This window comes from Pseudoalteromonas sp. C8 (genome assembly GCF_011378685.1).
GTDB lineage: Bacteria > Pseudomonadota > Gammaproteobacteria > Enterobacterales > Alteromonadaceae > Pseudoalteromonas > Pseudoalteromonas arctica.
Window position 1 is genome coordinate 1 of record NZ_WTKT01000004.1, and the last position, 57671, is coordinate 57671.

48 protein-coding genes and 3 pseudogenes (1 of these 51 running past the window's edge) are annotated in these 57671 nt (G+C 39.7%); 24 read left to right on the forward strand and 27 right to left on the reverse strand.

Annotation, left to right across the window (positions count from 1 at the left end; genetic code table 11):
- Positions 1 to 117: 117 nt before the first annotated feature.
- Positions 118 to 999 carry a restriction endonuclease gene (locus tag GQR39_RS05170; protein ID WP_165734986.1) on the reverse strand — a complete coding sequence of 294 codons (882 nt, stop codon included), beginning with the start codon at positions 997 to 999 and terminating at the stop codon, positions 118 to 120.
- Positions 1000 to 1249: 250 nt separating this feature from the next.
- Here GQR39_RS05170 and GQR39_RS20445 point away from each other — a divergent pair.
- Positions 1250 to 1554: pseudogene (locus GQR39_RS20445) on the forward strand (phage integrase N-terminal SAM-like domain-containing protein); the annotation flags it as partial.
- A gap of 126 nt (positions 1555 to 1680) precedes the next feature.
- Here GQR39_RS20445 and GQR39_RS05180 read toward each other — a convergent pair.
- The 7 genes from GQR39_RS05180 to GQR39_RS05210 form a co-directional block, all read right to left on the reverse strand.
- Positions 1681 to 2451, reverse strand: coding sequence for an SDR family oxidoreductase (locus GQR39_RS05180; protein ID WP_165734987.1), 771 nt, complete (start codon positions 2449 to 2451; stop codon positions 1681 to 1683).
- A gap of 9 nt (positions 2452 to 2460) precedes the next feature.
- On the reverse strand, positions 2461 to 3360 hold the full coding sequence (mmsB, locus tag GQR39_RS05185; RefSeq protein ID WP_165734988.1) for a 3-hydroxyisobutyrate dehydrogenase: 900 nt from the start codon (positions 3358 to 3360) through the stop codon (positions 2461 to 2463).
- A 10-nt stretch (positions 3361 to 3370) separates the two neighbouring features.
- Positions 3371 to 4522 carry an enoyl-CoA hydratase/isomerase family protein gene (locus tag GQR39_RS05190; RefSeq protein ID WP_165734989.1) on the reverse strand — a complete coding sequence of 384 codons (1152 nt, stop codon included), beginning with the start codon at positions 4520 to 4522 and terminating at the stop codon, positions 3371 to 3373.
- Positions 4522 to 5313, reverse strand: a complete 792-nt coding sequence (locus GQR39_RS05195; RefSeq protein WP_165734990.1) for an enoyl-CoA hydratase — start codon at positions 5311 to 5313, stop codon at positions 4522 to 4524. Before GQR39_RS05195 ends, GQR39_RS05190 begins: the two co-directional genes overlap by 1 nt.
- A 10-nt stretch (positions 5314 to 5323) precedes the next feature.
- Entirely contained in the window at positions 5324 to 6481 is a 1158-nt protein-coding gene (locus GQR39_RS05200; RefSeq protein WP_165734991.1) for an acyl-CoA dehydrogenase family protein, read from the reverse strand.
- Between the two features lie 169 nt (positions 6482 to 6650).
- Entirely contained in the window at positions 6651 to 8141 is a 1491-nt protein-coding gene (locus GQR39_RS05205) for a CoA-acylating methylmalonate-semialdehyde dehydrogenase (RefSeq protein WP_165721568.1), read from the reverse strand.
- A gap of 125 nt (positions 8142 to 8266) precedes the next feature.
- Positions 8267 to 9448: an acetyl-CoA C-acyltransferase gene (locus GQR39_RS05210; protein ID WP_024590172.1), complete on the reverse strand. Its 1182-nt coding sequence runs from the start codon at positions 9446 to 9448 to the stop codon at positions 8267 to 8269.
- 330 nt (positions 9449 to 9778) lie between these two features.
- Between GQR39_RS05210 and GQR39_RS05215 the strand changes: the two genes are divergently transcribed.
- From GQR39_RS05215 to GQR39_RS05255, 9 genes are all read left to right on the forward strand, one after another.
- Positions 9779 to 10213: a MerR family DNA-binding transcriptional regulator gene (locus GQR39_RS05215; protein WP_008135264.1), complete on the forward strand. Its 435-nt coding sequence runs from the start codon at positions 9779 to 9781 to the stop codon at positions 10211 to 10213.
- Positions 10214 to 10269: 56 nt separating this feature from the next.
- Positions 10270 to 11445, forward strand: coding sequence for an isovaleryl-CoA dehydrogenase (locus GQR39_RS05220; protein WP_033012679.1), 1176 nt, complete (start codon positions 10270 to 10272; stop codon positions 11443 to 11445).
- 10 nt (positions 11446 to 11455) lie between these two features.
- Entirely contained in the window at positions 11456 to 13063 is a 1608-nt protein-coding gene (locus GQR39_RS05225) for a carboxyl transferase domain-containing protein (RefSeq protein WP_165734992.1), read from the forward strand.
- 12 nt (positions 13064 to 13075) lie between these two features.
- On the forward strand, positions 13076 to 13846 hold the full coding sequence (locus GQR39_RS05230; RefSeq protein ID WP_149605559.1) for an enoyl-CoA hydratase/isomerase family protein: 771 nt from the start codon (positions 13076 to 13078) through the stop codon (positions 13844 to 13846).
- Between the two features lie 8 nt (positions 13847 to 13854).
- Positions 13855 to 15903: an acetyl/propionyl/methylcrotonyl-CoA carboxylase subunit alpha gene (locus GQR39_RS05235; RefSeq protein ID WP_165734993.1), complete on the forward strand. Its 2049-nt coding sequence runs from the start codon at positions 13855 to 13857 to the stop codon at positions 15901 to 15903.
- A complete protein-coding gene (locus GQR39_RS05240; RefSeq protein ID WP_165734994.1) occupies positions 15903 to 16799 on the forward strand; it encodes a hydroxymethylglutaryl-CoA lyase in 897 nt (298 codons plus the stop codon). Before GQR39_RS05235 ends, GQR39_RS05240 begins: the two co-directional genes overlap by 1 nt.
- Before the next feature lie 63 nt (positions 16800 to 16862).
- Positions 16863 to 17561 (forward strand): CoA transferase subunit A, encoded by a 699-nt coding sequence (locus tag GQR39_RS05245; RefSeq protein ID WP_007580250.1) that lies wholly within the window; start codon positions 16863 to 16865, stop codon positions 17559 to 17561.
- A 14-nt stretch (positions 17562 to 17575) separates the two neighbouring features.
- On the forward strand, positions 17576 to 18232 hold the full coding sequence (locus GQR39_RS05250; protein WP_007376577.1) for a CoA transferase subunit B: 657 nt from the start codon (positions 17576 to 17578) through the stop codon (positions 18230 to 18232).
- Between the two features lie 344 nt (positions 18233 to 18576).
- Complete coding sequence (locus tag GQR39_RS05255) at positions 18577 to 19458, forward strand: LysR family transcriptional regulator (RefSeq protein ID WP_024590165.1); 882 nt, start codon at positions 18577 to 18579, stop codon at positions 19456 to 19458.
- Positions 19459 to 20198: 740 nt separating this feature from the next.
- Here the strand turns inward: GQR39_RS05255 and GQR39_RS05260 are convergent.
- Positions 20199 to 20975 carry an amino acid ABC transporter substrate-binding protein gene (locus GQR39_RS05260; protein ID WP_165734995.1) on the reverse strand — a complete coding sequence of 259 codons (777 nt, stop codon included), beginning with the start codon at positions 20973 to 20975 and terminating at the stop codon, positions 20199 to 20201.
- Between the two features lie 134 nt (positions 20976 to 21109).
- On the reverse strand, positions 21110 to 22399 hold the full coding sequence (gene msrA / locus GQR39_RS05265) for a peptide-methionine (S)-S-oxide reductase MsrA (protein WP_165734996.1): 1290 nt from the start codon (positions 22397 to 22399) through the stop codon (positions 21110 to 21112).
- Between the two features lie 256 nt (positions 22400 to 22655).
- On the opposite strand from msrA, the gene pxpB reads away from it, so the two are divergent.
- The 6 genes and pseudogenes from pxpB (at position 22656) to GQR39_RS05295 (ending at position 27729) form a co-directional block, all read left to right on the forward strand.
- On the forward strand, positions 22656 to 23321 hold the full coding sequence (pxpB, locus tag GQR39_RS05270) for a 5-oxoprolinase subunit PxpB (RefSeq protein ID WP_101162951.1): 666 nt from the start codon (positions 22656 to 22658) through the stop codon (positions 23319 to 23321).
- Complete coding sequence (locus GQR39_RS05275; protein WP_165734997.1) at positions 23314 to 24240, forward strand: biotin-dependent carboxyltransferase family protein; 927 nt, start codon at positions 23314 to 23316, stop codon at positions 24238 to 24240. The genes pxpB and GQR39_RS05275 overlap by 8 nt, the downstream gene beginning before the upstream one ends.
- A 22-nt stretch (positions 24241 to 24262) precedes the next feature.
- A pseudogene (locus GQR39_RS20450) lies at positions 24263 to 24370 on the forward strand (DUF979 family protein); the annotation flags it as partial.
- Positions 24363 to 25031, forward strand: a complete 669-nt coding sequence (gene pcp / locus GQR39_RS05285; RefSeq protein ID WP_165734998.1) for a pyroglutamyl-peptidase I — start codon at positions 24363 to 24365, stop codon at positions 25029 to 25031. The pseudogene GQR39_RS20450 and the gene pcp, both read left to right, overlap by 8 nt.
- Positions 25032 to 25184: 153 nt before the next feature.
- Positions 25185 to 26858, forward strand: a complete 1674-nt coding sequence (gene asnB / locus GQR39_RS05290; protein ID WP_010552851.1) for an asparagine synthase B — start codon at positions 25185 to 25187, stop codon at positions 26856 to 26858.
- The gene (locus GQR39_RS05295) at positions 26842 to 27729 is read left to right on the forward strand and encodes a PhzF family phenazine biosynthesis protein (RefSeq protein ID WP_165734999.1); all 888 of its coding nucleotides are present in this window, start codon (positions 26842 to 26844) and stop codon (positions 27727 to 27729) included. Before asnB ends, GQR39_RS05295 begins: the two co-directional genes overlap by 17 nt.
- A 279-nt stretch (positions 27730 to 28008) precedes the next feature.
- Here GQR39_RS05295 and egtD read toward each other — a convergent pair whose 3' ends face one another.
- A complete protein-coding gene (gene egtD, locus GQR39_RS05300) occupies positions 28009 to 28983 on the reverse strand; it encodes an L-histidine N(alpha)-methyltransferase (protein ID WP_165721558.1) in 975 nt (324 codons plus the stop codon).
- The gene (gene egtB, locus GQR39_RS05305) at positions 28980 to 30251 is read right to left on the reverse strand and encodes an ergothioneine biosynthesis protein EgtB (protein WP_165735000.1); all 1272 of its coding nucleotides are present in this window, start codon (positions 30249 to 30251) and stop codon (positions 28980 to 28982) included. The genes egtD and egtB overlap by 4 nt, the downstream gene beginning before the upstream one ends.
- An 895-nt stretch (positions 30252 to 31146) precedes the next feature.
- Here egtB and GQR39_RS05310 point away from each other — a divergent pair.
- The gene (locus tag GQR39_RS05310; protein ID WP_024590156.1) at positions 31147 to 32727 is read left to right on the forward strand and encodes a BCCT family transporter; all 1581 of its coding nucleotides are present in this window, start codon (positions 31147 to 31149) and stop codon (positions 32725 to 32727) included.
- Positions 32728 to 32969: 242 nt separating this feature from the next.
- Here the strand turns inward: GQR39_RS05310 and GQR39_RS05315 are convergent, their stop codons facing one another.
- The 3 genes from GQR39_RS05315 to GQR39_RS05325 form a co-directional block, all read right to left on the reverse strand.
- On the reverse strand, positions 32970 to 33680 hold the full coding sequence (locus GQR39_RS05315; protein WP_165721556.1) for a 3'-5' exonuclease: 711 nt from the start codon (positions 33678 to 33680) through the stop codon (positions 32970 to 32972).
- Between the two features lie 3 nt (positions 33681 to 33683).
- Entirely contained in the window at positions 33684 to 35579 is a 1896-nt protein-coding gene (locus GQR39_RS05320) for a DUF294 nucleotidyltransferase-like domain-containing protein (RefSeq protein ID WP_165735001.1), read from the reverse strand.
- A gap of 148 nt (positions 35580 to 35727) precedes the next feature.
- Positions 35728 to 36735, reverse strand: coding sequence for a rhodanese-related sulfurtransferase (locus tag GQR39_RS05325; RefSeq protein WP_007583069.1), 1008 nt, complete (start codon positions 36733 to 36735; stop codon positions 35728 to 35730).
- Positions 36736 to 36943: 208 nt separating this feature from the next.
- Between GQR39_RS05325 and GQR39_RS05330 the strand changes: the two genes are divergently transcribed.
- Both GQR39_RS05330 and GQR39_RS05335 read left to right on the forward strand, forming a co-directional pair.
- On the forward strand, positions 36944 to 38272 hold the full coding sequence (locus GQR39_RS05330) for a DEAD/DEAH box helicase (RefSeq protein ID WP_007583068.1): 1329 nt from the start codon (positions 36944 to 36946) through the stop codon (positions 38270 to 38272).
- A gap of 2 nt (positions 38273 to 38274) precedes the next feature.
- On the forward strand, positions 38275 to 39108 hold the full coding sequence (locus GQR39_RS05335) for a S1-like domain-containing RNA-binding protein (RefSeq protein WP_024590152.1): 834 nt from the start codon (positions 38275 to 38277) through the stop codon (positions 39106 to 39108).
- A gap of 43 nt (positions 39109 to 39151) precedes the next feature.
- On the opposite strand, the gene GQR39_RS05340 is transcribed toward GQR39_RS05335, so the two are convergent.
- The 10 genes from GQR39_RS05340 to gyrA all read right to left on the reverse strand — a co-directional run bounded on the left by GQR39_RS05340 (position 39152) and on the right by gyrA (position 50433).
- Positions 39152 to 39526 (reverse strand): hypothetical protein, encoded by a 375-nt coding sequence (locus tag GQR39_RS05340; protein ID WP_165735002.1) that lies wholly within the window; start codon positions 39524 to 39526, stop codon positions 39152 to 39154.
- Positions 39527 to 39619: 93 nt separating this feature from the next.
- Positions 39620 to 40324: an orotidine-5'-phosphate decarboxylase gene (pyrF, locus tag GQR39_RS05345; protein WP_101217323.1), complete on the reverse strand. Its 705-nt coding sequence runs from the start codon at positions 40322 to 40324 to the stop codon at positions 39620 to 39622.
- Positions 40325 to 40674: 350 nt separating this feature from the next.
- Complete coding sequence (gene lapB, locus GQR39_RS05350) at positions 40675 to 41811, reverse strand: lipopolysaccharide assembly protein LapB (protein WP_165735003.1); 1137 nt, start codon at positions 41809 to 41811, stop codon at positions 40675 to 40677.
- Positions 41812 to 41813: 2 nt separating this feature from the next.
- Positions 41814 to 42095: a LapA family protein gene (locus GQR39_RS05355; RefSeq protein WP_024600249.1), complete on the reverse strand. Its 282-nt coding sequence runs from the start codon at positions 42093 to 42095 to the stop codon at positions 41814 to 41816.
- A gap of 21 nt (positions 42096 to 42116) precedes the next feature.
- A complete protein-coding gene (ihfB, locus tag GQR39_RS05360; protein WP_007583054.1) occupies positions 42117 to 42404 on the reverse strand; it encodes an integration host factor subunit beta in 288 nt (95 codons plus the stop codon).
- Positions 42405 to 42471: 67 nt separating this feature from the next.
- Positions 42472 to 44139: a 30S ribosomal protein S1 gene (rpsA, locus tag GQR39_RS05365; protein ID WP_002961176.1), complete on the reverse strand. Its 1668-nt coding sequence runs from the start codon at positions 44137 to 44139 to the stop codon at positions 42472 to 42474.
- A gap of 96 nt (positions 44140 to 44235) precedes the next feature.
- A complete protein-coding gene (cmk, locus tag GQR39_RS05370; protein ID WP_007583052.1) occupies positions 44236 to 44946 on the reverse strand; it encodes a (d)CMP kinase in 711 nt (236 codons plus the stop codon).
- A gap of 106 nt (positions 44947 to 45052) precedes the next feature.
- Entirely contained in the window at positions 45053 to 46330 is a 1278-nt protein-coding gene (gene aroA / locus GQR39_RS05375; protein ID WP_010552859.1) for a 3-phosphoshikimate 1-carboxyvinyltransferase, read from the reverse strand.
- Complete coding sequence (gene serC, locus GQR39_RS05380; RefSeq protein ID WP_010552860.1) at positions 46330 to 47412, reverse strand: 3-phosphoserine/phosphohydroxythreonine transaminase; 1083 nt, start codon at positions 47410 to 47412, stop codon at positions 46330 to 46332. Before serC ends, aroA begins: the two co-directional genes overlap by 1 nt.
- Before the next feature lie 321 nt (positions 47413 to 47733).
- Complete coding sequence (gyrA, locus tag GQR39_RS05385; RefSeq protein WP_165735004.1) at positions 47734 to 50433, reverse strand: DNA topoisomerase (ATP-hydrolyzing) subunit A; 2700 nt, start codon at positions 50431 to 50433, stop codon at positions 47734 to 47736.
- Positions 50434 to 50609: 176 nt separating this feature from the next.
- Here gyrA and ubiG point away from each other — a divergent pair, with 176 nt between their 5' ends.
- The 5 genes from ubiG to yfaE all read left to right on the forward strand — a co-directional run bounded on the left by ubiG (position 50610) and on the right by yfaE (position 56815).
- Complete coding sequence (ubiG, locus tag GQR39_RS05390) at positions 50610 to 51320, forward strand: bifunctional 2-polyprenyl-6-hydroxyphenol methylase/3-demethylubiquinol 3-O-methyltransferase UbiG (RefSeq protein WP_008171708.1); 711 nt, start codon at positions 50610 to 50612, stop codon at positions 51318 to 51320.
- Entirely contained in the window at positions 51320 to 52000 is a 681-nt protein-coding gene (locus GQR39_RS05395; protein ID WP_165735005.1) for an HAD-IA family hydrolase, read from the forward strand. The genes ubiG and GQR39_RS05395 overlap by 1 nt, the downstream gene beginning before the upstream one ends.
- A 1064-nt stretch (positions 52001 to 53064) precedes the next feature.
- The gene (gene nrdA, locus GQR39_RS05400) at positions 53065 to 55347 is read left to right on the forward strand and encodes a class 1a ribonucleoside-diphosphate reductase subunit alpha (protein WP_010552863.1); all 2283 of its coding nucleotides are present in this window, start codon (positions 53065 to 53067) and stop codon (positions 55345 to 55347) included.
- 65 nt (positions 55348 to 55412) lie between these two features.
- On the forward strand, positions 55413 to 56543 hold the full coding sequence (gene nrdB, locus GQR39_RS05405) for a class Ia ribonucleoside-diphosphate reductase subunit beta (RefSeq protein WP_007583038.1): 1131 nt from the start codon (positions 55413 to 55415) through the stop codon (positions 56541 to 56543).
- A complete protein-coding gene (yfaE, locus tag GQR39_RS05410; protein ID WP_101217320.1) occupies positions 56543 to 56815 on the forward strand; it encodes a class I ribonucleotide reductase maintenance protein YfaE in 273 nt (90 codons plus the stop codon). The genes nrdB and yfaE overlap by 1 nt, the downstream gene beginning before the upstream one ends.
- Positions 56816 to 56849: 34 nt before the next feature.
- Here yfaE and GQR39_RS05415 read toward each other — a convergent pair whose 3' ends face one another.
- Positions 56850 to 57437, reverse strand: coding sequence for a DUF1287 domain-containing protein (locus GQR39_RS05415; protein ID WP_165735006.1), 588 nt, complete (start codon positions 57435 to 57437; stop codon positions 56850 to 56852).
- Positions 57438 to 57464: 27 nt separating this feature from the next.
- Positions 57465 to 57671, reverse strand: a pseudogene (locus GQR39_RS05420) (hypothetical protein) (it continues 267 nt past the right edge of the window).

Consider the following 57671-nt stretch of genomic DNA (forward strand, 5'->3'; position numbering starts at 1 on the left):
TAATTCTACAGCCTCAACGCCCTGTTAACAGGCAATAAAATAGTTGGTTAAAATAAGCGACGAAGGAGCAAAAACCAACTGTTTTTTGTCCTTGTTTAACAGCTTGTTATACCTACATTATACGGGAGAGTTCAACTCTCTATTCCGTTTTATTCTATCGTGGATATTGCTAGCAACAACCGATGCAGCTATACCCAATATAAAAGCAAGTATGTAATCTAGAAATTTTAACCACCAAGGTGCTTTATTTTGACCCAAAGCATCTCTTACTGCGCTTATTTGGCTTTCAGTCATCTCTTTTAATACTTGTGATTTTTCATATTCAGTTTGTATCATTTTCGATTCTAGGTGCGTCTGTTTCATGTCACTTTTAATATCGGATAAATATTTTTCCAAACTTTTGATACTTTGCAATGCGCCTTCAACGTTTTTTATTCTTGAGTCCAGCCCTGAATCATTTGCGTACTGTGGAGCTACGTATGAATAAATAGAAATAGAAAGACCTAAAAATGTAATGATCATTGAAAGCCATGCAAATAAAAGATTTTTCTTCTCTTTTTCTTTTGACTTGAATATTTTTTGCGCCATAAAAGAACTATGTAAATCTAACGCTTGATCAATATTAACCTTTTGATAAACCCTTACAAGTGAATAGCCAATATCATTAAGTACATCCATAAAATAAGCAATGTCATCAGGATTAACTACTGCTGAAGTAATTAATATAAACCCTTCAAATTCAGCCTTAATTCTTTCAGCGTTATAAGCAATTCTCTTTAAGTCTTTTTTACTCAGATTTCTACGATGTTTAACTTCGACAGCAGCATTATGTTGTTTACCAGAATCATCTTTAACAAAAGACTTAAAATCGTAGCCCAAATCTTGGTATTGATTTTCAGGGGTGTATATTACCGATAAGTCATCTTGTCTCTGTATGAAATCTAATGCTAATTCTTCAAACTTTTTTCCAGAAAGATCATATATATCGATAGTGCTCATAATTAGAGTACAACTCCTTGTAGGTATAACAATTTTGTCTACGACATTTGTCGTTTTATAAACCGATAAATGTCCATATATTACAGTGCATTTATCTTAACCATCAAATAAACACCTGTAAACAATTAGTTAACTGGAAATTATTTTTAATCAATGCACAAATGCACCGAAATGGTGGAGATCAGTAATATTGGACAAAACAACAAGCACTGTCTATATATACAGTTAACTTTTACTAGAGATTCATATCATGAAATCACCTTTTTTAACTATGGTAGCCGAACAAATGTATCTAAAGCGTTATGCTAAAAGTACCATTAAAGCGTATTTATACTGGATAGCTTCGTTTATTCGATTTAACTCTATGAGGCACCCAACAACGATGGGACATAATGAGGTCGAACTTTTTTTTAGCTTTTTTAAACTCGTTTAGTCAACCAACAAAATGTTGCTCCTAACACTCAAACACAAGCCTTAAATGCGTTGAGCTTTTTATTTAAAAAAGTGATTAAAAAGCCACTCTCATTAGGTTTTATTAAGAGCAAACGAGCAACTAGTTTTACAACAAATTGCCAATGCCATTATCAGCCCTTTTTCAAGATTATAAACTCCCCGATTCAAAACAAAAAAGCACAGCCCACAAGCGCCATGCTTTTTAAATAAACCTTAATCCAGATCGGTTTACAAACGAATCCCACCGTCTATTTCTACCACGCGACCGGTAAAAAAGTCGTTTTCGATAATGTATTGTGCGGTATGGGCAATTTCGTCGCTTTCGCCTAAGCGCCCTACTGGCGTTACTGCAAGCATACGTTGTTTGGCTTCGGGCTTCATGGCGTCGGTCATGGCGGTGCTAATTACACCTGGTGCAATAGCGCCAACGCGTATACCAAAGCGGCCAAGTTCTTTAGCCCATGTGGTGGTAAGTGCTACTACGCCTGCTTTTGATGCCGCGTAGTTTGTTTGGCCTATGTTGCCTGCGCGCGCTACGCTCGACATATTAACGATTACGCCGCCTTTGCCTGATTCAATCATGTGGCTTGCCGCTTCGCGCCCTGCTAAAAACACACCTGTCAGGTTTACATCAATCACTGATTGAAATTGCTCAAGGGACATTTTTTTAACGACTTTGCCGTCTTTAGCCTTTATAAACATGCCGTCTCGCAAAATACCGGCGTTGTTTATAAGCACGCCAATGTGGCCAAAATCGCTGTTAATGGTATTAAATACGTTTTCTACTTCGCTCTCAGCGGTTACGTTTGCGGCATAACCTTTAATATTGCCTGTGACACCTTCAAGCTGCGTTAACTGCTCGCATGCGGTGTTTAATAAGTCTTGTGCCATATCTATTAAAGCGATGTTTGCACCCATAAGAGCAAACTTTTGCGCCATTGCAAAGCCTAAACCTTGTGCGCCACCGGTTATTACTACCGTGTTATTTTTAATTTCCACGCGTTGCTCCTACTTAGAAAACAGTTTAAAAATGGCACTAAAATCATCACTACCCGCACCTTGGTGCTGTAGCATGGTGTATAAATTTTTAGCCATTGAACCCATAGGGGTTGATGAATTACTTTGCTGCGCGGCTTCCATAGCAAGGCCTAAATCTTTAGCCATTAAATCAACCATAAAGCCTGGTTTGTAATCGTTGCTAGCCGGTGCGGTATCCATTACACCTGGACAAGGATTGTAAAGTTCGAGCGTCCAGTTACGGCCAGAACTTGCGGTCATAATGTCGCTAAGTACTTTAGGATCGAGGCCGTTATTTATGCCCATTTGTAGTGCTTCGCTGGTGCCTGCCATTAAAATGCTAAGTAGCATGTTGTTACATATTTTGGCAACTTGCCCTGCGCCAATATCGCCTGCATAAAATATGTTTTTACCCATATCACTAAGCACTGTATTTGCTTTATCAAACGCTGCTTTTTCGCCGCCTACAATAAAGGTAAGTGTGCCTGCGGTTGCGCCTGCAACGCCGCCCGATACCGGTGCGTCTACAAAGCTTATGCCTTGTTTACCAAGTGTACTGCCTACAATACGTGCTGATTCTGCATCTATTGTTGAGCAATCAATTACTAATGTATTGTTGCTCAGCACGTTAATTAGGCCGTTGTCGTCATTATTACCTAAGTAAAGCGACTTAACATGTTTGCCCGCAGGTAACATACTAATAAGTACGTCAGCATTGGTTACGCACTGCTTTGCATCAACTGCTGCTTTAGCGCCTTTACTTGCAAGCTCATTTACAACCGACTGGTTTAAATCGAACACGCTAACAGTATGCCCAGCTTTAATTAAGTTAGCCGCCATTGGGCCGCCCATATTACCTAAGCCGATAAAACCAATATTTAGTTTAGTCATCGTCTTTCCTTTATTTGTGTGTTGGCGTGTCTAAGCCATTGAGAGGGTGGTTTTCGCCAAAGCGGTTAGCAAAAAAGCTATCTATTATTGTTTGTGGTACATCACTAAGTGTTTTGTATTGCCAATTAGGTGCGCCGTCTTTATCTATTAATAGCGCTCTTACACCTTCTTGAAATTCACCTACTTCGCCAGCGCGAACCGACATACCCAGCTCCATTTTAAAACACGCTAATAAGCTTTTGCCTTTACTTGTTTTTAATTGCTCACTAACGAGTGCACAACTTAGTGGGCATCCGTGTTTAAGTGATTTTTGAGCGCGCTGTAGCCACTTATCATCAGTGGTTAGCCCTAAAATATAATTAACCTGCTCCTGTAAGGTTTTAAACTCACCCAGCTTTTGAATCGTTTTTAGGTTAGCTTTTACATTGCCTTTTGGCATACGCGCAGATTGGTTGTCTAAATCGGTTAATAACTTAGTTAAACGCTCATGATTTAAGCTTGCGGTTTTGCCCCATTTAGCTGCTAAAATTTGCGCAAGCATGGAATCATATTTAGTGCTGTCGATGAAGTGATCGGCAAGTAATACAAAACGCGCGTCGTCGCAGTTAATTGATGCCGACGTTAACCCTAAAAATAATCCAACACTTTGTGGCATTTTATGTAAAAAGTAACTGCCGCCTACATCAGGGTATAAACCTATGGTTTGCTCTGGCATGGCAATGCGTGATGTTTCAGTTACAACGCGGTGGCTAGCACCGGCCATTAGCCCTAAACCGCCGCCCATCACTATGCCGTTACCCCAAACGAGGATTGGTTTATCAAAGGTATGAATAAGGTAATCAAGCTTGTACTCAAGTGTAAAAAACTCTTCAACTAAGCTTGTTGGTTTACCTTGCGCCATTGCATGATGAAGGCTTACAACATCGCCACCGGCGCAAAATGCTTTATCGCCTGCGCCTTTTAACAAGACCATCGCAATAGCATCATCGTCTTGCCAAGCTCGCAATTGCGGCTCAAGTAATTTGATCATCTCAAAATTAAGTGCATTTAACGCTTTTGGCGCATTGAGTGTAATAAGCCCTATTAAACTGCCGTTTTCTGCGGCTGCGGTTTCAAATACCACGGGCTCATCGGCGTTATTTAATAATGTTAAAGCACTCATTAGCCGTTTACCCAATTAGCGCGGCGTTTTTCTAAAAAGGCATTTACGCCTTCTTGTTGATCTTCGGTATCAAATAAACCAACAAATAATTCACGTTCAAGAGGCAATACACTTGCCATTGGTTGATGACGCCCTTTTTGAATCAATATTTTACACGCTGCTACTGAGCTTGGACTTTGATCGACCACTTGGTTAGCTAGTTTTAATGCAGCTGCAAAGCTTTCGCCTTGTGGAACTACTTCTTCTACTAAGCCAATTTGCAGGGCTTTATCGGCTTTTAAGCGCTCGCCGCATAAAATCATGCGCTTTGCCCAGCCTTCGCCTACAAGCCATGCTAAATTTTGTGTACCACCCGCACAGGGTAATAACCCTACTTTAGCTTCAGGGAGCGCCATTTGTGCTTGCTCTTCCGCAATACGTATATCGCACGCAAGCGCCACCTCTAGCCCGCCGCCCATTGCATAACCATTAATGGCTGCAACCGACACGCCTCTAAAATTAGTAAGCGCTTCAAATACTTCACCAAATACACGCGACATATCGGCGGCTACGCCTTTATCGCCACTAGCAAATACGTTTAGGTCGGCACCCGCGCTAAAAAACTTCTCGCCTTCACCCGTCAGTACTAATGCATAAATATTTTTATTGTTATTAAGCGCGTTAACGGTATTTTTTAAATCAACTAAGGTGTCTTTTGTCCAGGTGTTTGCTGGCGGGTTAGACATCGTTAAAATAGCAACATGACCTTCGGTTGTTAGTTCAATACTCGGATTAGATTTAGATTCTGACATAAATTGCTCCTTATAAAACGTCGCTTGCTGACTCAGCTAAAATACGGCGCGCAATAATTACACGCATGATTTCGTTAGTGCCTTCTAAAATTTGATGAACGCGTACATCACGTACATGGCGCTCAAGCGGGTATTCTTTTATGTAACCGTAACCACCATGAATTTGCAGTGCGTCGTTACACACGGTAAAGCCAACATCGGTAGCAAAGCGTTTAGCCATGGCGCAGTAAGTGGTTTTTTCAACGTCGTTATTATCAAGTTTAAATGCAGCAAGCCTAACCATTTGGCGCGCAGCTACAAGCTCGGTGTTCATATCGGCAATTTTAAATTGCAACGCTTGAAACGCAGCCAATGGTTTACCAAATTGCGTGCGTTCTTTTAAATATTCACGGGCGGTATTAAGCGCCGCTTGCGCTGTACCAATTGAACATGTGGCAATGTTAATTCGACCGCCATCAAGGCCTTGCATCGCAAATTTAAAGCCTTCGCCCTCAGCCCCTAATAAGTTATGCGCAGGAATGCGTACATCTTCAAAGCTAATTAGGCGTGTAGGTTGTGCATTCCAACCCATTTTTTCTTCGGCTTTGCCGTATTCCACGCCTTTTGCGTCGGCAGGCACTACAAATGCCGAAATACCCGCAGCGCCTTCGCCGCCTGTACGTGCCATTACAACTAATACTTCGGTTTCGCCAGCGCCCGATATAAACATTTTTGAGCCGTTAATAACGTACTCATCGCCCTCAAGCACAGCTTTTGTTTTAAGTGATGCGGCATCTGAACCCGAACCTGGCTCTGTTAAACAATAAGAGGCAAGTAGCTCGCCCATTACTAATTGCTCTACGTATTGGTCTTTAACTGCATCGGTACCAAAACTTGCTACCATCCACGTGGCCATATTATGAATGGTCAACATGGCCGTGGTTGCTGTACAGCCCATAGCAAGCTGTTCAAAAATAATGCTCGAATCTAAACGAGATAAACCAAGGCCGCCGGCTTCCTCTGGCGTGTATAAACCGCAAAAACCAAGCTCGCCTGCTGCTTTAATCTTGTCTTTAGGAAAAATATGTTCGCGGTCCCACTTTGCTGCATAAGGTGCGAGTTCTGACTCGGCAAATTGTCGTGCTGTTTGCGCAAAGGCTTGTTGATCTTCTGATAAATTAAAGTCCATGGTAGAGACCTCTTTAGTTGTGTGTTTGTTGTTGTGTGTTTGTTGCGTGTCGCTTTCCCATTAAAGGGATAGTTAGTGACGAGCAGCGAAGACTTATGTGTGTTGTGTGTGAAGTAGCCTTCGCGCCCATCTTTATTATTAGTTATTTAGTTATTCGTTTTAATAAAAATTATTTTAAGTTAATGCTCATGTTTGGACCCGAAGCAATATCATCTTCAAACCAACGTGAGGTAATCGTTTTAGTTTCTGTGTAAAAACGAATACCTTGCTTACCGTACGTGTGCGTATCGCCGTAAAACGAGCCTTTCCAACCAGTGAACGAAAAGAACGGAAGTGGCACCGGAATTGGTACATTAATACCTACTTGCCCTACTTCAATTTCGTGTTGGAATTTACGAGCTACTGCGCCGCTTGAGGTAAATAACGAGGTACCGTTACCGTAAGGGCTGTCGTTAATAAGTGCGATTGCTTCATCAAGCGTGTCTACAAACATACACGCTAGTACTGGGCCAAATATTTCTTCTTTGTATAAATCCATCTCTTTGGTTACGTCAGTAAATAACGTTGGGCCAACCCAGTTACCTTGCTCAAAGCCTTCAACCGTAAAGTTAGAACCATCAATTAAACAGGTAGCGCCTTGCTCTTTACCACCAGCAATAAGCGATAAAATACGCGATTTTGCTGCTTTTGATGTTTGTGGTCCGTATGCCGCGTTTGCATCATCCCACACGCCTGGGCGTACATTTTCAAAGCCTGCTTTAATTTCATCTACCCACTGACTTGCTTGACCTACAAATACAGCAACCGAAATACCCATACAACGTTGACCAGCAGCACCTACCGATGCGCCTACTAGGTTGTTTACGACATGCGATTTACTTGCATCTGGCATAATAACCATGTGGTTTTTAGCGCCAACACACGCTTGCACGCGTTTAAGATTTTGTGTGCCTTTAGAATAAATATAAGCACCTACACCACACGAGCCAACAAACGAAATAGCGCGCACTGCTTTATCTTCTAGTAAGCGGTCTACTTGTGGTTTTGTACCGTGAACAACTTGTAATACGCCTTTTGGTGCACCGGCTTCAATAAATAGCTCAGCTAAGCGCATTGGTGTAAGTGGATCTTGCTCAGATGGTTTTAAAATAAAGGTGTTACCACACACAATAGCCAGCGGGAACATCCAAAGTGGGATCATTGCAGGGAAGTTAAACGGGGTAACGCCCGCACATACGCCAAGTGGCTGCATGTAAGAATACGTATCGATTTTACGCGCTACGTTTTCCATTGTTTCACCCATCATTAATGATGGCGCGTTAGCGGCTTGTTCTACTACTTCAATACCACGCCAAACATCGCCTTTTGCATCTTCAAATGTTTTACCCAATTCGTGGCAAATAATGGTAGCAAGCTCATCGTGATGTTCTTTTAATAGCGCCGCGTACTTCATCATAATGCGAGCACGTTCAGTAATGGGTACGTCTTTCCATGTTTTAAACGTCTCAGAGGCTGAGGCAATTGCCGCGTCCATTTCTGACTCGGTGGTGCATGGCACTTGTGCAAGTACTTCTTGAGTTGCTGGGTTTATAACATCGATAAGCTCTTTTGATGCTGATTGAATAAATTCGCCATTAATAAGTAGTGGTACTTGGTGCATGATTAAATCCTAGTGTGTGAGTTGTGTGTTCTCTTTTAAAATTGGTAGCGCCGCTTTGTTAGTATTATTAGTGCAGCGCTTTTATAGTTATTCGTATAGCTTTCTTATAACTGCTTAATACCTAGTTAATACGCTTCTACGGCCATAGCAACCGCTTCACCGCCACCAATACATAAAGACGCAATGCCTTTTTTAAGGCCTCGGTTTTTAAGGGCATGAATAAGCGTTACTAAAATACGCGCGCCGCTTGCACCAATTGGGTGGCCAAGTGCACATGCACCGCCATTCACGTTTACTTTGCTTTCATCAAGTTTTAACTCGTTAATAGCCAGCATGGTTACCATGGCAAATGCTTCGTTAATTTCCCAAAGGTCAACATCGTTTACAGCCCAACCCGCTTTTTCAAGCACGCTGCTTATTGCACCTACTGGCGCTACTGTAAATTCACTTGGTTTTTGAGAATGCGTGCTGTGCGCTACAATTTTACAAAGCGGTGTTAAGCCTTGCTCTTTTGCTTTTGATTCGCTCATTAATATAAGCGCCGCGCCACCGTCTGAAATTGACGATGAATTAGCGGCTGTAATGGTGCCGTCTTTTTTAAAGGCTGCACGCAGACTTGGAATTTTTTCTGGGCGGGCGTTACCTGGTTGCTCGTCAATCGAAACTGTTACATCGCCTTTGCGTGTTTGCATCGTATGCGGGGCAACTTCGTTATCAAAACTGCCATTTTGTATTGCTGCTTTTGCTTTACTTAATGAGCCTAATGCAAACGCATCCATTTGCTCACGACCAATGCCGTACTCGTCGGCGGTGTCTTGTGCAAAACAACCCATTGCTTTGTTGTCGTAAGCATCTTCAAGGCCGTCGCTCATCATGTGATCTTTTATTTCGCCGTGACCCATTCGCATACCGCCACGTGCTTTTGGAATAAAGTACGGTGCGTTTGTCATGCTTTCCATGCCACCGGCAATGGCAGATTGGATAGAGCCTGCTTTAATTAAATCGTTTGCAAGCATGGCGGCTTTTAAACCAGAGCCACATACTTTGTTAATTGTTGTAGCGCCAGTGCTAAGTGCAAGGCCTGCTTTTAACATTGCTTGGCGTGCGGGCGCTTGCCCAAGCCCTGCTGGTAATACACAGCCCATAATTACTTCATCTATTGCATCATTAGCTAAACCAGTTTGTGCAAGTGCACTGGCAATGGCGGTAGCGCCAAGCTCGGTAGACTGCGCATCACTTAACGCTCCCATAAAACCACCCATTGGGGTGCGTTTTGCTGCTACAATTACCACTGATTCTAAAGTCATAACTAACTCCGTTGTAATTTAATGCAAATAATTGTTAGTATATTTGCTCTATTAATTTAGTATTCATTTATTATTTAATACCTACACACAATACTAACGTTTACGCCAACGTCAACTAAAAACAGCTTAATTTTTAGTTTTATAAGTGTAAGGATTATTTTCCAGCTGTCAGGCCTCGCTGAGGAAATAAAATCAACCCACTGAAAATCAATAACATTACTTAATATCTCACGCCAACATTCCTTTATAAATAGTTTCAAAACACACCAAGCTTTACCTTTACGTAAACTTCACTTATATTGGGGTTATTCGAATGAGGTAAATACAATTATGAAACCAGATAATCAAACAAACTTTGCAAGCTCAGCCAAAATGCCGGCTAGTAATGAACAAACATTTAGCATTAGCGAACTCGCTAAAGAATTTGACATTACAACCCGCTCTATTCGCTTTTACGAAGATCAAGGGTTAATAACCCCAGAACGTAATGGGCAAACCCGTATTTATTCAAAACGCGACAAAGTGCGTTTAAAACTAATACTACGCGGTAAGCGCCTTGGCTTTACATTGGCCGAAACCGGTCGTTTGTTTGAACTGTACGACGCAGATAAATCAAGCGCTAAGCAGTTGGTTACCATGCTTGACCTTATTTCAGAAAAAAAAGCAGACCTATCTCAACAAATGGACGACATTAAAGTTGTTCTTATGGAGTTGGTGACGGCCGAGCGCCGCTGCAGAGACACGCTTAATAAAATAGACGAGTAAGTTTATTTTTAAAATAAAAACACACTGACAACACACACGTCACACAGGAATGAATCATGAGCACTATTTCACTATATAAAGAAATGAACTTTGGCCTTGGCGAAACCGCCGATATGATCCGCGACCACGTAAACAGCTTTGCGAGTCAGGAGATTGCCCCGCTTGCTGAAAAAACTGATTTAGATAACGCTTTCCCAAATCAACTTTGGGCTCAAATGGGCGAAATGGGCGTACTGGGTATGACCGTATCTGAAGAACTTGGCGGCGCCGGTTTAGGTTACTTAGAACATGTTATTGCTATGGAAGAAATTAGCCGTGCCAGTGCCTCTATAGGTTTAAGCTATGGAGCACATTCTAACCTGTGTGTTAATCAAATTAACCGTAACGGCACACAAGCTCAAAAAGAAAAATACTTACCAAAGCTTATTAGTGGCGAGCACATTGGTGCTCTTGCAATGAGCGAGCCTAATGCGGGCTCTGACGTTGTATCAATGAAACTTAAAGCCGAAAAAAAAGGCAATAAGTACATTTTAAATGGCAACAAAATGTGGATCACCAATGGCCCCGATGCACACACACTAGTAATTTACGCTAAAACAGATTTAAACGCCGGTGCTAAAGGCATTACCGCGTTTATTGTAGAGAGCAACTTTCCTGGTTTTTCTACGGCGCAAAAGCTCGACAAACTGGGCATGCGCGGCTCAAACACCTGTGAGCTAGTATTTGAAAACTGTGAAGTACCCGAGGAAAACATTTTAGGTAACTTAAACGAAGGCGTTAAAGTACTTATGAGTGGCCTTGATTACGAACGCGTAGTACTTGCAGCAGGCCCGCTTGGCATAATGCAAGCATGTATGGATATAGTGGTACCGTACATTCACGAGCGTAAACAGTTTGACACCCCTATTGGCCAATTTCAGTTAATTCAGGGCAAAGTAGCCGACATGTATACACAAATGAATGCTGCGCGCTCATATGTGTATACGGTAGCTCGCTCTTGTGACCGTGGTGAAACAACCCGTAAAGATGCTGCCGGTGCCATTTTATATGCCGCAGAGCTTGCGACTAAGATGGCGCTTGATGCGATTCAAATTTTAGGCGGAAATGGCTACATAAACGAATACGCAACAGGCCGCCTGCTTCGTGATGCTAAATTATACGAAATTGGTGCAGGTACATCAGAAATACGCCGCATGCTTATTGGCCGCGAACTTTTCACTGAAAGCCGTTAAGGATTAAACCATGACGATTTTAAAATCGAGCGTTAATCCTCACGATCCAACGTTTGTTCAAAACCATAAAAACATGTCGGCGCTGGTGGATGATTTACGCAATAAAGTAGCAACAATTAGCCAAGGCGGAGGCGCTGCATTAAAGGAGCGCCACGAAGGCCGTGGTAAATTATTTGTACGCGACCGTATAAGTACGTTAATTGACGAAGGCTCACCGTTTTTAGAAATTTCACAATTTGCTGCCTTTGGTGTGTACGAGCAAGCAATACCGTGCGCTGGTGTTGTAGCCGGTATTGGGCGTGTAAAAGGCATTGAATGCATGATTATTGCTAACGATGCCACGGTTAAAGGCGGTACGTATTTTCCGCTTACTGTTAAAAAGCATTTACGCGCACAAGACATTGCAGAGCGCTGCCACTTACCGTGTATTTATCTTGTTGATTCGGGCGGTGCTAACCTGCCTGAGCAAGACGATGTATTTCCGGACAAGTTGCATTTTGGTCGTATTTTTTACAATCAAGCCCGTATGTCGGGTAAAGGTATTCCACAAATTGCCGTGGTAATGGGATTATGTACCGCAGGCGGTGCGTACGTACCTGCTATGGCAGACGAAAGCATTATTGTAAAAGATCAAGGCACTATATTTTTAGCAGGTCCGCCCCTTGTAAAAGCAGCAACGGGCGAAGAAGTAACCGCTGAAGAACTAGGCGGCGCCGATGTGCACTGTAAAGTGTCGGGTGTTGCCGATCACTACGCTGAAAACGATGCTCATGCGCTGTCTATTGCGCGCCAATGTATTGAGCGCATTAATTACACACGCCCTACAGCCCCTCTTCTAGAGGATGTAAAGCCACCACGTTACGACATTAACGAGCTTTACGGCATTGTGGGCACCGACCTTAAAAAGCCATTTGATGTACGCGAAGTAATAGCGCGCACTGTAGATGACTCATCATTTGATGAATTTAAACGCTACTTTGGTGAAACGTTAGTCACAGGTTTTGCCAGCATTTATGGCAACCCCGTTGGCATAGTGGCTAATAACGGTATTTTATTTAGTGAGTCGGCGCAAAAAGGCGCGCACTTTATTCAGCTGTGTGCTCAGCGCAATATTCCTTTAGTGTTTTTACAAAATATTACCGGCTTTATGGTGGGTAAAAAATACGAAGCCGAAGGCATTGCAAAGCACGGCGCTAAAATGGTGATGGCGGTTTCGTGTGCTGATGTGCCTAAATTTACAGTACTTATTGGCGGCTCTTACGGCGCAGGTAACTACGGAATGTGTGGCCGTGCATTTGAACCAACCATGATGTGGATGTGGCCTAATGCCCGTATTTCGGTTATGGGCGGCGAGCAAGCAGCGGGTGTAATGGCGCAAGTTAAACAAGATGGTTTAGCACGCAAAGGCCAAAGCATGAGCGAGCAAGAAATTAGTGACTTTAAAAAGCCAATTATTGATCAGTACGAAGAGCAAGGTCATCCGTATTACGCAAGCGCACGCTTGTGGGACGACGGCATTATAGACCCTGCCGATACGCGTTATGTATTAGGGCTTGCGTTAACGGCTGCGAATAACGCACCAAAACGTGATTCGAAATTTGGCGTATTTAGAATGTAACCGGAGCGCAAAATGTCAGTAACACTACAAATAACAAAATCTAATGTGGCTGTACTTGTGTTAAGCCGCCCAGAAAAAAGAAACGCATTTAACAGTGAAGTAATACACGAGCTGATTCAGTGTATTGAACATGCAAATACGCTTGATATTCGCGCTTTGGTTTTAAAAACAGAGGGTAAACACTTTTCAGCTGGCGCCGATTTAGCCTGGATGAAGTCGATGGCTGATAACAACTACGCCGATAACCTAGCTGATTCAATGCAATTAGCTAAATTAATGCAGGTATTAGCAAGCTCGCCACACCCTACAATTTGTGCTGTGCAAGGTGCTGCTTTTGGTGGTGCTCTGGGTTTAATAGCTTGTTGCGACATAGCCCTTAGTAAAGACGATGCGCAATTTTGTTTAAGCGAAGTAAAGCTGGGTCTTATTCCGGCTGTTATTAGCCCGTATGTCATTAAAGCGATTGGTGAACGCGCTGCTCGCAGATACTTTTTAACGGCTGAAGTGTTTGATGCACATACTGCTAAGCAACTTGGTTTAATTCATCAAGTAACCGGTAATTTAGACTGTGCACTCGATAATATGCTGCAAACACTGATTGATAACGGACCTGTTGCAGTAAAAGCCGCAAAAGCATTAATTAACGATGTAGCAAATAAACCAATAACCGATGAACTCATTGAGCTTACCGCAGAGCGTATTGCAAAAATTCGCGTATCTGAAGAAGGTCAAGAAGGGCTAAGTGCTTTTTTTGATAAACGCCCACCACAATGGCAACTGTAGGATTAATTATGAACACACAACGATTACAAAAAATACTGATTGCCAATCGTGGAGAAATTGCGTGCCGAGTAATGCGCAGTGCAAAACAAATGGGCTTAACCACGGTCGCGGTTTATTCTGATGCAGACAAACATGCCGGGCACGTAAAAATGGCCGACGAGGCTTACCATATTGGTGCTGCGCCAAGTAAAGACTCGTATTTAGTAGCAGACAAAATTTTGCAAGTTGCCAAAGATTGCGGCGCTGATTGTATTCACCCAGGCTATGGTTTTTTATCTGAGAACAGCGAATTTGCTAAAGCCTGCGAAGCTAATAACATTGCTTTTATAGGACCACCAGCAAGTAGCATTGAAGCAATGGGGTCTAAAACCCGCGCTAAAGAAATAATGGCAGCTGCTAATGTGCCATTAGTACCTGGTTATTATGGTGATAAACAAGACCCTGTTTTTTTACAAAGTGAAGCTGAAAAAATTGGCTACCCTGTACTAATTAAAGCTGCCTTTGGCGGCGGTGGTAAAGGCATGCGCGTTGTACAAAAAGCAAAAGACTTTATGAGCGCACTACAAGGTGCGCAACGTGAAGCGATTGCCGGTTTTGGTAACGACTTAGTGTTATTAGAGCGCTATGTAAACCAACCTCGCCATGTTGAAGTGCAAGTATTTGCAGATAACTACGGTAACTGTGTTTATTTAGGCGATCGTGATTGTTCTTTGCAACGTCGTCATCAAAAAGTAATTGAAGAAGCCCCTGCTCCGGGTTTATCTGACGCACTACGTAAAGAAATGGGCGAAGCGGCTGTACGTTGTGCACTGGCTATAAATTATAGAGGCGCAGGTACGGTTGAGTTTTTACTGTGTGGCGATGAATTTTTCTTTATGGAAATGAATACGCGCCTTCAAGTAGAACACCCAGTGACCGAAATGGTAACCGGTGTAGATTTAGTCAATTGGCAAATTAATATTGCGGGTGGGCAAACACTGCCACTGACACAAAGTGATATTCAATTGCAGGGTCATAGCTTTGAAGCGCGTATATACGCAGAAGATCCAGCTAACGACTTCATCCCGTGCTCGGGCACTATTGAAGCACTACACACACCGCTTAACAGTGAATTTGTACGCATTGATACAGGCATTGCACAAGGCGACGAAATTAGCCCGTTTTACGATCCGATGATTGCAAAACTTATTGTGCACGACGACAATCGCGAACAAGCACTGAGCCGTTTACAACACGCTCTTGAGCAATTTCATTTAGCAGGTTTTAGCACTAACATTGGCTTTTTACATAATTTAGCAAGCCATCCTACGTTTAAACAAGGTGCGCCAAGTACGCACTTTATTGCAGAGCAAGGTGACTCGTTAGTTGCTGTTGATAAATCGTTATTGCAATCAAGTCAACTTATAGGGGCTTTTGCATATTTAGAATCGTTAACTAATACCCAAAATGCGCCAAGCAGCACAAGTCCGTGGCAACAACTGAGTGGTTTTACACTCAATGCACCACAAGTAATTAAAGTCCCTTTTGCTGATTTACAGCTAAGCGCTATAAAAACCACAGCGGGCTATAGTATTACGCATAACGAGCGTGTATTTAACCTACAAGGCACATTAAATAGTGGTCTTTGCACTGTATTTATTAATGGTGAAAAACATAGCGCGCACGTAACTACGGTAGGTAATAATACTGTTGGCAATAGTACTGTTGGCAATAGTACTGTTGGCAATAGTACTGTTGGCAATATTGTCACTGTTATGAATAAAGCACTGCAAACTAAGCTTGAACTAGTTGATAAACATTATATTAGTTCGCACGAAAACGAAGCTTTGCCACTTGCCGCGCCGCTTAATGGCACGGTAGTTAAGCACTTAATCGACATTGGTAGCACAATTACCAAAGGCGATGCGGTTGTTATTATCGAAGCTATGAAAATGGAATACACGCTTAACGCACCACACGACGGCATTTTAAAAAGCTATTGTTTTGGTGAAGGCGAATTAGTAACGCATGGTGCTCTGCTTGCTATAGTAGAAGATACAACAGAGGAAGGTGCATAATGAGTGCCTTTCCAAGTAAAGTACGTATTGTTGAAGTTGGCGCGCGAGACGGCCTACAAAACGAAAAAACAGTAAGCACAGCCGATAAAGTAGCGCTTATTAACGCCCTAAGTGCTGCAGGTTTAAAAAATATTGAAGCAGGCGCGTTTGTCTCCCCAAAATGGGTGCCACAAATGGCAGACTCAGCGGATGTAATATCAGCCCTTAATTTACCCGATGTAAATTTAAGTGCCCTTACACCTAACTTAAAAGGTGCACAAGCAGCGCACGCTGTCGGCATTAAAGAGTTTGCTATATTTACCGCTGCAAGTGAGTCGTTTTGTCAAAAAAACATAAACTGCTCAATAGATGAGAGTATTGAACGCTTTAGCGAAGTAATGGCGTTTGCTAAAGCTAATAATATTCGCGTACGTGGTTATGTAAGCTGTGTGCTAGGTTGCCCTTATGAGGGTGAAATTGACCCACAAGCAGTACTGAGTGTATCGCAAAAGCTAATAGATTTAGGATGTTACGAAGTAAGCCTTGGCGATACCATTGGTGTTGGCACCGCTAAAAAAGTAACGCAATTAATCGAGTTACTTTTAACGCACATTAATAAAACCAAACTTGCCGTGCATTTTCATGATACTTACGGGCAAGCGCTTACAAATATTTACGCAGCCTTAAGCCTAGGTATAGCAACGGTTGACGCGGCAGTTGCAGGCCTTGGTGGCTGTCCTTATGCTAAAGGAGCGTCAGGAAATGTTGCCACCGAAGATGTAGTTTACTTACTGCAAGGGCTTGGCATTGAACACGGAATTGATTTACAAAGGTTAAGTGAGGCTGGCTGGGAGATAACCAAAGTACTTGGTAAGCAACCTGTGAGCAAAGTATCTGTGGCACTGCACACTAAATAGCTATCTTATAAAATGATGATTCGAGATAGTTAACAACAAATAGCACACAATGAGGAGAGACTCATGGCCGGTTTTGATAAGGTAGTTTATAGCTACGAAGCTGCAATGGAAGGATTAAAAGACGGCGATACTATTATTGCCGGTGGTTTTGGTTTATGTGGTATTCCAGAGGGCTTAATTAAACAAATTAAGCACATGCAAACAAAAAACTTAACTGTAGTATCTAATAACTGTGGTGTTGATGACTTTGGTTTAGGTATTTTATTACAAGACAAACAAATTAAAAAAGTAATTGCCTCGTACGTTGGCGAAAACGCCCTATTCGAGCAGCAGTTATTAAGTGGTGAAATTGACGTAGAGCTTACACCTCAAGGTACACTTGCTGAAAAAATGCGTGCTGGTGGCGCCGGTATACCTGCGTTTTACACAGCTACCGGTTACGGTACTCCTGTGGCTGAGGGTAAAGACGTAAAAGAATTTAATGGTCGCCCGTATATTTTAGAAGAGTCTATAACAGGTGAATTTGCCATAGTAAAAGCATGGAAAGCCGATCGATACGGTAATTTAGTGTTTAGACACACCGCCATGAACTTTAATCCAATGGCAGCAACGGCTGGTAAAATTACCGTTGCCGAAGTAGAAGAAATTGTAGAGCCGGGCGAGCTTGAACCAAGCCAAATTCATACCCCGGGTATTTTTGTAAATCGCGTTATTAAAGGCAACTTTGAAAAACGCATTGAACGTGTAACAACACGAGATTAAGCAGGAGCATAATTATGGCATTATCACGTGAACAAGTTGCAATGCGCGTTGCACAAGAACTACAAGATGGTTACTACGTAAATTTGGGCATAGGAATTCCGACACTCGTCGCAAACTATGTACCGGATGATATTGAAGTTATGTTACAGTCCGAAAATGGCCTTTTAGGCATGGGTCCATACCCTACTAAAGCAGAGCTAGATGCCGATATGATTAACGCGGGTAAAGAAACCGTGACAGCAGCTAAAGGTGCAGCCATATTTAATAGTGCAGATAGTTTTGCCATGATACGGGGTGGTCATGTAGACTTAACTGTTCTGGGTGCATTTGAAGTTGACCAGAACGGCAACATCGCATCGTGGATGATCCCTAAAAAGCTGATTAAAGGCATGGGTGGCGCGATGGATTTAGTCGCTGGTGCGAAAAACATTATTGTTACTATGACCCATGCAAGTAAGCATGGTGACTCTAAACTATTAGAAGCCTGCTCTTTACCGCTTACTGGCGTTAATTGCGTAAAAAAAATAGTAACAGATTTAGCCGTACTAGAAGTTAAAGACGGCGCATTTCATCTATTAGAACGCGCTCCGGGCGTATCTGTTGATGAAATCATTAGTAAAACAGCAGGTAAATTACTTGTTGACGGTGAAGTACCAGAAATGGTTTTTTAGTAACTTTTAATAAGTTAACTTAAAATAACGCTTTACCCTGTACCGACCTCATTCCCAGTGCCAATGGCGCTGAGTTACCCAAAATCCCTCTCACGAGGGATTTTTTTTATCTTTTGCCATTATTTTTACCGTCATTCATACATCTGTAGTAAATTTTATCTATAATACAAATATAAATTAAATGTAAGCGCTTAGATTCTTTGCACTATTTTGTGGATAGTCTGCACCTTTTTTGTGAACTAGCGTTAAATTTATTTTTAACCTACTGATATTTATATATTAAATAGTTGGTTCAAATTTTGCCTAAGTAAGGCGTCTCAATAAATTAAATAATTCTGGAAAACATGCAAACTCCTATTCGTGGCCTTCGCTCTTTTTGCTTTGCCGCAAGAAGCCTAAGTTTTAAGCATGCAGCTAATGAGCTGTACTTAACGCCGTCTGCGGTGAGCCATCAAATAAAACAACTTGAAGAACAACTTGGTATTGAACTTTTTCAACGTAAAACGCGTTCAATCAGCTTAACCACAGCGGGTAAAAACTTTTTTGATGCAGTGTCTCCTATCATCACAATGTTAGAGGGCACCATTAACGAGTTTAGCCAGATGCAGCAAAATACAAATTTGACGATTACGTTACCTGAGTTTTTTGCCAGCGAGCTACTCATGCCTAAATTAAGTGAGTGGACGTCAGAGCACCCTAATATAAACCTGCAAATGGACACGCTCAAGACGCGCAAAGAGTTAACGCGTCATAGCGATTTATCTATTGTATTGTCCTCTGGTAAACCTACTGAAGGATTAGCAACAGAGTTGTTTAACCTTGAATATATTCCTGCATGTAATAAAAAATTGCTCGATCAATGGAGGGACGATCATCGTCAAGCGCTTAACCAAGTTCCCCTCATCCTCCACAAAGCTCGCCCTTGGGCATGGCACCAGTGGGCCGAAAAAGCGGGTATTGATGACTTTTCTCCTTCGCAGATTATTCAAATAGATAGCATGTTTGGTGTAGCGCGTGCAGCGCAGCAAGGCATGGGCATTGCGCTTATTCCACTGCCTATTAGTCAAAGCTGGTTAGATGAGCAATGGCTGTACAAATTATTCGAGCAGCCTTTAACAACTAAAGATAAATACTATTTAGTGCAGCACGAATCAAGCACGCCTAATCACCCGCTTGATTTATTTGCGAAGTGGGTTGTAAATACATTTAGAAAAATCCAAGAATAATTCTTTATTAGGCGGGTTTATTAATACACCTAATTACGGGTTGTATTAATAGTTCGCTTAAATCTAATTTCAATTTTTGAATAATATTTTTACTTAAATACATAAGCTTAACGTTACGCATTAGACTAAAGTCTATAGTTTAGTTTTTTTCACTCGTTGGTTTCATTTTTATCGTTTGTCGAAAATAAAGTTAAATATTAAAGTTACTCCATCAACTCAAAACAACTTACATTAAATTGTTTTTAAGAGTAACAAATGCAACCTTTTGAGTTTTAGTAACTCATAAGTAGCAGTAAAAAATCTTTATATTGTGTGTGAAGATGTTGTCAGTGTGAAAAAGCGGTTCAAGTTAGGTGGTGACTTAGCTTGAACTGTTTTTATTCTTGGCTCAAACCACATGATAAGTAATACAAGACTACGAAAGTGTAGCAAACAGAATCTTTATATTGTGTGTGAAGATGTTGTCAGTGTGAAAAGCGGTTCAAGTTAGGTGGTGACTTAGCTTGAACTGTTTTTATTCTTGGCTCAAACCACATGATATTTAATACAAGGCTACTTAAGCGTAGCAAACAGAATCTTTATATTGTGTGTGAAGATGTTGTCAGTGTGAAAAGCAGTTCAAGTTAGGTGGTGACTTGGCTTGAACTGTTTTTATTATTAAGCACATACATAATATAGTTATATAGAGGTTAATACCTTTTAAAAAGCCCCGTAAGTTATAACTTACGGGGCTTTTTAAGTTAATTTTTTATTTGATATTCTTTTTTCAGTTCCTGTATTTGCACTTTATGTGAAAGCAAGAATGTATCAAATTTCTTAATCACGTCAGGGTAGTCAATCGACGATAATAAAAAGGCTTGTAAATCTACCGGCAATTCGTTTTGAAAATAAACGGGTCGGGTTAATTTAAAGTATTTAACGATATTATAGTTTAATACATCGTTAGATATGTAAATACACTCCACTCGCTCTCTTAAAAGCATCTCTATCAATTCCATTACATTAGCGGTTTCGATTAACTCAACGTTTTCGTTGTTCATTAATGGTTTAAAGCTTTGAGGCATAAACCCTCTCACCGTTGCAAAACTAACGCATTCATCAATAGTGATATTTTTATTTAAACTCGCAATACCCGTTTTAGTCACAACGGTTGGCTGCGAATAAATAATTTCATTTAAATCACCAAAGGAAGCTTTATAACTTGGTTTCCATTGTGGATTATCTGGGTATTTAAAATCAACATGGTGATGCTCTACAAATTCTTTGTACAGCCGGTTAATAGGCAGTGTGTAAAACTCAAATTCAAAATCGTACTGCAGTGCAAATAAAGTGAGCAACTCTTCACTGAAGCCATAATAGTCTGCATCATTTGTTCCACTACCATCAAAGTAAGGTAAATACTCTATATTCTCTACGCCGACGACATAGTTCGTTGCCGACTTAGCATCAGTTATAAAAATTAATAAAGCTAAAGGCAAATACATTAACTGCGCTGTTATTTTTATAAATTGATTCATTTATGACCTAAGTAATATTATTAATGTGTAGCTGAACACTTTAATTTTAACAAGTTCGCAAAATATATGATAAATCTATTTTATTTTATGCAAAAAAAAGCCTGATTAAAATCAGGCTTTACAAAGTAAAAGGTTTAACTTTTATCTCTTGGTACAAAATCGAGTACTGTTGCGTTTATACAGTAGCGGTCTGTGCCTCTAGGGCCTTCTCCAGGGAATAAATGCCCTAAGTGTATGCCTGTACTTTTAGAGCGAAGCTCAATACGTGTTATTCCCCAGCTGCTATCGTCATGCTGCGTTACACTACTTTTTACTGGGTGCTTAAACGACAACCAACCAGTACCGGAGTTAAACCTATCGCTTGTATCAAATAGTGGCTCTCCACTTAATTTATCAACAAAAGTACCATCAGGTGTATTTTTAAACTCTTTGTACTCTTTACAATAAGGTCTGTCTGTTCGTGCATCGAATGCAACTTTATAAGCATCACTGTTACCTAATTTAAAAGCGCCTAATGCTTTATAAAACTCTTCAGGTGTTGCATAGCCTTGACGGCCATATACCTCAACGCCATTTTCTAAAAACAAAATAGTCGGCGTTGCCCACGTGGCTGACTTAATAGTTAAATCATTAAGTTGGTCAGCATGGCGAAATGTCATAGGTATTGTGCCTTTGTAATCATTTGCGACTGCTTTTTTAAATTTGTCACAGTACGGGCAGTAATCACGAGAATCAAGTACCACTATTTGCTTACCTGCGATTAGAGCACTGTTGTCTGCTTTTTCTACGGGTGTTTTATTAAAAACAACACCGGTAGAGTGATCGGGACAATAGCCATTAGGGTTCTTTTCTAGATAATTTTGATGATATTCTTCTGCAGATACAAAACCTGCAAGTGGTTTAATAACCGTTTCGATTTTGCCGTAGCTCGCATCAGTTAAAAGCTGCTGATATTGCGATTTAACTTGCTCAGCTACTTTAGCTTGTACATCAGTAGTCGTTAATACAATTGAACGATATTGCGTACCGATGTCGTTACCTTGGCGATTTTTTTGCGTAGGATCGTGACTTTCAAAATAGTTTTTTAAGAGATCTTCTGCTGAAATTATATTGCTGTTATACATAACTTGCACAACTTCAGCATAATTGTTCTCGTCAAAACGACGAGACTGATCAGTAATATTTCTGTACGTTGCTTTAAACCCATTACCGTCAGCATAACCCGACTCAGCATCAATAACGCCATTAAGCGCTTCGTAGCGTTTTTCGGCTCCCCAAAAACAACCAGACCCCAGTACAATGGTTTCTACATGCATGGTGGCTTCTACATTACTGTGTTCTACCTTTTCCATAGATAAAGCAAAGCTGCCTGCGCTAAATATAATAGCAGCGCCTGATAAATATAATAAATGCTGGTGTTTCATAAAGTACCTCATAAACAAGTGCGTGCTAATTAAGACCTCCTTATCTTAATTTTCATTTCAACCTAATTACTTATTTAGTACGAAATGTATTAAGTTTTAGTCCTCAATAAGTTAAATACGATTAATTGAATATAAAAAAACTCTTAAAGTAAGCTGGGTAAATAAACACTAAACATAACCACTTAGTCGCAATGGTGTAAATAAATTAATAAAACTGTGTTACGTTTAAATTATGTTGTACAAATAGGTTTATTTAATGAAGCCAGCTCCCCATATTTATGCATTAACAAACAGTAGTTTACTACTTGATGCATCGCATTTAGACGCTACAGATAGACTCTCTATTCAAAAGAAAATTTGGGCTTTAACCAGCCACTGTAAATGCACTGATGAATTTACCGATTTGGTGCCAGCCATGAACTCGCTCACTCTCTATTTAAAATCAGATAAACACTTAAATAAGTGGTTACAAGTGCTACCTTCGCTGTGGAATGATATTAAAACGAGTACTTTTAAAGGGCAACATCACTTAATCAAAACCATATACAAGGGTGAGGATATTAATTACGTGGCTCGTTATCACAATTTAAGCGCTGATGAGGTTATTAATATTCATAGTAAAACCAAGTACCACGTTTTATTTTTAGGCTTTCAGCCCGGTTTTGCTTACCTACATGGCTTAGATGAGCAATTACATACGCCAAGGCGTGATGAGCCACGCATTAAAGTTCCTAAAGGCTCTGTTGCGATAGGTGCTGCACAAACCGGAATTTACCCCGCAGATACCCCTGGTGGTTGGCACATAATAGGTCATACAGATACTGCTTTGTTTGATTCGACCTCTGAGCAACCTTGTTTAATTCAACCAGGCGATACGCTTGAATTTGTTCCGCTAGTTAATAAAGGAGCAACTCATGATTAAAGTACTTAAAAGTGGTGTATTACTTACCATTCAAGATTTTGGCCGTGATGGCTACCGCCATCTAGGTGTAAGCAAAGCGGGTAGCTTAGACCCCTTTGCACAAATAATTGCTAATAGATTACTTAACAATAACGACAATGATGCCGTTTTAGAAATAACCGTTGGTTTGTGCGAGCTGGAATTCACCTGCGACACAGTAATTGCGCTTCATGGTGCAGATTTGCAAGCAACCCTTGATGGACAAGCAATTTATCCTGGTTGGACATATGCAGTAAAAAACAAACAAGTACTGAGCTTTGCTACTGGTAGAGCCGGCTTAAGAGCTTATTTATCAGTGAAAGACGGTATACAAAATACTGAAGTTATGGGCTCTAAATCTACAGATTTAAACGCATGTTTTGGTGGTATTGAAGGTAGAGCTCTCGCCACTGGTGATGAAATACCTATTACTCCTTATTATGGAGAGTTTATAAAAGTAGGCGCAATTGCTCCCGCCCAGCGCAAGCTTATACGACTGCACCCAAGTCCTCATGCTAATTTGTTAGGCGAGCCTTTACTTAACAACTTTGTATCTACCCCATTTAAAGTTAGTAGTAACAGCAACCGAATGGGCGTAAGGCTTGAGCATAAAAATAATTTGGCACATTCGCACTCTTTGCCATCACTAGGGGTGAGTCCTGGGAGTATTCAACTGCCACCGAATGGTGAACCTATCGTGCTACTTAACGATGGTCAAACAACCGGGGGCTATCCGCTTTTAGGGACTGTAATTGAAGCCGACTTACATCAATTTGCACAATTTAGACCTTTAGATACTGTTGAGTTTAAATATGTAACGTTTGAAGAAGCAGCAAAGGCGAAGCAGAAACTTGACGGGCACCTACATCAATTGAGCCTTGCACTTAAAAATAACCTATAAAATATTCTAGAATCAACACGCCCTAGATTTAAAAAATAGGTACCATGTAATAAAGGTTCAAATTCCGACGGCCGTTACCTTACTCGCCGTTAATATTATTTTAATGTATAGCTTGGTGTTTAATGACTAAATCAACTTCTACTATGCCGTGTGTATTAATAACTGGCTTTGCTCCTTTTGGTGGCGAAGCTATAAACCCTTCTTGGCAAGCAGTGCAAAAACTTGATGAAACTATCATCATGAAACACAAAATATGCACACTAGAACTTGCCTGTGAATTTAATACGTCTATCAGTCAGCTTATAAACGCCATTGAGTCGCACAATCCGGCGGTTGTTTTATGTATAGGCCAAGCTGGTGGGCGCAGCGAAATATCAATTGAGCGTATTGCAATAAACGTTGACGATGCACGCATTAAAGACAATGCAGGTAAGCAGCCTATCGATACACCAATAGAAAAAAATGGCCCTGATGCCTATTTCACAAACTTACCAATAAAGCGCATGTTACAAGCATTGCACAACAGCAATATACCTGCTGCCATTTCCAATACAGCAGGTACGTATGTGTGTAATCACGTTATGTATGGTCTTATGCATTACATAAATGATCACTGCGCTGTAATGAAAGGTGGCTTTGTGCATATTCCTTATTTACCAAGCCAAGCTGTGCACCACAATGGCGCACCAAGCATGAGCGAAGAAACCGTTATTAATGCCCTGAGAGTTATGATTGCACAAGCTTTGAACAATAATAGCGACGTAAAAATGGCAGCAGGAACCACGCATTAACCACTTTGGTGCAATTACATCTAGCTTGGTGCATAAATTATTCTTAATTAATTGTAAAAGCTATGTGACTTGAGTAATTTTTTCTGATAAAACAAGGTTTCGCAGCACAGCAAATTGGCTCTGCTGCACACATAATAGGAATGAGGAGTTACTATGTGTTCAATTTTTGGGGTATTAGATATTAAATCTGATCCCACTCAATTGCGTACCCAAGCAATTGAAATGTCAAAGCTGCTTAGACACCGTGGCCCAGATTGGTCTGGTGTATATGCATCCGAAAAAGCTATTTTAGTGCATGAGCGTTTAGCTATTGTTGGTGTATCAAGCGGTGCACAGCCTTTATACAATCCTGAAAAAACAAATATTTTAGCGGTTAACGGCGAGATTTATAATCATAAAGAACTTGCAGCAGAGCTAGACGTTGATTTTACTTTTCAAACTCAATCAGACTGTGAAGTTATTTTAGCGCTTTATAAACAAAAAGGGCCGGACTTTTTAGATGACCTAAACGGCATTTTTGCATTTTGTTTATACGACGAAGAAAATGACGCTTACTTAATTGGCCGTGACCATATTGGTATTATCCCGCTTTATACCGGTCACGACGAGCACGGTAACTTTTACGTTGCTTCTGAGCTAAAAGCACTTTCTCCAATTTGTAAGCATATTGAAGAATTTCCACCAGGGCATTACCTGTACAGTAAAGATGGCAAAATGACGCCTTATTACAAACGTGATTGGGAAACATTTGATGCAGTTAAAGATAACAGCGCAGAAGCGCAAGACGTTAAAGATGCATTAGAAGCGGCCGTTAAACGCCAGCTAATGTGTGACGTGCCTTACGGTGTATTACTTTCTGGTGGTTTAGATTCATCGGTTATCTCTGCTATTACCCAGCGCTTTGCTGCAAAACGTATTGAAGATAACGACGAAAGCGACGCATGGTGGCCTAAGCTGCATTCTTTTTCAGTAGGTCTTGAAGGCTCACCTGATTTAGCGGCTGCACAAAAAGTAGCTGACATGATTGGTACTATTCACCACCCTATTATTTTTACGATTCAAGAAGGTATTGATGCACTGCGTGAAGTGATTTACCACATTGAAACGTACGATGTAACAACGATTCGTGCCTCTACACCTATGTACTTAATGGCTCGCCAAATTAAAGCGATGGGCATTAAAATGGTGTTATCTGGCGAAGGTGCTGATGAGCTATTTGGTGGTTACTTATACTTCCATAAAGCCCCTAACGCACAAGAGTTTCATGAAGAGCTAAACCGTAAAGTATCAAAACTGCATATGTTTGACTGTTTACGTGCTAATAAATCAATGGCGGCATGGGGCGTAGAAGCACGTGTACCGTTTCTTGATAAAGAATTTGTTGATGTTGCTATGCGTATCAACCCTGAAGCTAAAATGTGTAAAGATGGAAAAATTGAAAAACACATTTTACGTGAAGGTTTTGAAGGTTACTTACCTGATGAAGTGCTATGGCGCCAAAAAGAGCAGTTTTCAGATGGTGTTGGTTACAGCTGGATTGATACGTTAAAAGAGTTTGTAAACGAGCAAGTAAGCGATCAAGAGCTTGCAAATGCAAAGTTTAAATACCCTATTAATACGCCAGATTCAAAAGAAGCTTACTACTACCGTACTATTTTTGAATCGCATTTCCCTGGTGATGCATCAGCTAAATGTGTACCGCATGGTAAATCGGTAGCGTGTTCGACTCCTGAAGCACTTGCATGGGACGCATCGTTCCAAAACAATGCTGATCCATCAGGTCGTGCTGCAGGCGTTCATAACGACGCATATGCAAGCAAAGGTTAATACTCTTTGTTTAGCGAAGCGTAAGCCTAAATGGCTTACGCTTCGCTTTATAGAGTTCACTTCCACCGAATCTGTTTTTTATAGCCCTGCACATAACTTAAAAGGCTCAAGTGCTTTAATTGTTATTTATAAAAATGGGTTAACTTCAAAAACAATGCAATATATTGCATCACAATCAACTTACCCTGCTACCGTATTTTTAAATCAAAATGAGATAACTAAACGCCATTGTAAAATTCGCTGGTTTAATCAAACGAGTGAAATTAAACGCTGTGGACATGGTACTTTAGCAGCCGCTAATTTTTTAATAGCCCATTTGGGTTATTGCCCTGAAGTATTTACTTCAATGAGTAATGAGCGCTTTACTATAAGAGTAAAAAAACAACGCGCTCAGCTGTTACTAAAAAGCATAGAGCCAAAAAAAAGTGAGTTAGCTATAGGTGAGTTAAAAAGTGTGTTTTCATCAGCAATAAAAGCAGCCTACAGTACCGGCGACAAAAACGGTTATACGGTTGTATTATTTAATAAAGAATTTAATAAATTCTTTATTAAAGAATTCGATAAAGAAGTTGAAAAAGACGATTTAAAAAGCTTACACGTTGATTTTAACGCGTTGAATAAACTCCATAAAAATGCTGTTATAGCGCTTAGTATAAAAAATATAGAAAAAATAAATGCTATAGCGCATTTTAGATACTTTGCACCCCAGTTTGGTGTAAATGAAGACAGTGCTACAGGCTCTGCGGTATCTGTTATTGCACCCCTGCTATTTAGACTACACGGTTTAAATAAAGCTATGCTTGTACAGCAGTCAAATAATGGCGCATTGCTAAACTATGAGTTTAACAATGCCCAAGTTGTCATTTACTAGGGCGTGTTGATCTTTGCGAATTGAAATTTGTTCAATCTAGGGGCGATTAAATCGCGGCGCGAGGTTTGTAACCTAGTGGGCTAAGTAAAAATCGAGCAACAAAGAGTTTATCGCCCCTAGGCAGAACCCGAAGGGCAGCACATGTTTGGCATTTATGCTGCGTTATTGCCTATTTATGTGGAATAACCACACTTCATAGGCTCTGCCTTGCCTAAAAACCAAACATATTGCTGCAAATTCAACTATCAAAGATCAACACGCCCTAAACTTAAGTAACGTTTAAAGCGGCCTTAATAAACACAGAGCAAAATAGTTACTATCGTCTTGCCATGTTTGCTCTAACTTTAAATTAGCTTGCGCTGCAAGCTGCTTAAACGACTCGAGCGTGTACTTGTGAGAGTTTTCTGTATGGATACTTTCGCCTTCTATAAAGTCTATTTGCTGATCATTTATAATCACGCTTTGAGTACGATTACTTACTAAATGCATTTCGATACGGCTATGTTGCTCGTTAAAGCGTGACTCGTGGCTAAAGTTATCTATATTAAATGTGCCGTTTAGCTCGTTATTAATACGTTGTAGTAAATTTTTATTAAAAGCAGCGGTAACTCCCGCCTTATCGTTATATGCATCAAGTAACACTTGGCGCTCTTTTACTAAATCAACCCCAATTAATACATAACCATTTACACCGCATAAGCGATGGAAATTATTCATAATTTCTATGGCTTTAACTGGGGCAAAATTACCAAGAGTAGAGCCCGGAAAGTACACCAAATTAGTTTGACTGTCTAAAGCGGTGTCTTTGGTTAGCTGTTTGACCATTTGGCTATGTGTAAAGTCTCCTAATAATGGCGAAATTGCCAAATCTGGAAATAATGGTGACAAATGTGCAAGTGAATAACTGAGCATCTCCTCAGATATTTCAAACGGTACAAAGGTTTTAACGTTTGCCATATGCGCTAATAAATAGGCTACCTTTTTACCCGAGCCACAGCCGGGCTCTATAATAGAGAGGTTTTCAGGTAGCATTTGAGCAATCGACTTTGAGTGTTGCTCTAATATAGAAAGCTCAGTACGTGTAACATAATACTCTTGTAAGGCTGTTATTTGCTCAAATAATGCAGCGCCTTTATCATCATAAAAATATTTACACGGAAGCGTTTTTTGTTGTTGAGTTAATCCGCTTATCACGTCGTTTAGAAATTCAGTGTCGGTTATGTTGCTTTGCTTAATCGCTGTTACTTGGCTCATACTATATCCTTAGCTAGTCTTATCCCGCTGCACATCCACGCTTGATGCGGGTAATAAAAATTACGGTATGTTTGTCGTAAATGGTTTTGAGGGGTAAACACACACCCACCACGTAACACCATTTGGTTATTCATAAATTTACCATTGTATTCCCCTGCTATTCCTTCAATAGGCTTAAAACCGGGGTATGGTAAATATGCACTGTTCGTCCATTGCCAACACGAATCAGTTAACTGATTTATTTCAGCATCACCTTTTGCTTGCTGTGGTGTTAGGTAGTGATTATTAATCTCTGTTGAAGGTGTATTTTTAGCTGCATATTCCCATTCGAACTCTGTAGGCAAGCGAGCCTTTACAAAATTAGCATAGGCACTGGCCTCAAAATAACTAACATGACAGATCGGGGCATTTAAATTGAGAGGCTCTAATCCATAGTGTGTAAACTCAAACCACTCGTTATCTATACAATGCCAATATAATGGTTGCGTTAGAGCGTTGTTTTGTATATTTGCCCAACCGTCACTTAACCAATACTGTGGATTGCTGTATCCACCTGCATTTATAAAGTCTAAATACTCCCCATTAGTGACCAATCTATTAGCAAAGTTAAATGAATGAATTAATACTTGGTGTTTGGGGCGCTCGTTATCATATGCAAATTCATCGTCGGCATTTGTACCTATATTAATAATACCTTGCTCAAAATTTATAAAATTGAGAGGCTTAATATCTGCTGATTTGTTTTGGCTGTTTAAAGGCGATGTTTTATATTGCGGAAATAACGGATTTACTGAAAAGTTATATTTGATGTCCATAAGCATTAGTTCTTGATGCTGTTGCTCGTGGTGTAACCCAAGTTCAATAATATCTTTAATTTGTGGACTAACTTCAGTTTTAAGTAATTCAACCACACAGCTATCTACATGCTCTCTATAAGCTAAAACTTCATCTAAACTAGGTCTAGATAAACTACCTCGGTTTGCCCGTTTAAATTGCTCTCCAATCCCATTGTAGTAAGAATTAAAAAGCATTCGGTAGTGAGAGTTAAACACAGTGTACTGTTTACAGTAAACACTAAGTAAAAACGTTTCAAAAAACCACGTGGTGTGCGCTAAATGCCATTTGCTTGGGCTGGTATCTGCCATAGCTTGTAATTGGCAATCTTCTACAGTGAGTACCTCGATAATAGCCAGGCTTTCGTCTCTAACGCTGCAAAAGCGTTTAACAAGTTCGTTTTGATTGGTATTGTTTAAAGCGCATTCACGCATAATAGTATTAATCCTTTGCCTATCTATTTATAAAATATAGCTTAGGGCATGCTGAGCTTTTTGGATTGAAATTTGTTCAATTTAGGGGCGATTAAATCGCGGCACGAGGTTTGTAACCTAGTGGGCTAAGTAAAAACCGAGTAACAAAGAGTTAATCGTCCCTAGAAAGAACCCAAAGGGCAGTGTATGTTTGGTATTTATGCTGCGTTATCGCCTATTTATGGGGAATGACCACACTACATAGGCTCTGCCTTGCCTAAAAACCAAACATACTACTGTAAATTCAATCGCCAAAATTCAACATGCCCTAATGTTGTGTTAAATCATATTCATATTACAACTTGATTAAAGATGCTTATCAGCTTATAAATTTATACTAGCCCTAAAGGGAAATTTGCTCTTTGCTGCTCAGCTTTTAATTATTCTCACGTGTATGTAAGCATGCAGAATAACGCAGGAGCAGTTATCGAACCGTTAGGTTACAAACCTAGGATCGATTAAACAGCTCCTAAATTGAACAAATTTTAATCCTAAAAGATCAACAAGCCCTAGTATTTAAGCATTAATTAAGTTGCTTAAAAGTGATCTTTTTTTACTTAACTAAGTAAATTAATACTTTTAATAGCAAACTAAATTTTAACGTTCACTGAATTTATAATTTTAGGGCTTTTTAAATAAAAGAATCATTAATTTGGCTATATAAACAGCGTTTTAAATACAAATTCATTTACATTTAATATTTAACTCATACACTACTAGCTGTATGATCACTCTTCAAATTAGTTAGTCTTCAAATAATTACGGTATTACTTTTTACTTAATATTTAAAGGCTAATGTAATTCGATATGACGCCGAATTTATTTTGGCTTGTTAGGACAACTAAAGAGGTATTGCATGAAGGAAAATCATGACAAATATAGTATTGACAATACGGACTACACCGTAGGTCAGGACAACGTACAAAAGTGGGGGTTTGATATACACAACCCTGTTTTTGGAACTAGTGCGGGCCTGATTGTCATCTTTTTAATCGCCATACTTGTTACCGACCCACAAACTGCAAAAACAGCGCTTGATAGTATCAAGACCGATATTATTAATAATTTTGATGCCCTATTTATGTGGGCTGCTAACTTCTTTGTACTCTTTTGTTTAGCACTTATTGTTTCTCCTTACGGGAATATTCGCCTTGGTGGTGATGATGCTAAACCTTCTCACTCTCGAGTTTCATGGCTTGCTATGTTATTTGCTGCAGGTATGGGTATCGGCCTTATGTTTTGGGGCGTTGCTGAACCGGTTGCTTACTTTACTGGTTGGTACGAAACACCACTTAATGTAGCCGCTAATACACCAGAAGCTGCAAAATTAGCAATGGGCGCAACTATGTTCCATTGGGGTCTTCATCCTTGGGCTATTTACGCTGTTGTTGGTTTATCTCTTGCATTTTTTACGTATAACAAAGGTTTACCGCTTTCTATTCGTTCTATTTTTTATCCTATATTAGGTGATAGAGCATGGGGTTGGCCTGGTCATATCATTGATATCTTAGCTGTACTTGCTACGTTATTTGGCCTTGCAACATCTTTAGGTTTAGGTGCTCAACAAGCCTCTGCAGGTATTAACCATGTATTTGGTACAGAAGGTGGCATTGGCTCTCAAATTCTAGTTATTGCGGGTGTAACACTTTTAGCCATTGTTTCTGTGGTTCGCGGTATTGACGGTGGTGTGAAACTGCTAAGTAATGTAAACATGTTAATTGCTTTCTCATTATTATTGTTTGTTTGTTTAGTGGGCTTTGCTGTAGCAATGGGTAATGTACCGACTACCGTGATGGGCTATGTAGAAAACATTATTCCATTGAGTAATCCTCACGGCCGTGAAGACGAAACATGGATGCATGGCTGGACTGTATTTTACTGGGCTTGGTGGATTTCTTGGTCACCGTTCGTAGGTATGTTTATCGCGCGTGTATCACGTGGTCGTACAATTCGTGAGTTCTTAATTGCGGTATTACTCGTCCCTACTGCTGTCACTATTTTATGGATGTCTATATACGGCGGTATTGCTATTGATCAAGTAGTTAATGGTGTTGGTGCACTAGGCACTAATGGTTTAACTGATGTCCCTTTAGCTATGTTCCAGATGTTTGATGCATTACCTCTATCTAATATCTTATCATTTATTGCGATTATATTAGTGTTAGTATTTTTTATTACGTCATCTGACTCAGGCTCATTAGTCATTGATTCAATTACAGCTGGCGGTAAAATTGACGCACCGGTGCCACAACGTATATTTTGGGCAACGGTAGAGGGCGCAATTGCAGCGGCCTTACTTTGGATTGGTGGTACACAAGCAATCGAAGCACTACAAGCAGGTGCTGTTTCTACAGGCTTGCCATTTACTATTGTATTGTTGTTTATGTGTTTAAGCTTAGTTTTAGGTTTACGAACTGAGCCTCGCCCAGTTAAATAATACTTTTAGTAAGCAATACTTTTAATTAGTAACGAAAGCGCCGCAATTTTTGCGGCGCTTTTTTATTTAACTATTTAAGGTTATATCCATTCGCTTAATAAAGTGATCTATTTTGTGGCAGGAAAAACTTCTCGATAGTAAGGCAAAATTTCTTTATTTAATTGCTCTAAATGAGAAATTTTTAACGCAGCTAGCGTCAGGTTTAACCCTCAATATGATTAAAGTATTATTGCGTATTAGTATTATACCCACAACTCTGAGATTGGAGTATCTACACGGTAATGATGACTCAGTTGCGCTTGTAAAAGCTCAGCTGTGGCAAGTGCATCCGTTAACGCATTATGATTTTGGTACGCAGGTAGGGAATAACGCGCACGGCAATCTGTTAATCTGAGCGAGCCTAGTTTTGTATTAAATAATCGGCCTAATAAACCTTGCCTCTCTTTTAGTGCTCTTTTTTCTAGCTCCATTGTGTCAACAAGAGCAAACTCAATACCTTCTTTAAGCCTCAGTAATAACGCATTATTTAAAAAATGGCGCTCTATTGCAGCGTAATGCACCACGACAACTTTGCCACTTAGCGCTTCAAGTAAAGGTTCAATAATTCGGTTAAAATCAGGGGCGTCATCCACCTCAGAGTGCGTTATTCCATGGATTAAAATAGACTCTTCATGCAGGTTACGTCTTGGTTGAACAACCCAATGCCGACTGTGTTTGCAATAAATACGCTTTAAATTAAACGGCACTAAGCCAACACTCACTATATCGTCGTTCTGGCTATTTAAACCTGTTGTTTCAAAGTCCATTGCTACAAAAGGCACATCTTCTACTGCGGCTTTATCTTGGTTATAAGCACCTGCATAAAAGTGTTTTAGAAGTTTATTTTCGGTGTTGTTAGCAAGCTCGTTGTATCTAGCTTGCCAATCAACTGCTTTATAATTGCGCGGATTCATAGGCTACTTCACACCAGAGTTTGCTGTGTAGCTAAATTTTAAATAGCTTTGTGCTTTTTCTAAAATAGCGAATGCCTCTTTCAAGTTTCGCTGTTCAAAAGGAGACAGTAAATGTGGGTCTAAGTCGTTATCAGGCTCTTCGCCCTTCTCTATTTGCCACGCTTGATGGCGAATTCGCATCATAGCAATATACTCAAGTGAATCACGTAAATCTTGCGCTTTACCCTGCGGTAATAGCTTAGCTTCAATAATATCTTCTAATCGCTCAAACGAGTTTTGTTTACGCGAACCAATAGCTAATGCGTGTACACGTATAACATCAGAAAGTGGTGCAGTACCTCTTCGTTTTAAGTTCATTGAACGCTTATGTTGGCCGTTATGCTCCATAACAAAGCCTTTAAAAAAGCCAAGCGGTGGTGTCCTATTTCGAGCATTTGCAGCCATATTTGCTAGAAATATACGATTCACTTTACTTTGTTTCGCTATAAATATTTTAAGCTCGTCGGCCCACTTGGTTTTGCCCCACACACCGTCTAAATCAAAAAATATAGAGCTATTAAGCAGTGCTTGTGGTTTTGGCTGGGCTATCCAATCAGCAAATTGATCGAACCACTCTGAGCGAGTTTTACGCCATTTTTTAAACGACGCCATTATTTCGCCATCACAATAAGTGTAACCACACTGCGCTAAGCCATCACACACAAAATCGGCAATATTTTGAAAGTACGCGTTATGTTTTTCATCGTCGTAACTGTCATCTAAAATTAGTGCGTTATCTTGATCAGTTACAATAAGTTGCTCGTCGCGAGCCATGGAGCCCAGTGCAATAAAACAATAAGGAACGGGAGGTGGACCAAACTTTTCTTCAGCTAATACCAGTAATCTTTGTTTAAATGTACGCCCAATAACGGCCATGGCAGTGCCAATCATGTGTGAATTTGCATCTTCATTAACCATACGGACAAATACATTGGGTAATTGGCGTGCATAATGCGCTAAATCCTCAATTGTTTGTTGAGCAAGTATGCCGCGTACAAGTAATAAGCTGCTTTGCGATTCGTAACGTAAAATATCAGAGAGGGAGATAACTCCTATAGGACGTCTTTTTTGTACTACGGGTAAATGATGAAGATTATCTCTGAGCATGGCCAGTACTGCTTCAAAAATATAGTCATTAGCGTCTAAAAGCACTAAGTTAGTAGACATAATCTCTTTTGCTTGTGTGTTAAAAGCAAGCCCTTTAGCCACTACTTTTGAGCGTAAATCCCTATCGGTTATTATGCCAACGACTTGTCCATCATCTTCCTCAGGATCGTCGTTTATTGGTTTATTTACATCGGTTACCAAAACTGACGATACCGCCTCTTCGGTCATTAATTTAGCGATATCTTGTATTGTAGATGTTGCATCTACGGTGACTACATCTCTGTGAATTAATGATTTTACTTTAGCGGTTGTAAGGTCATTGCCATCGGCTTGTTCAACAATAGCTTGATGTAAACGCACGTTACCATCTGTTTCAAAGTAATCAGCAAACGCATCAAACTCATCACAGTAACGATTGAATAGCTCAACATTTATACAATAAACTAACGTATCTTCAAGGGCAGTTGCAGGAAAACGCACCTTACGGTTCATCAATAAACCCATTTGACCAAATATTCCTGCGATGGCCAAACGATTGTATAGCTCACCATTTCGGCGATACATTTCTACAGAACCACTTCTAATCACATACAAATCAGATATGTCTTGTCCAAAACTTAAAATGTCTGTTTTTGCTCTAAAATAAGCAACTTCTACTTGTTGAGCTAGCTCATTAAGCGCTTTTTGAGGTAAGTCATCAAAAGGAGGATGTTGTGCTAAAAATTGTGCGATTTCAACTTGTTCGGCTTGCATAAATCCCTTCCTGTATGCGCATTAAAATGACTAAATATGTTTTGCAGATTAACACTATCATCGGAGTGTGAAAACAATTACTACACAATTTTGGGCACAAAAAAAGAGCCTAAATAGACTCTTTAAATATAATACTTATTGTAAAAATTTATTTACCGCGCTGAGCGTCTTTTTGGGCTTTTTTGGCTTCTTTACGTTGCTGTAAAACAGCTTGTGCCTCATTACCAATATGGCCTTCGCCACGGGCTTGCGCTAATTCTATTTGCTTTTGGCGCTCCGCAAAACGTGTCCGCTGCTCGTCTGTCACTTCTTCAATACAATGGTGACAAGATACACCTTCCATGTATTCAGGCTTTAACTTTTCGTCTTCTGTAATTGGCATACGGCACGCGTGGCATTGATCATAAGAGCCCTTTTGTAAGTCGTGATCAACCGCAACGCGATTATCAAATACAAAACATTCGCCTTCCCACATGGTTTCTTCTTTTGGCACTTCTTCTAGATATTTTAAAATGCCGCCTTCAAGATGATAAACTTCATCAAAACCTTGCTCTTTCATGTAGGCCGTCGATTTTTCGCAGCGGATACCACCTGTACAAAACATCGCTACTTTTTTATGTTTTTCAGGGTCTAAGTTTTCTTTAGCCCACTGTGGAAATTCGCGAAAGGTTTTAGTATTTGGATCGACTGCATTTTGAAATGTACCAATTTCAATTTCGTAATCATTACGTGTATCAATTAAAATTACTTCTGGATCAGATATAAGTGCGTTCCACTCATTTGGCTTTACATAGCTACCCACAACTTTAAGCGGATCTACGCCTTCAACGCCCATCGTTACAATTTCTTTTTTTAGTTTTACTTTAGTGCGGTAAAACGGGCATTCATCATCGTAAGATTCTTTTGTTACGATGTTTTTTAAATTTGGTTGCTCATCAAGCCAGGCTAATAAGTTGTCTATCCCTTCACGTTTTGCAGAAACAGTGCCGTTTATACCTTCGGCAGCGAGTAGTAAAGTACCGCGTACTTCATTTGCTTCCATCACTTCAAGCAACGGCTTACGGATAGCTTCAAATTCAGGTAAACCAACAAATTTATACAGCGCACATACTACAAAGTGATCGCCCGTTACATTATCTTTATGAACAACAGTCATTCTATTTCCTATTTTGCCTTATTAGCCAGTATTGGCGTTTACCGAATCGTAAATCCGGCGCATATGGGGCGCGTATTTTACGCTTTTTTAGTTTAATTGCAAAAAATAGCGCTATAGATTGGTTTTTACTGTTAGCGACCTATCTGTGTAAGCTATAATGCGCTGATAAATTTATAGACTTAATTTGCTCATTTTGGAGAAACACACATTGCAGTTTACTGATCTTGGGATTGATACACGCCTTGAAACACAGTTAGCACATCAAGGGATCACCCAGCCCACCGATATTCAAGCGCATGCAGTGCCTACCGCACTTGCAGGGCATGACATTTTCGCTCAGTCTAAAACTGGGTCGGGCAAAACCTTGGCGTTTTTATTACCTGCTGTACAAAGGGTTATGAAACAAAAAGCACTCAGTAAACGCGATCCTCGTGTACTTATTGTTGCTCCTACTCGTGAGCTTGCTACGCAAGTATTTACTCAGCTGCGTTTATTAATTGCAGGCACAGCCATTAAGGCCGTAAAAATACTTGGTGGCGAAAACTTTAATGACCAAATAAAAGCACTTAGAAACGACCCACAATTCGTAGTTGCTACACCAGGGCGTTTAGCTGATCACATTACAAAACGTTCATTACAATTGAGTGGACTAGAACTGCTTATTTTTGATGAAGCCGATCGTATTTTAGATTTAGGCTTTACCGAGCAGTTAAAAATGATTAACGAGCAAGCTAATCACCGTTTACGTCAAACGTTATTGTTTTCTGCAACACTTGACCATGCACAAGTAGATGCTCTATCACGTAACCTATTAAAAAAACCAAAGCAAATTACGCTAAGTGCAGCGAATGAGCAACATAGCGATATTAAACAAACTTTATATCTAGCCGATCACCTTGATCATAAAGAAGCGCTATTAGAGCACTTTTTGAATCAAGATGATGTTGGTCAATGCATTATCTTCACAGCAACACGTTCTGACACGAGTCGCTTGAGTGAAGCGCTTAATGCTAAAGGCTTCAAGTCTGTAGCGCTTGCTGGTGATTTAACACAAAATAAACGTTTAGATATAATGGATTCGTTTAGTCGCGAAAACTTTAAAATATTAATCACAACTGATGTTGCATCTCGTGGTTTAGATTTACTAAGTGTAACGCATGTTATTAACTTTGATTTACCAAAACACGCTGAAGAATATGTACACCGCATAGGTCGTACAGGACGAGCAGGCTTTAAAGGTAACGCAATTTCATTAGTTGGCCCAAAAGATTGGGCAAGTTATTTAGCTATTAAAGCATTTTTAAATGATGAGTTAAAATTTGCGAGCGTAGAGGGCTTAAAAGCTAAATTTAAAGGTTTAAAAGAGAAAAAGCCTGAGGCAACGTGGGATAAATCTAAAGAAAAATCCGCCGCTGTTAAAAAGCCTGTATTTAAACGCAAAGCCAAACCTAAAAAGCCAACAGCACCAATTAAAGCACCAATGAACATTGATGGCGATACACCAATGCGCCGTAAAAAAAAGACTGAGCAGGAATAATTATGAGTTACCTAGGAACCACACAAACATTATTTGTAAAAGAAGTGAGTAACGAAGGTGCTTACTTAGATGGTCATGATTTAGGTGAAGTGTTTTTACCAAAACAAGAAATTAAACATGAGCTTGAAGCGGGCGATAGCATTAGTGTATTTATCTTTTTAGACAACGCTAACTTAGCAACTGCCACAACTAAAAAGCCACACGCACAAGTAGGTGAATATGCCCTGCTTCGCGTTAAAGAAATTAATAGTATTGGTGCATTTTTAGATTGGGGTCTTGAGAAAGATGTACTAACCCCGTTTAACGAACAAAAACCACGCATGCAAGAAGGTCACTCATATTTAGTTCGTCTGTACCTTGATAATGCAAGCCAACGTATTTGTGCATCAAACAACTTTAATCGCTTCCTATCTAAAGATGAGCCACAATATACTCACTTACAAGAAGTAGATTTAATTGTTGCTGGTAAAACAGATATTGGCTACAAGGTATTAATTGAAGAATCGCATTTCGGTGTTGTTTTTTACAATATGGTATTTAAAAGCTTATTTGTGGGTCAAAAGCTTAAAGGCTTCATTCAGAAAGTACGTGAAGATGGAAAAATTGATGTTGTATTAGAAAAACCAGGTATGGGAAAAGTAAGTGACCTTGGTGAAACTATTATGCAAAAACTTAAAAACGAAGGTGGAGTTATCCCATTAGGTGATAAATCTGAACCTGAAGCAATAAAAAAGATGTTTTCTACTAGTAAAGCTAACTATAAAAAAGCAATTGGTGGATTATTCAAACAAGAGTTGATAGATATTGAAGCGAAATCCATTCGCTTAAGATCTTAATTATAAATAATAGGCTGTAATTACTAATATTATCTGTTTGTAATTAACCTAAAATATACTTATAAGGCAATGTACATTGCGTATATTGCCTTGAATAATCAAGCACTTCACCTTTTGACTCTAGGTTAAGCGGTGCCAAACGAAAAACCTTCTTTTCGCATTCTATTTTTTTATCATCAAGCTTAGATATGCAATCAGTTACTGTTATATGCTGAGATGTAAGTGTATCCTCATTTTTGTAACATAGGTGGTGTGCATAATCTTGCATTGTTTGTTTAAAATCGAACATATTGACAGGGTAACTCGTGATTATATCTGTTACTGATGTAACATCATCATATGCTTTATTAGAAAAAAGATTTTTATTTACTGAAAAACCCGCAACAATAATAATTATAAAACCTAATAATAACTTCAAAACAAACCCCTACTACATTTCAATCCCAATAATGTAACATAAAATATACATGAGGTAAGGGCTTTTAGCACTATATTGCTGCTTTTTGTTAAATTATGCTATAGATCTATTAACATCACTAAGCACTTTTACGGGATCATCTGCCTGAGTAATAGGTCGGCCTATAACTAAATAATCACTTCCTGCATCTATTGCTTGCTTAGGAGTCATAATACGCTTTTGATCGCCAGCATCACTGCCTTCAGGACGTATACCTGGTGTTACAAGTTTAAAGTTCTCACCTAACTCTGCTTTTAAAGCTTTTGCTTCTTGTGCAGAACACACAACGCCATCAAGCCCTGCTTCCTTTGCAAGCTTAGCTAAATATATAACTTGCTCTTGAGCAGATTTATCAACGCCTAAACGCTTTAGTTCTGTTTCATCCATGCTTGTTAATACAGTAACCGCGATAAGTAATGGCGCTTTATCGCCAAATTGTTCTAGAGCCGATTTAGCTTTGCTCATCATTTCAAAACCACCAGAAGCATGAACGTTTACCATCCACACACCCATTTTCGCAGCTGCAGTAACAGCTTTAGCTACTGTATTAGGGATGTCATGAAATTTTAAATCTAGAAAAACATCAAAACCTAAATCAATTAACTCTTTAACAAATGCAGGTCCAAAATAAGTAAACATCTCTTTGCCTACTTTAAGACGACATGTATCAGGAGAAAGTTGTTTAACAAAGTTTAAAGCAACCTCTTGATCATCGTAATCTAATGCTATAAGAATTTTTTTTGACTGTTCGAAAGACATGACTATCCTAATGTATGGCTATAATACCAATCCGCAATAATACTTAATCAATTTGAGGACCAAATCTGACGCTAACTGCGTTAAAAATTTCTTATATAGAACAATAATATTACGAAATTTTTGCCTTGTTATCGACACAATTTTCTTACCTCAAAACAGACCACTTAATTAAGCGAATTGATATAAAGTAATTGTATAAGTAGATTTAATGCAATAGTGCTAGCTGGTAATTTGAGAGAAGGTGTAGAGAAATTTATATAGACACAACATCAAAAAATTCCAACCCAGTAAACTCTCAGTTTAATTTGCTAAAATTATCATAGTTAAATCCGATATTATTTAAGGGGTTATTAAAATCCGTCTAAGCCTCGACTTGGAACAATGGTTTCCCAATGCTTACAAGAAGGGCAATTCCAATATATGGTGTAGCTTGTAAAACCGCAATGCTGACATTGGAAATCAGGTTTTGTAGCAATATAAGAGGTTACAAGCTTATCAATTTCATTAAGTACTTCTTTAGTATTTTTATTTTGGTCACCCATTAATTGCAGTAAAAAACTGAAACCACGAATAGTAGGTTGACGTTTTAAGCTATCAGTTAGAAATTCAAAGGCTTGTTTAGTGTGTCCTTGCTCAAGCAATGCTTGGCAATGTTTTATTTTAATTAATACACCGCCCTTTTCTAACAAGTCACTGACTAATTCATGAAATTGATGCGTTAAATTTAATTGTTTATAGCTGTGAGCTAGCTCATCAATAAACAACGGCGCAAACAAAGTGAATTGTGATACAAGCTCACGCCAGTAATAAATAGCTTTAACGTAATCTTCTTTCGCGTAAGCAACTAATCCTAACTCGTAAAGCGGACGTACGGCTTTATAATTTAAGCTAATCGCTTTTCTCATTAGTTGGGGTGTGTTATCACTTAAAGCTGATTCACAATAAAAATTAGCGATCGCTTTAAATTGTTGTTCTTTTGCAAATAGCTCGCTGTGGGCTTCAAACATGTTGATGCCTTTTTCCCATTCACGGGTTTGCGAGTATAAAGTAATAATAGGATCTAGCGCTTCTACATGCCCTGCTTTAACTAACCAAACTAAGTGCTCTTCTGCACTATCTAGTAGACCAGCCATTATGTAATCTTCGGCAAGTTCTAAACGGCTAGTTGCAGCTTGTTGTTCATTTAAGCTTGGGTGTTTTAAAAGAAGTTCATGGATTTTTATTGCGCGATCTAGTTCACCTCTACGGCGAAACATAGTAGCAAGTGTAGAATAGTGTTCAACAGAGTCAGCTGAAACTTCAAGCAAATTAATTAAGTGCTCTAAGCCTTGGTCTTCTTCTCTGTCGAGTAGAAACTTTAAGCCTTTGCTGTATTCAGAAGTGATCTGACGATTAAGTTGATGAGCTTGATTTTTGGCACTATTTTTACCCATAATCCAACCGTAACCAGCGGCAACAGGTAATAGTAAAAACAAAAGCTCAATCATAGTTAGGTGTCTTTATTCGCGGCAAGCTTTTTTTTATCTTTTTCAGGCGCTAATTGCTTTTTTAAGCGGTAGTTTTGCCACTTTAATTGCGAAAACAATTTAAAGCTAATAAAACAACCAATTAAAACACCTAATAAAAAGCAGATACTTATTATTACAGCTAAAGGTAATGTATTACTGGCTATAATATAATTTATTTGTACTAACTGTGGGTTTTGTGACCCTAATACAAATGCACTGATAAGGCATAGTGCAACCAGAATAATTTTTAATACCTTAAACAAGTAACTACTCCACTAAGTTAACTAGGCAATGCTTTCATTTACGCGGTCGCGTAATTCTTTGCCTGGTTTAAAATGAGGTACATGCTTTCCTTCAAGCTCAACTGTGTCGCCAGTCTTAGGATTACGACCTGTGCGAGGAGCGCGGAAATGCAAAGAGAAACTACCAAAACCTCTGATCTCAATACGATCTGAAGTAGATAATGAGCCGGCCATTTGTTCAAGAATTTCTTTTACAGCATTCTCAACATCTTTCACTGGAACGTGTGCGTGTTGTTCCGCAAGTGTTTCTATCAGTTCTGACTTAGTCATAGCGTTTCCTTAAAAAGAGATATAGGAAGGGCAAAAAATGCCCTTCCAACTAAAAACTAATTATATATTAGTCTTTTTGTGCATTTGCGAAAGCAGCTGCCATTGCGTTTTCAAACACTGGCTCTTCTTTCTTAAGCTTCTCTAGTACTTCTTTCTCTTCTGCTTCGAAAAGAGCTTTTACAGATAAGCTTAAAGTGCGGTTCTTACGATCAACACCAACGTATTTAACTTCAATCTCGTCGCCTACAGAAACAACAGTAGTTGCATCTTCAACGCGTTCTTGAGCGATATCAGCTACACGGATGTAACCTTCAACGCCTTCGATAAGTTCAACAGTTGCGCCTTTCGCATCAACTTCAGTCACTTTACCTTTAACAATAGCACCTTTTTTGTTTGCATCAAGGTAGTTATTGAATGGGTCAGCTTCGATTTGCTTAACACCTAGAGAGATACGTTCACGCTCTGGGTCAACTTGCAATACGATAGCAGTGATTTCGTCGCCTTTCTTGAATTCACGTACAGCTTCTTCGCCAGGTGTATTCCAAGAAATGTCTGAAAGGTGTACAAGACCGTCAATACCACCGTCAAGACCGATAAAGATACCGAAGTCAGTGATTGATTTGATCTTACCAGTAACTTGATCGCCTTTGTTTTGTAGACGAGCAAATTCCTGCCAAGGATTAGCAATACATTGCTTAAGACCAAGAGAAATACGACGACGTTCTTCGTCAATTTCTAAAACCATAACTTCAACAGTGTCGCCTAAGCTAACAACTTTTGAAGGATGGATGTTTTTGTTAGTCCAATCCATTTCAGAAACGTGTACTAAACCTTCAACGCCTTCTTCGATTTCCACGAAACAGCCGTAATCTGTAAGGTTAGTAACACGACCAGAAAGTTTAGAACCTTCTGGGTAACGACCAGCGATAGCTGCCCATGGATCTTCACCAAGCTGTTTAAGGCCTAGAGATACACGAGTTTTATCTTTGTCGAATTTTAGAACTTTAACTGCGATTTCGTCGCCAACATTAACGATTTCTGAAGGGTGCTTAACACGCTTCCAAGCCATATCAGTAATGTGTAGTAGACCATCAACACCACCAAGGTCAACGAATGCACCGTAGTCAGTAAGGTTCTTAACGATACCTTTAACTTCTTGGCCTTCAACAAGGTTAGCAAGAAGCTCTTCACGTTCTTGTGAGTTTTCAGATTCGATAACTGCACGACGTGAAACAACAACGTTGTTACGTTTTTGGTCAAGCTTGATTACTTTAAATTCAAGCTCTTTGCCTTCAAGGTGAGTTGTGTCACGTACTGGACGAACATCAACAAGTGAACCAGGTAGGAAAGCACGGATTGAATCAACTTCAACTGTGAAACCGCCTTTAACTTTACCGTTGATAACACCAGTAACAGTCTCTTGCTCTTCACATGCTTTCTCAAGACGGATCCATGCTTCGTGACGCTTAGCTTTCTCACGAGAAAGAATAGTTTCACCGAAACCGTCTTCAATTGCATCTAGTGCAACATCTACTTCGTCGCCTACAGCAACTTCAAGTTCACCAGCAGCATTTTTGAACTGCTCTGCAGGGATAGCACTTTCTGATTTAAGACCAGCATCTACAAGTACAATGTTATTCTCGATAGAGATTACTGTACCTTTAACGATAGAGCCTTGCTCTGCTTCAAAACCCTTTAAGCTTTCTTCAAATAACTGCGCAAAATTTTCTGACATACGAATATACGTCTCTATATATTATACCAATAAGCAACCATGCTGCATGGGGTTGTTAAAATAGCACTGGCATCCTGCTGGCGCATAAAATGTGTTTTAGCTTCGTTTAGGAAGCTTACCTTCAGAGATTGCAATATCTAATAAAGTTATTACCTTATCAAACACTTGCTGTGCATTGAGTTCGCTAGTATCAAGCTCAATAGCATCATCTGCAGGTACAAGCGGAGCAACGGCACGATTCATATCGCGCTCGTCACGAGCTTGAATGTCCTGTAATAGACCACTTAGTGTAACATCAAGACCGCGCGTATTCAACTCAACAAAGCGTCTACGAGCACGCTCTTCTGCACTTGCTGTTAAATATATTTTTAACGGCGCATCTTGAAAAACCACAGTGCCCATATCACGGCCATCGGCAATTAAGCCGTTTTCAGTGCGAAATGCACGCTGGCGACGTAATAACGCTTCACGAACGCGAGGTAATGCTGCAACTTTTGATGCTGCAGCGCCTACTTCTTCATTACGAATAGTAGTAGTTACATCTTCGCCTTCTAAAATAACTTTTCCTGCATTAGTTTGGCTATCTACCAAAAACTGCACATCTAAATTTGCAGCAAGAGGGACAAGCCCTTCTTCATTGTCTAATGCAATTTGGTGATGAAGTGCAGCTAAAGATAAAACGCGATAAATCGCACCGCTATCTAATACATCCCACCCTAACTTGTCGGCTAACAAGCGACAAACAGTTCCTTTACCTGAACCACTTGGGCCATCAACGGTGATCACGGGCATTAATAACGCCTGCATTTAAAACCTCCTGCAATGCACACCTAAATAAACCGCGACATTATACGTCAGTTATTAAAATATATCTGCTATTAGTGTGTAACTTTTGTAATTACTTCTAATTAGCTTATTCACTGACTGACGCTAAAACATTGAAAAATGTAGGAAATGTTTTATAGGTACACTTTGGATCATTAATCGTTATTGGCTTTCCACCAACGGCAACCATTGCAAAACACATGGCTATACGGTGATCGTCGTAAGTGTCTATTGCTACATCGTTGAAGTGTTTAGGCGGTGTAATTTCTATAAAGTCATGCCCTTCTACCACTTCTGCACCTACTTTTCTAAGCTCAGTTGCCATCGCATATAAACGGTCTGTTTCTTTTACTCGCCAGTTATAAATGTTACGAATGGCAGTTGGGCCTTTAGCGAAAAGAGCAACAGTTGCAAGGGTCATAGCAGCATCAGGAATTGCATTAGCGTCAATATCTACGCCTTTTAATTCGCCTTTGCGAACAACTAAACGTTCATCATACCAATCGATTTTTGCGCCTACTTGCTCCATTACTTTAGCAAAGCCTATATCACCTTGAACTGATTTAGCACCCACGCCTTTAATTTCAATCTCGCCGCCAGCAATTGCAGCCGCAGCAACAAAGTAAGAAGCAGAAGATGCATCGCCTTCAACCATAATTCGATCGAGTGATTGATACTGTTGACCACCTTTAACTTTAAAAGTTGCATAATCACTGTGTTCAACACTAACACCAAAACGTGCCATTACATCAAGCGTAATATCAATATAAGGTTTAGATACTAAAGTACCTTTAATAGTTATCGTTGTATCACCGCTAAATAATGGCGCTGCCATTAATAGAGCCGTTAAAAATTGACTTGAAATACTACCGTCAATTTCAACCTCACCACCTTTTATTTGACCACCTACAATTTTAAGTGGTGGATAGTCTTTGTGTTTTGTATAAGTAACATCACCACCAAGCGCTTGTAGAGCATCAACTAAGTGCCCTATCGGACGCTCTTCCATACGTGGCTCGCCTATTAGCTCATACTCACCAGCAACGGCAGCAAGTACAGCCGTTAAAGGTCTGTAAGCAGTACCCGCATTACCTAAAAACAAGGGCTCAGTAGGTGTATTAAACACACCACCAACTCCCTCTACGGTCGCTACAGTGTGTTCATCATTTAAAGTTACATTTACACCCAATAACTTTAAAGCACCCAGCATATGGCGTATATCGTCACTATCAAGTAAGTTCTCTACAACGGTGGTACCGTTTGCCAGTGCTGCTAATAATAAAATTCTGTTCGATAGACTCTTTGAACCTGGTAGGGTTACCGTGCCATTTACTTTAGAAATAGGTTCTAAACGGAGCTGCTCCATTAGCTGTGCTCCTTTGCAAATGCAGCCATAAAATCTACAAGTGCTTGAACACCTTCAAGAGGCATAGCGTTATAAATACTTGCGCGCATACCGCCCACAATTCTGTGACCTTCAAGTGCAAGTAAACCGGCCTCGTTTGATTGAGCAACAAATTTGCTATTTAAGCTTTCATCGTTTAACCAAAATGGAACATTCATGCGTGAGCGGCAATGTTTAGCGACTATATTTGAATAAAAATCTGAGTTATCGATAAAATCATACAGTAAATTTGCTTTAGCAATATTTTGTGCTTCCATGGCTTTTACCCCACCATTGCTTTCAAGCCATTCAAATACTTCAGCCGCTAAATACCAAGCAAAGGTAGGTGGGGTATTAAACATACTGCCCTGCTTTGCTTCAAGTGCGTAATCTAAAATACCGGGCTTTGGCAAACCTTCGCGCTCAAGTAATGTTTTACGAACAATAACAATTGATATGCCCGATGGACCGATATTTTTTTGCGCACCAGCGTAAATCAAATCAAATTTATTAACGTCTATCTCACGCGATAAAATAGTTGAAGACATATCAGCAATAATCGGAGCTGTTGGGTGGCTTGGTACATCAAAAATCTCTAAGCCATCGACAGTTTCATTAGGGCAATAGTGGATGTACGCAGCGTCTTCTGGTAATTCCCAGTCAGCAACGTCTTTAATTGAAAACTCACCATCAGCATCATTACGGACATCCGTAAAAGACGTTTGAGTAAACTTATTCGCTTCATCTCTGGCGCTTTTCGACCAAACGCCATTCTCACAATAAAACGCTGTTTTGCCTTCTTGGTGTAAGTTTAATGGCACAGCACTAAACTGGCCACGACCACCACCATGCATAAACAGCACTTCAAATTCATCACTAATATTCATTAGGCGACGAAGGCTAGCTTCACATTTAGCTGTAAGCGCTAAAAACTCTTTACTGCGATGGCTAATCTCCATCACAGACACACCTAGGTCTTGCCAATCTAGAAACTCTTTTTGCGCTTTTTTCATAACCGCTTGCGGAAGCATAGCTGGCCCCGCACAAAAATTATATTTACTCATTACCTTTGCCTCATTCCAGTAATTTAACTACTAAGCATGAACATTTAATACCAATCCGCTAAACCTTTAAAATTTAATGAATAATACCAATCCGCAATAATACTTAATCATTTTGCGGGGCTAAACGTGTCGCTACTTGCGTTAAACAATTCTCATTTAGAACAACTAAATAGCGAATTTTTTGCCTAGCTATCAACACGTTTTTCCACCCTCAAAATAGATCTCTTAATTAAGCGAATTGGTATGAGTATAATTTCACACCCTATTAATTTTTTTCAACAACATTAAAAAAAGCGGCCAAGGCCGCTTTTTCAATATCAATTATTCTGAAGGAGGATTATCATCCGCTACTTCATCAATAACCGTATCTACTGTTTCAACGTCTTCAATATCAATTAAGTCACTTTCTGTAACTTCAATCTCTTCTATACGTTGTAAACCAACTACTTGCTCTCCGTCAATAGTTCTGATCAAAATAACACCTTGTGTGTTACGTCCAACCGTTGAAACTTCATTAACGCGAGTTCGTACTAAGGTACCACGATTCGAAATAATCATTATTTCATCGTTGTCATCAACTTGCACAGCACCAACAACAGCACCGTTACGTTCACTCACCTTAATTGATACAACACCTTGTGTTGCGCGGCTCTTAGATGGGTAATCTTCAAGTTGTGTACGCTTACCGTAACCATTTTCAGTTACCGTTAGAATGGCACCGTCAGTTTTTGGTACAATTAACGATACTACGCGTTGCTCGTCTGGCATTTTAATACCACGAACACCTGTAGCAGTACGACCCATTGGGCGAACACCTTTGAAGCGAATCTCAGGGTTACCTTCTTCGTCTAATACTGGGTTGCCGTTTTCATCAACAACTGTTGTTTCTTCAGCTTCTTTGAAGCGTACAACTTTACCTGCATCAGTGAACAACATAATTTCGTTGCTACCATCGGTAATATCAACACCAATCAAGCTATCGCCATCATTTAAGTTAACAGCAATAATACCGCTTGCACGTTGACGACTGTAAGCCGTTAATGGTGTTTTCTTAACTGTACCGAATGCAGTTGCCATAAAGATATATTTATCTTCTGCGTACTCGCGTACTGGCAATATAGCAGTTATACGTTCATCAGCTTCAAGTGGTAACAAGTTAACAATTGGCTTACCGCGCGCTGCACGACTTGCTAGTGGTAACTGATACACTTTAAGCCAATATAAACGACCGGCCGTAGAGAAACATAAAATAGTATCGTGTGTATTTGCAACTAACAGACGTTCAATGAAATCTTCATCTTTCATCTTCGTTGCTGACTTACCTTTACCACCACGACGCTGTGCTTCGTAATCAGACAATGCCTGATACTTCACATACCCTTCGTGAGAAAGCGTTACAACAACGTTTTCTTCGGTAATTAAGTCTTCAAGGCTGATATCGTGAGCCGCTGCATTAATCTCAGTACGACGTTCGTCGCCATACTGCGCTTTAATTTCAACTAGTTCGTCACGAATAACTTCCATTAAACGCTCAGGTGTTGCCAAAATATAAAGTAGCTCAGCAATTAACTCTAACAACGCTTGATATTCAGTTAAGATTTTTTCGTGTTCAAGACCAGTAAGCTTGTGTAAACGCAAATCTAGAATTGCTTGAGCTTGTTGCTCAGAAATATAGTATTGACCGTCGCGAATACCTAAATCATCAGCAAGCCAATCTGGACGGGCTACATTATCTTCGCCTGCTTTTTCAAGCATACCTTGTACATGACCTAATTCCCACGGACGTGCAGTTAAAGCAATTTTAGCTTCAGCAGGTGTAGGTGATCTACGAATAAGCTCGATAATTGGGTCAATGTTTGCAAGCGCAATTGCTAAACCTTCAAGCGTATGAGCACGGTCACGCGCTTTGCGTAAATCAAACACGGTACGACGAGTTACTACTTCACGGCGGTGAATAATAAACTCTTCAAGCATTTCTTTTAGATTAAAACACTTAGGTTGGTTGTTAATTAATGCAACCATATTCATACCAAACACAGTTTGTAGCTGAGTTTGTGAATACAAGTTATTTAAAATAACTTCGCCTACATCACCACGTTTAATTTCAATAACGATACGCATACCGTCTTTATCTGATTCATCACGTAGTGCACTAATACCTTCAATTTTCTTATCTTTAACAAGCTCTGCAATTTTTTCAATTAAACGGGCTTTATTAACTTGATAAGGAATTTCGTGAACGATGATTGTTTCACGGCCTGTTTTTTCATCGGTTTCGACGTCGGCGCGTGCACGCATGTACACTTTACCACGGCCAGTTAAATAGGCTTGTTCAATGCCTTTTTTACCGTTGATAATTGCAGCCGTTGGGAAATCAGGACCAGGAATATAATCCATTAACTCTAAAATAGTTAAATCAGGATTTTGAATAAGTGCCAAACAACCGTTCACAACTTCAGTTAAGTTATGTGGTGGTATATTTGTAGCCATACCTACTGCAATACCCGACGAACCATTCACTAATAAATTAGGGACTTTCGTAGGTAACACGTCAGGGATGAACTCAGTACCGTCGTAGTTAGGAACGAAATCAACCGTTTCTTTTTCAAGATCGGCTAATAACTCATGCGACATTTTTGCCATACGTACTTCTGTATAACGCATTGCCGCTGCTGAATCACCATCAACCGAACCGAAGTTACCTTGGCCATCTACAAGCATATAACGTAGTGAGAATGGCTGAGCCATACGAACTATCGTGTCATAAACTGCACTGTCGCCGTGTGGATGGTATTTACCGATTACGTCACCGACCACACGGGCCGATTTTTTGTAAGGCTTGTTCCAGTCATTACTAAGCTCGTTCATTGCAAACAAAACGCGGCGATGAACAGGTTTTAAGCCGTCACGTACGTCTGGTAATGCACGTCCTACTATTACGCTCATTGCGTAATCTAAGTAGGAGTTTTTTAACTCGTCTTCAATATTGACTGGCAGAATTTCATTGGCGAGATCAGTCATTTGATATCACATTCCTTCAGTATCAGCTCTCAACAACCCGGTATTGGGTATTAAGAGTATTGTTATTATTTCTAACAGCCATGCTATCACAATTAATTTTAATTTACAGGCGCAAAACTTTGCGATTTATCAATTTAGCCCTATATAATGGCCTCAGATTGACGAGGAAGTATTTTATGACCGAACATCAAAATGTAGATCACGCAGAAATAGCAAAATTTGAAGCCATCGCTGAGCGTTGGTGGGACCTAGACGGAGAATTCAAACCTCTTCACGAAATTAACCCGTTACGTTTAGACTTTATAGCAAACAAAACGCAAGGCTTATTCGATAAAGAAACACTCGACGTTGGCTGTGGCGGCGGTATTTTAAGCCAAAGCATGGCGCGTATGGGTGCAAAAGTAACTGGCATCGATATGGGCCAAGAGCCTCTAACCGTTGCTAAGTTGCACAGTTTAGAAACTGGCGTAAATGTAGATTATATAAAAGTGCCTGCAGAAGAGTTTGCAACACAGTACCCTGAGCGCTTTGATGTAATAACGTGTATGGAAATGCTTGAGCACGTTCCCGACCCAGCATCTATCATTCATGCTGTAGCTGCACTTGCCAAACCAGGCGCGGACGTGTTTTTTTCAACCCTGAACAAAACACCTAAAGCATATTTATACGCGATTGTTGGCGCTGAAAAACTCTTAAAAATGGTGCCTGAAGGTACACACGACCATAAAAAGTTTATAAAGCCTGCACAGCTTATTGCATGGGCAGAGCAAGCCGGTTTAAAAGTTCGTGCAAGTACAGGGCTTTCTTATAACCCACTATCAAAGCAATATACGCTCAATAGTGACGTTAGCGTAAATTACATACTTTATTTTGAGAAGTTAGCTTAATGGCTAACTCTCAAGCCCCCCTACCCCTTATTGAGTACGATGCATTTTTATTTGATTTAGACGGCACCCTACTCGACACCGCTGATGATTTAGGTGCCGCTTTAAACGCAGTCCTTATTAGCAATAAAATAGAACCTGTTAGTAGTGATATATACCGTCCTGCCGCATCTAACGGCGCAGGCGCATTATTAGAGGCTGGTTTTAAAGAATTATGGGCTAAACAACCCCAAAGCGAGCTTATAAAGCAATTAGTTGACGAGTACGCCACAAACATAGCAAATCACACACGTTGCTTCAGCGGAGTTGAATCGTTACTTATCGCCCTTGATCAGAAAAAAATCAAATGGGGGATCATGACTAATAAACCAGGGTTTTTAACCGATCCTTTAGTGGCAGCTATTCCCGCATTAAAAAATGCCAGTGTAATAATAAGTGGCGACACCTTAACTGAAGCTAAGCCATCACCTTTACCACTGCTGCATTGTGCAAAGCTCATGCAAGTAGAACCAAAGCGCTGTTTATACATTGGTGATGCACAGCGAGACATACAAGCAGGCAAAGCGGCAGGTATGCTTACCGCAACGGCTCTTTGGGGTTACATACCAAGTATTGATGAAGCAAACAGCTGGAATGCTGATTTTAACTGGCAAAGCCCAATTGATGGTTTTAACCATATATAGTGCTATGTTAATTTATAAACACTATATATTGTTATTTCATTAGTTTTCACGCAAAGTTTGCTGATAAAAAAAGCAGTCAGAATTTATTTTTAAAATGCGTAAATTTAGCAGAATTTAGTTTACTTTTTGAACGCCTTTGGTTGAGTGGTCGTTTAAGTGTGAGCGTCTACTAACACAAATACGCTATACCGAAGTTATCCACAAATAGGGGCAATTATGTCCCTTGCAAAACAACTCAGACCACATTAGAGTTTTATTAACACTTTGATGGGATTGATATTTCAATTAAGTGGAGGGGCTAACATCATACTCAAATTTTGAATATGATGTTAGCAAAGACACTTGCTCGAGTTTTAAGAAAGTGCCCAAGTTTGGAAGTTTGAGCGTAACTTATTCTTATATTCTCAGCAAGTGGCTAACTCAGATTTAGGATAACTAAAATTGAAGTTCAGTTTATCTATAGAAATATCAGAAAGTGTAATAATAGGTATTTTTAAAATTATTACACTGAGCAGCATGCTCTTTGTATAAATTTAAATGGGCTATCTTTTAGCCCATTTCTATATGTTCCCTCTAATTATGCTTTTTATTTATAAAAGCGTTCAACTATGAACACTAAACAACTCACTTAGATAGTCCACTGAATCCATATATAGTGCTATGTTAATTATTAAACACTATATATTGTGATTGTGTTAGTTTTCACACAAAGCTTGCCGATAAAAAAAGCAGTCAAAATTTATTTTTAAAATGAGTAAATTTAGCAGATCATTAGTTGATTTTTGCATATTTCAACTTAAATGATTGTTCGAAGGTGAGTGTCTACTAACACAAATGCGTTATCCCAAAGTTATCCACAAACAGGGGCAATTATGTCCCTTGCAAAACAACTCAGACCACACTATCTTGTGATCTCTAAATTGAACAACACCAGATATTGTGGCCAAATGTTATTCAATTAAATTCGCCAATACGGTGAAACCTATAATAAATGATTATGTACCTTGCTTCGGCGAGGCATAAAGCATTGGTCAAAATACATAATTCCCAAGGAATACAGGCAAATGAACCAACAGTTATCTGTAAGCAAACGTGACGGGCGCAAAGAGCCTCTTGATCTGGATAAGATCCATCGCGTTATTGAATGGGCCGCCGAAGGTTTAAGCAACGTTTCGGTTTCGCAAGTTGAATTAAAATCGCACATTCAGTTTTACGACGGTATTCGTACTAAAGACATTCACGAAACCATCATTAAAGCAGCAGCGGATCAGATTTCGAAAGAATCGCCTGATTATCAATACTTAGCGGCACGTTTAGCTGTATTCCATTTACGTAAAAAAGCGTATGGTCAATTTGAGCCACCACGTTTATTTGACCACGTAACAAAAATGGTTGGCGATAAACGCTACGATGCTCACTTATTAGTAGATTACACAGAGCAAGAATTAGACGAGCTTGATGCATATCTTGATCATTCTCGCGATCTTAACTTTAGCTACGCGGCTGTAAAACAGCTTGAAGGTAAGTATCTCGTTCAAAACCGTGTATCGGGTGAAATCTACGAAAGTGCACAGTTTTTATATATTTTAGTAGCAGCGAGCTTATTCTCTGACTACCCACGTGAAACACGCGTTTCTTACATTAAGCGCTTTTACGACGCAGTATCGTTATTTAAAATATCTCTACCAACGCCAATTATGTCGGGTGTACGTACACCTACTCGCCAGTTTAGCTCGTGTGTATTAATTGAATGTGGCGATAGCCTTGATTCAATCAATGCAACGTCGTCAGCTATTGTTAAATACGTTTCACAACGCGCAGGTATTGGTATTAATGCTGGTCGAATTCGTGCGCTAGGTAGCCATATTCGTAACGGCGAAGCGTACCACACAGGTTGTATTCCTTTTTATAAGCACTTTCAAACAGCTGTTAAAAGTTGTTCGCAAGGTGGTGTACGTGGCGGCGCTGCAACATTGTTCTACCCGCTTTGGCATTTAGAAGTAGAGAACCTACTTGTACTTAAAAATAACCGTGGTGTGGACGACAACCGCGTTCGTCACCTAGATTACGGCGTACAATTTAATAAACTAATGTACTCTCGTTTAATTAAAGACGACTACATTACGTTATTTAGCCCATCAGATGTGCCTGGTCTTTACGATGCATTTTTTGAAGACCAAGCTGAGTTTGACGCGCTTTACGTAAAATACGAACAAGACGAATCGATTCGTAAAAAACGCATTAAAGCGATTGAGCTTTTCTCTATGTTTGCGCAAGAGCGTGCAAGTACAGGTCGTATTTATTTACAAAATGTGGACCACTGTAATACACATAGCCCGTTCATTGCTAAAGTTGCGCCTATTCGCCAATCTAACTTATGTTTAGAAATTGCATTGCCAACTAAGCCACTTAATAACGTAAATGACGAAGAAGGCGAAATTGCCCTTTGTACACTGTCTGCGTTTAACTTAGGTGCAATAGAATCACTTGATGAGCTTGAAGAGCTAGCTGAACTTGCAGTACGCGCACTTGATAACTTACTTGATTTCCAAGACTACCCAGTACCGGCTGCTAAAAATGCAACTATGGGTCGTCGAACGTTAGGTATAGGTGTGATTAACTACGCATACTACCTAGCTAAAAACGGTAAGCGTTATTCAGATGGCAGCGCAAATGCACTGACTCATAAAACATTTGAAGCGATTCAATACTACTTGATGAAAGCATCAAACGAGCTTGCTAAAGAGCGTGGTGCCTGTCCTAAGTTTAACGAAACAACGTATTCACAAGGCATTATGCCAACAGATACGTACAAACGTGATTTAGATAAAATTTGTGATGAGCCACTTCATCTTGATTGGGATACACTACGTGCAAATATTAAAGAGCACGGTATGCGTAACTCAACACTAAGTGCGTTAATGCCATCAGAAACATCGTCGCAAATCTCTAATGCAACAAATGGTATTGAGCCACCACGTGGACATATTAGCGTTAAAGCAAGTAAAGACGGTATTTTAAAGCAAGTTGTTCCTGAGTATGAACGTTTAAAAGATCAATACGAGCTACTGTGGGACATTCCATCAAACGATGGTTACTTGCAGCTTGTTGGTATAATGCAAAAATTTGTAGACCAAACAATTTCTGCAAATACAAATTATGATCCAAACAAGTTCGAAGGCGGTAAAGTACCTATGCAAGTCTTATTAAAAGACTTACTAAGCGCGTACAAACTAGGTGTTAAAACCTTGTACTACCACAATACTCGTGATGGTGCCTCAGATATGCAAGAAGATACTCCAGAAGTGGAAGATGATGATTGTGAAGGCGGCGCGTGTAAAATATAACTGCTGATTTTTATTTTAAGCGGGCATTTAGCCCGCTTTTTCTGATAGTTTTTTGAGTGATAAACATGTCTTATACTACTTTTAGCCGAAACCATAATAACCAAATGCAAGAGCCAATGTTTTTTGGCCAAACTGTAAACGTATCTCGTTACGACCAACAAAAATACCCAATTTTTGAAAAATTAATCGAGAAGCAACTATCTTTCTTTTGGCGTCCTGAGGAAGTAGATGTAAGTAAAGACCGTTTAGACTTTCAAGCGTTACCCGATCACGAAAAGCATATATTTTTAAGTAACCTCAAATACCAAACTCTACTTGATAGTGTGCAAGGTCGTTCGCCAAACGTTGCCCTACTTCCAATTGTATCGCTACCAGAGCTTGAAACATGGATAGAAACATGGGCATTTAGTGAAACAATTCACAGCCGCTCATACACGCATATTATCCGTAACGTAACACAAGCACCTGAACTTATTTTTGATGACATTGTTAGCAACGATAAAATTAGCGAACGTGCCGATGCCGTAACTAAATACTACGACGACTTAATCAACTCTGTATCGCTTTACAATTTATATGGTGAAGGCAAACACGAGATTAACGGTAAAACTGTTATCGTGAATTTGTTTGAGCTTAAAAAGAAACTTTACCTGGCTATGATGTCGGTAAATATTCTTGAAGCGATTCGCTTTTACGTAAGCTTTGCATGTTCGTTTGCGTTTGCTGAGCGTGAGCTAATGGAAGGTAACGCTAAAATCATCAAACTTATTGCGCGCGATGAAGCACTTCACCTTTCGGGTACTCAGCATATTTTAAACATTATGCAAGACGGTAAAGATGACCCAGAAATGGCGATTGTTGCAGCTCAGTGCCGCGACGAAGCGATTAAAATGTTTGTTGATGCTGCAGAGCAAGAAAAAGAGTGGGCTGAGTATTTATTTAAAGATGGTTCAATGATTGGCTTAAATAAGCATATTTTATGTCAGTACGTTGAATACATTACTAATGCACGTATGACTGCCATTGGCTTGCCAGCACAGTTTGAAAATAACAGTAACCCTATCCCATGGATAAACTCGTGGTTAGTGTCTGATAATGTGCAAGTGGCACCGCAAGAAGCAGAAATTAGCTCATACCTTGTTGGTCAAATAGACTCTCAAGTTGATGCATCAGAATTTGGTGATTTTGATTTATAATGAGTGACAAGTCTACTGCAAGCATAACGCTTGCAGAAAACAGCCAGTGTATAGAATTTACCGCTGGCTGCCCTTCTCTTTTACACTGCTTAGAATCCATGAAAATAGACGTTGCATTCCAATGCCGCGAAGGCTACTGCGGCGCTTGTAGGGCAACGTTAGTATCAGGTAACGTTGAGTACAACGAAGAGCCACTTGCGTTTGTGCGCGAAGGCGAAATATTGTTGTGCTGCTGTAAACCCAATGGCAATGTAAGTATTAATCTGAAATAAAATTAATACTTACATATACCGTTTATTAAGCGCATCAATACTGTGGAACAAACCGGTAATGCCCTGTAATTTTGTAATCAAAAAGCATGTCACTTTTTTGCGGCCCACGCCCAATATTATGCACAATAAGCGGATTACCTGTATCTTGAGATGATTCATTAATCACCATGCATATATGAGGTAAATTACCTGGTAACATCCACGTTACTATATCGCCGGTTTTATAATCACTCACTTTGTTGGATTTACTTAATACGTTTGCATGGCGCTCAAAGTAAGCTTGTAAATTTGGAACACGTCGGTGGTCTATATTTTTATCAGGCTTACTTAAACCCCAAATACGTTTAGATGGATACAGTGTAAAGTTATTTTGCATGTCTTCATGCACGAGTTTCTGTAAATCGATGCCTAACTTTCTGTAACTTCTGATTATAACGTCGGTACATACCCCAATATTTTTAGGCACATCACCACCTGGGTAAGCAATTGAGTGATAAGCCCCATCGTAGGTAATATTGTGTTTTGTTCGCTCGAGTAAGGCTGATACTATACCTTCTTCAAACGTTACAGCTTGTGCATCAATACACATTAAAGTAAAAAAGCATCCTAACGTTTTGTTCATATAAATTCCTTTAAAATTCTGCGCTAATTACAGAGTATGAGTTACATATTTTGGCACATCTATTTTTTACCACGACTAGCAAATTGATCATCAAGCGGGTATGCCATCTTTTCGAGCGGAGCATGGTGATATCCCTCTCGTTGAATTTCACTAATGTAACGAAGCATAAATGCGTTAGCGCCAAGCTCAAGCCACTGCGCAACATGAACAAGTTCATGAAAATGGACCCTTAAA

Excerpts from the sequence above, each read along its gene's own strand:
- GQR39_RS05230 (WP_149605559.1), top strand. The coding sequence starts at position 13,076 with ATGTCAGTAACACTACAAATAACAAAATCTAATGTGGCTGTACTTGTG.
- serC (WP_010552860.1), bottom strand. The coding sequence starts at position 47,412 with ATGAGTAAATATAATTTTTGTGCGGGGCCAGCTATGCTTCCGCAAGCG.
- egtD (WP_165721558.1), bottom strand. The coding sequence starts at position 28,983 with ATGAGCCAAGTAACAGCGATTAAGCAAAGCAACATAACCGACACTGAA.
- GQR39_RS05335 (WP_024590152.1), top strand. The coding sequence starts at position 38,275 with ATGAGTTACCTAGGAACCACACAAACATTATTTGTAAAAGAAGTGAGT.
- GQR39_RS05240 (WP_165734994.1), top strand. The coding sequence starts at position 15,903 with ATGAGTGCCTTTCCAAGTAAAGTACGTATTGTTGAAGTTGGCGCGCGA.
- GQR39_RS05245 (WP_007580250.1), top strand. The coding sequence starts at position 16,863 with ATGGCCGGTTTTGATAAGGTAGTTTATAGCTACGAAGCTGCAATGGAA.
- GQR39_RS05260 (WP_165734995.1), bottom strand. The coding sequence starts at position 20,975 with ATGAATCAATTTATAAAAATAACAGCGCAGTTAATGTATTTGCCTTTA.
- GQR39_RS05215 (WP_008135264.1), top strand. The coding sequence starts at position 9,779 with ATGAAACCAGATAATCAAACAAACTTTGCAAGCTCAGCCAAAATGCCG.
- pcp (WP_165734998.1), top strand. The coding sequence starts at position 24,363 with ATGACTAAATCAACTTCTACTATGCCGTGTGTATTAATAACTGGCTTT.
- GQR39_RS05275 (WP_165734997.1), top strand. The coding sequence starts at position 23,314 with ATGATTAAAGTACTTAAAAGTGGTGTATTACTTACCATTCAAGATTTT.
- GQR39_RS05235 (WP_165734993.1), top strand. The coding sequence starts at position 13,855 with ATGAACACACAACGATTACAAAAAATACTGATTGCCAATCGTGGAGAA.
- GQR39_RS05395 (WP_165735005.1), top strand. The coding sequence starts at position 51,320 with ATGGCTAACTCTCAAGCCCCCCTACCCCTTATTGAGTACGATGCATTT.
- GQR39_RS05220 (WP_033012679.1), top strand. The coding sequence starts at position 10,270 with ATGAGCACTATTTCACTATATAAAGAAATGAACTTTGGCCTTGGCGAA.
- GQR39_RS05210 (WP_024590172.1), bottom strand. The coding sequence starts at position 9,448 with ATGACTTTAGAATCAGTGGTAATTGTAGCAGCAAAACGCACCCCAATG.
- GQR39_RS05320 (WP_165735001.1), bottom strand. The coding sequence starts at position 35,579 with ATGCAAGCCGAACAAGTTGAAATCGCACAATTTTTAGCACAACATCCT.
- mmsB (WP_165734988.1), bottom strand. The coding sequence starts at position 3,360 with ATGACTAAACTAAATATTGGTTTTATCGGCTTAGGTAATATGGGCGGC.
- lapB (WP_165735003.1), bottom strand. The coding sequence starts at position 41,811 with ATGATTGAGCTTTTGTTTTTACTATTACCTGTTGCCGCTGGTTACGGT.
- ubiG (WP_008171708.1), top strand. The coding sequence starts at position 50,610 with ATGACCGAACATCAAAATGTAGATCACGCAGAAATAGCAAAATTTGAA.
- GQR39_RS05295 (WP_165734999.1), top strand. The coding sequence starts at position 26,842 with ATGCAAGCAAAGGTTAATACTCTTTGTTTAGCGAAGCGTAAGCCTAAA.
- pxpB (WP_101162951.1), top strand. The coding sequence starts at position 22,656 with ATGAAGCCAGCTCCCCATATTTATGCATTAACAAACAGTAGTTTACTA.
- GQR39_RS05255 (WP_024590165.1), top strand. The coding sequence starts at position 18,577 with ATGCAAACTCCTATTCGTGGCCTTCGCTCTTTTTGCTTTGCCGCAAGA.
- GQR39_RS05225 (WP_165734992.1), top strand. The coding sequence starts at position 11,456 with ATGACGATTTTAAAATCGAGCGTTAATCCTCACGATCCAACGTTTGTT.
- aroA (WP_010552859.1), bottom strand. The coding sequence starts at position 46,330 with ATGGAGCAGCTCCGTTTAGAACCTATTTCTAAAGTAAATGGCACGGTA.
- nrdA (WP_010552863.1), top strand. The coding sequence starts at position 53,065 with ATGAACCAACAGTTATCTGTAAGCAAACGTGACGGGCGCAAAGAGCCT.
- msrA (WP_165734996.1), bottom strand. The coding sequence starts at position 22,399 with ATGAAACACCAGCATTTATTATATTTATCAGGCGCTGCTATTATATTT.
- GQR39_RS05170 (WP_165734986.1), bottom strand. The coding sequence starts at position 999 with ATGAGCACTATCGATATATATGATCTTTCTGGAAAAAAGTTTGAAGAA.
- GQR39_RS05325 (WP_007583069.1), bottom strand. The coding sequence starts at position 36,735 with ATGACTGTTGTTCATAAAGATAATGTAACGGGCGATCACTTTGTAGTA.
- nrdB (WP_007583038.1), top strand. The coding sequence starts at position 55,413 with ATGTCTTATACTACTTTTAGCCGAAACCATAATAACCAAATGCAAGAG.
- pyrF (WP_101217323.1), bottom strand. The coding sequence starts at position 40,324 with ATGTCTTTCGAACAGTCAAAAAAAATTCTTATAGCATTAGATTACGAT.
- GQR39_RS05200 (WP_165734991.1), bottom strand. The coding sequence starts at position 6,481 with ATGGACTTTAATTTATCAGAAGATCAACAAGCCTTTGCGCAAACAGCA.
- GQR39_RS05415 (WP_165735006.1), bottom strand. The coding sequence starts at position 57,437 with ATGAACAAAACGTTAGGATGCTTTTTTACTTTAATGTGTATTGATGCA.
- GQR39_RS05195 (WP_165734990.1), bottom strand. The coding sequence starts at position 5,313 with ATGTCAGAATCTAAATCTAATCCGAGTATTGAACTAACAACCGAAGGT.
- GQR39_RS05205 (WP_165721568.1), bottom strand. The coding sequence starts at position 8,141 with ATGCACCAAGTACCACTACTTATTAATGGCGAATTTATTCAATCAGCA.
- yfaE (WP_101217320.1), top strand. The coding sequence starts at position 56,543 with ATGAGTGACAAGTCTACTGCAAGCATAACGCTTGCAGAAAACAGCCAG.
- asnB (WP_010552851.1), top strand. The coding sequence starts at position 25,185 with ATGTGTTCAATTTTTGGGGTATTAGATATTAAATCTGATCCCACTCAA.
- gyrA (WP_165735004.1), bottom strand. The coding sequence starts at position 50,433 with ATGACTGATCTCGCCAATGAAATTCTGCCAGTCAATATTGAAGACGAG.
- rpsA (WP_002961176.1), bottom strand. The coding sequence starts at position 44,139 with ATGTCAGAAAATTTTGCGCAGTTATTTGAAGAAAGCTTAAAGGGTTTT.
- GQR39_RS05315 (WP_165721556.1), bottom strand. The coding sequence starts at position 33,680 with ATGAATCCGCGCAATTATAAAGCAGTTGATTGGCAAGCTAGATACAAC.
- cmk (WP_007583052.1), bottom strand. The coding sequence starts at position 44,946 with ATGCAGGCGTTATTAATGCCCGTGATCACCGTTGATGGCCCAAGTGGT.
- GQR39_RS05190 (WP_165734989.1), bottom strand. The coding sequence starts at position 4,522 with ATGAGTGCTTTAACATTATTAAATAACGCCGATGAGCCCGTGGTATTT.
- egtB (WP_165735000.1), bottom strand. The coding sequence starts at position 30,251 with ATGCGTGAATGCGCTTTAAACAATACCAATCAAAACGAACTTGTTAAA.
- GQR39_RS05310 (WP_024590156.1), top strand. The coding sequence starts at position 31,147 with ATGAAGGAAAATCATGACAAATATAGTATTGACAATACGGACTACACC.
- ihfB (WP_007583054.1), bottom strand. The coding sequence starts at position 42,404 with ATGACTAAGTCAGAACTGATAGAAACACTTGCGGAACAACACGCACAC.
- GQR39_RS05250 (WP_007376577.1), top strand. The coding sequence starts at position 17,576 with ATGGCATTATCACGTGAACAAGTTGCAATGCGCGTTGCACAAGAACTA.